The following is a 57,671-nucleotide window of genomic DNA, read 5'->3' as shown; positions in this document are numbered from 1 at the left end:
GACAATAGTAAAACATATAACCTGATTATAGATACATCGATAAATGAGTTTTTTCTTGACTCAAATCGCTACATCATGACAATGCTTATTTCGCTGATTTTGTTGAGAATTCACAAAAAAGCCTGTTTGAGAATTTTTTTACACCAGTTTTCAAATAAATTAGGTACACCGAACCTGTAGGGGCTAGGGGTTCGGTGTTAGCGCAGCGAGCCCGCAGGGATAGGGTACGCCGTACTCTGCGAGAAGTTTTGATGTGTAGCGATATTTAAGGAAATTGGTATTAAACAATAACGGCTTTCTGCTGATACTCCACCTTAACAGTGCAAAAGCTGTCCTCTGTATTGTGAGTAATTTTTCAATCCTAGTGGGAATACTAAAAGCATAGAATACAGGGTGTTTCTATGTTCAGCCGTATTAAATGGACATTTATACTTTTAACCAGTGCAGCAGGGGTAATTTGGCTAGTCAATCTACCCTATCCAATGATCCGCTATCCAATTGCTAAAAAGGCACCACTCTTGTTGTTACCCAGCTTTATAAGTATGGATCATAATTATCGAGGAGCAATTAATTCCCTTGAGCAAGCTGATCAGCTAGTTAACACAGCTACAAGTTCTGCCGATATTGAACGGGGTGGAGAGAAAGTCAAAGAGGGACAAAAAAATTTAGATAATTTGCCTGTTTGGTTTTTAGGTTACTATCCTCAAGCTTATTGTAGTTTATGGGGTTGTACTTGGCGGTTTACCTTAGATGAGTTTGAAGATGCTCGCCGTCGGGTGGCGCGAATGGACGCCAAAGTTTTCCAAGAAAAAAATGCTTTGAAATTGCTGACTCAAGGTGAACAGGCTCTCAACACAGCGAAGCAGCAATATGAACAAACTCAGAATACACCAGAGAATCACAAAGCGATCGCTTCCATGCAAACTGCTATTGATTCTCTAGAACAAATTCCTAAAGAAACACTAGCAGGGAAAATGGCAGCAACTAAGCTAGCAGCTTACAACCGCGACTTTAAGAATATTACCAAGACTACTGCTGGTAGTGACCTAACTAGTACATTAATCGAAGCTGCAAAGCTATTTGCTCTACAAGCTGCACAAGCTTCTCAAAACCCACCCCATACAGCAGATGAGTGGGGACAAATTCAAAGTTTGTGGTCACAGGCGATTGATCGCTTGCAAAAGATTCAAGTAGGAGATCCTAACTATCTTGAAGCGCAAAAGCTATTGGTAACTTATCAGACTAATGCTGGAATTGCACAAACTCGAACAAAAGCTGAAAGCACTTCACAAGAAATCCTCAAACAGGCTAACCAGCAAATTCAAAGATTGATTACTCGCCCTCCTTCTAATCCTCAGCAACTAAAAGGTGAGATCCAAGGAATTATCAATCAACTAGAAGGCGTCAAATCAGGGACAACTGCTTATACAGAAGCGCAACAATTACTCGCGTTTGCTCGCAAGAAGATCAAGTAAAGCCTTGTAACTGAACTTAATGTATAGAAATTCTCGAAAGACTATATTTATCCTGAATTCTGACTCCTGACTCCTGACTCCTGAATTCTATTAATTAAAACAAAACCCTGCAACTAATTAAGTCACAGGGTTCTATTTTGTAGTTGGTGGCGGGAAGTGGATTTGAACCACTGACCTTCGGGTTATGAGCCCGACGAGCTACCAGGCTGCTCTATCCCGCGTCGTCTTCTTTAGTATAAACCCTAAATCAGAATTTGACAACTACAAAATCGATAATTCTCCAATAACTTCTAAACGTTTGTATTTACCTATGCTCATGAACTTCTCTGACAGGGTTTCGGCGACGCTAGGAGTAATCCAACCTAATTGGCGAAGCAGGTGAATAGCAACAGCATATTTTGCACGCTTTGCTCCATCCATGACTTTAATTGCTAATCCCATGCCTTCACCGAGCCTAGCAATACATTGCACTCCTTCAGCACCAGCTTTACTGATGAGTTCTCTGGGAGTTAGGCGCATTAGTTCGGTGTCAAATTCCCCTTCTCCTGCAACTAGGACTGGGTAATTGGTCATGGCGCGGACAATGCGCTCTAAATCTAAATTGCTCCTAGAAGCTAGCTGAGCGTATAGCGACGCCATTTGACCGAGTTGCATCAGATAGGTAGGTGCGCCGCAGTCATCATGAACACTGATAAATTCCTCCGATGGCATTCGCAGCAATTCTGATACTTTAGATATAATTAACTGCTGGACTGGGTGTTTACGCTGTAAGTAATTATTTAAAGGCCAATGACATTGTTGACAAACAGCTAACATCCCAGCATGTTTACCAGAGCAATTATATTCCAAAGGGCTTTGCTTTCCTTCGGGAATGGGACATTGAAGTGCTGAGGGATCAACATCAGCACGCCAAAGGATATTAAATGCCTGTCGTACTTGCTCTATTGTGCCTCTATGGGAACTTGTGATGATTGCTAAGTCGCGATCGCCCAAATCATAACGTTCCAGTGTACCTGTGCTGGTAACAGCAAGCGCCTGAAATGGTTTGAGGGCTGAGCGAACAAATGTAGCAGTTTCGGCGTTTCCCGAAACCGAGAGGATTCGTCCTCGTTCGTCACACACCACAGCTTGGACTGTATGGCGTGATTCAATAATGCCTTCCCGCAGCAACCTAACTTCTAGGGTGGCGGCTTGAGTTCGTTTTCCCATTGTCATGGGTTTATTATCTATCTCTTTTTTATTAAGTTAGGAGTTAGGAGTTAAGAGTTTTTTACTCGTAACCCCTAACTATTTAGACTAAGTGCCAAACTATAGTACCAGCAACGAACAACGCCGCCAAGCCTGCAAAAGTAATTTCCAACCTCCGCATGATCGGTTGAATTTGGTATGAGACAATTAAGCGATCGCGAGTTAACACTTCTTGGGGTTTCATCCAGGTTTGACCGTCGTACCATCCCGACTCTTCATAAAAAATTACCGGACTTGACAGACGCTCGCGAATATAAGACCAACCCAGATACAATCTCAACAGTGCCAACACTACCCCTATGCTTGAGCCTGCGACACTACAGAGAATAAATTGTAGGCTCTGTTTGTGTGGCTGAAAGCTTGTCGCTACTACTGGTGCTGCCAACAGAGCACAAAAACCCCAAATCCATGCTATCGTCGTGAGATATTTACCCCAAGTTAGAGTACAGTCACGAAAAAGCCAGGAAGATTTTAATTCTTCGTACTCGTTTAGTGGTTGTTGTTCAGTAGGAACCGGGCAATTGGACACTGAAGACTTTATCATGTTGTTGCCTTCCCTTCGCTGTCAACAGATGTTGGAAATTCAATACGTGTTCCATGACCCCAAAAGGCTTCTAAATTATAGAACTCTCTTTCTTTGGGCATCATAGTATGAATAATCACTTCGCCGTAGTCTTGTAGTACCCAACTACCCTCTGATTTTCCTTCTACTCTTAAAGGACGGCGGTGCCACTGACTTTGTACTTTTTCTTCTATTGCTTCAGCGATCGCTCTTACCTGCGCCTTCGAGTAGCCGGTTATTAACACAAAGTAATCAGCCAGGTAGGAGACATCTGCTACAAATAGTACTAAGATATCGCCACCTTTCTTGTCTGCCGCTGCATCTGCGATGGTTAAAGCTATTTTTCTGGTCACATCATCGCTGTTACCAGCTGATGTGGCTTTTACTCCATTTTCCGTCAGTGCAAGAGATTGTATTGGGAAATTTGTTTGGAAATAATCAGACATTAAACCTCAGCTGCTTTATATTTTTTGTGACAATTTTTTACAATGATTTACAAACAATAATTTAACTGCAACTGTGTGAATCGTTTCTTAGATCCTAACAAAAAAAACCCGTGCTTACGCGCCTCCGGGTCTAATGAGCTAATTAGATTTCCACTTTTCTATAAACCAATTGCGGGTTGCTATGGCTCGCGGATGAATCAAACAAGGGCTTGAAAGCAAGAATTTGAGAGTGTAATCGCTTGTCTTCCAGACAGCTTGATAAATATTTTGACGACTAATTTCTCGTAGGGCTTGTAATTCAGGGGTGTCGCCGCGTCCTGGCTCTAAGCTGTCTGCCAAGAATACAATACAGCTTAGTAAACTCATGCCTGGTCTACCTAAAGTATGATTAGCGATCGCTTGTAATACTTCTTCATCCTTGACTTCAAATAGATCTCTAGCCACAATGGCACTCACATCTGCATGTAATAGATGGGGATTTGCTTCGAAGACTTCGTCTACATCCAACCCATCTGCTTTCGCCATTTGTAAAAGTCGTTGTGGCTGAAAATATTTGGCCAAATCATGCATTAAGCCTGCTAAGAGTGCTTTTTCTGGATCCAGACTGTAATGTACGGCCAAATCAATTGCCATTTGCTCTACCCTGAGAATGTGATTGACTCTGTTGGGTGGAACATTCTCTTTTAACCAACCTAGGACTTGTTCGCGCGTTTCTGCTCTTTGCACTTGAATAAAGGCTTTAAACTGTAATTTTCCAGATTTCTTTTTATATTCTAAATCAAGAGCAAAGACCTATTTACGTGCTACGTGGGCAAAGGAGAACTGATAAACGCAACAAACGGAACCCCAGTGAAAGTGGTAAACACACTCAGATATCCTTACAATACTGGCCGTTGTTCGAGGAAAAGTTTGGTAAACACTCAAACAGAATAAACATTGTTGTCTAATTCTCGGTTACCCCCTTAATTTCGTTTAACCACCTAGTCAGCTTTTTTTGTTTTTAATGGCGCAAAGCAGTACTGGTAAATTCTGTTGACTCAACTAATGTCTTCTCAGCTATGACAGAGTAAAACAAAGACTCGTATTGGTTTAACGCTTGTTCAAAGGTATATTGTTCAACAGCATATTGGCGGCTGTTATAACCCAGGGTTTTGACTTTTTCTGGATGTTTGTACAAATTCAAAATTGCTTTAGCTAGGGCATGAGGATCTTCTGGAGGAACAACCACTCCACCTCCACTTTGTCTAATAGCCCTTGCTGCAGTGCCATTATCAGGCACAGATCCCACTAATGCACGACCACTAGCAAGTAGCACTTGAATTTTCGATGGCATATTAAAAGATACAACGTTTTTCTTTTGTACCACTAAACCTACATCAGCAGCAGCTAACATTTCTGGCAAATGTTCCCGTGGTTGGAATGGTAGTAGCAAAACATTGTCTGCATTGCTTTGTTGACACTTAGCTTGCAATCGTTCTAGCCCTTTTGCTTCACCAACAATGACAAACTTAATATCTGGAATATCCCGTAGCAAAGAAGCTGCTTTGACTACTGTTTCCAATCCTTGAGTAAGGGCAATGTTACCAGAGTATAACACTACGAACTTACCATTTAAGTTATGGGCAGTGCGGAAAGCATTATTTTCTTTTGCCAAAGGGCGAATAAAATTGACATCAACCCAGTTAGGAATTTGCACAATTTTGCTAGCTGCTACTTTCTTACCGAGTAAGTTGTCTATAAATCCATCAGCAATCACGCTAATTTTTGTAGCGGTGTGGTAGGCGAATTTTTCCAAAAGAGTAAATATGTGGATGAGCAATTTATTTTTCAATAGACCAACGTGGACTGCTGCTTCTGGGAGTATATCTTGAAGATTCAATACTGTAGGGCAATTGTGTAGTAATCCTAAAAGAGCCGTTGGGACGCAGCTTGGGAGAGAGGGTGATGTTGAGAGAATAACATCTGGACGCCAACCCGTTAGGGCTGGTAGAAAACTTGTGACAACGAAGCTAGCATCTAGCAAAATCCGATCTAGCAAATTAGGTTGGGGACGAACCCAAACATAACTACGTTGAATTTGCACACCATTCTTAACTTCGGTTTGATACCACTTGCCTTGATAGTCCTTGTATATCTTACGCTCAGGGTAGTTGGGCATAGCAGTTACTACACGCACTTCATGCCCCCGTTTAACCAATCCCTCTGCTAATTCGGTCATCAGGGGAGCGATTCCAATTGGTTCTGGATAGTAGTTGTATGAGTAAATTAAAACTCTCATAATTAAATTCAGTCAGAAGAAACCTAATTTGTTAAATAACTGTGTTGGTCTTCAACACTTGTGCTGATAGAGCACCTCTATTTGCATTGTCTCTTCAGACTGTCTTATTTTCAGTATTCTTTTTTAAAGATTGTGTAAAAATTAACTTGTGTTCTTAGTTTAAGCGATGATAAATTTGATACTTATTTAGTACATAAAAAAAATTCTGTTATGTAACTTTTACTTAAGTAGAAAGTTGGAAAATTATAAGTTATTGATCATATCGACTCTTACCTTCACTCTGCCCTTGAGAGTGAGGTGAGGAAATGTTTTGCTATTTTTGGACAGAGTAATACCATTTTTATATGAAGCTCCATATATTGACCCCCGGCTACGCCCTCCCCCCTTAGCAAGGGGGGACTACAGGGGGGTAAAAATAATGTGCAGCTTCACAAAAAATTGGTATAAGTTTCAATAAACACATTAAAGAGACACAATCATTTGCTTGTGTCTCCAAATGTTTGGGTATTGTTTCCGGTTAGTCTACACAGCACCACTGTTTTTATTAAGCAGGATGGTTACCGTCTTAAAAATCAGCTTTAGATCATACAGTAAGCTCCAGTTTTTTTGATACTGTAGATCTAGGCGAATAACATCCTCAAATTTACGTATAGTAGACCGTCCATTCACTTGCCATTCTCCCGTCATACCTGGCTTAACATCTAAACGCTGCCATTCTGGAACTTCATAGCGTTCAACTTCATCAGGTGTAGGTGGTCTAGTACCGACTAAACTCATCTCTCCTCTAAGAACGTTCCAAAACTGAGGCAGTTCATCCAAACTAGTTCGCCGTAAAAAACGACCAACTCGTGTAACTCTTGGGTCATTATCAATTTTAAAAAATGCACCTTGAGCTTGATTTTGTTTTTCTAGTTCGGCTTTTCTCGCTTCTGCATCAACATACATGGAGCGAAATTTCCAAATCCGAAAACGCTTACCCATCCAACCACATCGGGTTTGACCGAAGAAAATAGGACCAGGAGCGTCAATTTTAATAGCAACGGTAATGGGGATCAACAAAATTCCTGTAATTACTAAACCTACCAATGCACCAACGATATCTATGAACCTTTTCATCCAAGAGCGTACAGAAGGATGTGTGGTTGGTAGCTGCTCTTCAAGCTGGCGATTTGATGATGGGAGTGTATCAACGTCAGACTCTATTGAAAAAGTATCATTTAACCCTGTAAGATTGAGTACTGCCATGACCTGAGGGGTAACATTCAGCAGTATAAATTCAATTTGTTTTTCTTGAGTAAGTTTATAGTTACTTACCAAGGCTCCTAAACCACTACTATCCATAAAAATAGTCTGGCGAAAATCAATGATGATTTTCTTAGGACATGGTGTGAGCTGGGTTAACTCTTGGCAGGTTTGCTTAAAGCCGACAGCCTCAAGCACGCTCAACCGCTCGGGTACCTGCACTATTGCCGTTTCATTTAGGAACGTAACGGGAAAATCTGCCTCTATGGGTTGGCTAGTCATGAAGCCCTGCACTTTTGTTACCATATAAACATTATCTGCCAGACATTGCTTTGTCCTTGGGAATAACTTAACCGAATCTTTAATCGATAGAATGCGGGATAACCATAAGTTGCTTGGGTAGAAATTGGGGATCAACAGCGAAGATTCACAATAGAACAATAAACCCAAATAAATTTATCGTTGCTAATGTGCCAACGTGGCGAGGGAACTCGTTTACGTTAGCCAAGTTTCATTTATCATCAAATGACCAATAAAACTGCTATAACTCCCAATGCACGCCTGATAGAAGTCTTTTCTGCTATTCAAGGTGAAGGACTGAACGTGGGAACACGCCAAATATTTATTCGGTTTGCCATGTGTGATTTACGCTGTCATTTTTGTGACAGTTCCCATACTTGGGATATACCTCATAATTGTAGGATAGAACGCTCGCCTGGATTGCGTGATTTTGAAATTCACCCAAATCCAGTCTCACTCCCTATGTTATTAGAATGGGTTGAGCGCCAAAATTTATCAGGTCTACACGATAGTATAAGCCTTACTGGGGGCGAACCACTTCTTCATACCCAGTTCTTACTGGAATTTCTACCACAGGTTGGAGCGACTGGTCTACCTATCTACTTAGAAACTGGTGGACACCGTCCAGAACAGCTAGCAATGATCCTGCCCTACCTCGACTCGGTAGGTATGGATTTTAAACTGCCCAGCACTAGTGGAGAAAGCCGTTGGCAAGAACATGCAAAGTTTCTCCAACTTTGCTATGACTCCCATGTAGAGATTTTTGTTAAGATCATTATCTCTCAAACGACAGATTCGACTGAGTTAGAACGCTCGGCTTTGTTAGTAGCGGATGTCAGTCCTACCATTCCAGTATTTTTACAACCTGTTACACCTTTGGAGAAACCTTTTGCTTTTACGGAAATACCTGTTCTGGCACCGTCTCCTCATCAAGTTTTAAATTGGCAAGCTTTGATGAAGAAGTATATCAAGCAAGTACGTGTAGTGCCCCAAACGCATAAAATGTTGAATCAACTGTAGAGGTTGGGGATTGGGGGTTAGGGGTTAGATAACTAACCACTCACCCCTAACCAACTTCTAAATTTCGCCCTCATCTATAGTCCTAGATTTTGCTTTTGCTTTATTAGCACTACGTTTGAGAGCAGAAAGCCGTGCTTCGTATTTAGATCGCTGGCGCTTGCTAGGAGTGGTGTCAATCAACGTTTTTAAGGCACTGCCAAGACTCTTGTAAGCGTTAGCAAGAGTGTAGCCAAAGCGAGTTGCTAATGCGATCGCTTTTTCATCCGCCTCAGTCAATACTTTGATTTGCTTTTCGCCACTATTTTTTTGATACAGTCGCCAGCCTGATACCCCGCACAGAGCCAGAGCCAGCAATAACAGCAATCCATCCTGCACCCACAATTCACCAACAGCGCCACCTAACCCAATAGCTAGGGCAGCCATTTCCCAACCATCTTTGGGAACAGTGTCATTTTGAATGCGGGCGACTTCATGCCAGAACAGCAGGTTACGCTGATCCATTGCGAGCATATCCCATTTCACCAAGTCAATTTGAATTTCTACTTGGTCTTTACCAATCTCTTCGCAACGGATCAGGGGTGGATTAACCTCAGTTGTGCCTTCAACTGTAACCCAACTCTGCAATTCTGGCGGTAGTAAACCTTTTAAACGTCGTAGTTCACTCATTTCAGCTTTAGCAGAGGAGGTTGCATAAGATGTCATAAAAACCTCTTGATACGTTTGGAAACCCAGTATATTGAGGGTATCACTTGGAGTATAGCTATTTCACGAACAACTCGACTTACTCGCTAGAAAAACTTCTCGATTTTTTCATTGATCAAGCCCTGTCGGGGGAGGACATAGGGCTGAGAGTGAGCCCCATAGCTCTTATCCGAGAAGGCGTATAAATCGCTTTTTAACGGACTGGGTTAATGTACATCTAGAAAAAAATATTTTTTTTTCATAAAGAATTTTGGATAATTCCATTATACGAAAAATTTCAACCCCCCTTTGTTAACGAGTAAGTTTACACATCCTAATAAGGATTGGAACACTCTGCTCTGCAATACTTGCTGCGTAAAGCCCTAGGGGCATAGCTGTGCATCGCGCGTCTACTTTGCGCTCATGTCTCGTTTGTGTAATAGATTTAGTAATGAATTTAGCTAGGTAAGATCGTCGCTCTAAAAATAAACTATTTTTTATTATTACGTAATTATTACAGCCGCAAATAATCAGGTATTTCGAGATTTTTTATAATTTTCTGTCCAAAAGTAGATAAGATTTTTTGCTTATTATTCTTTAATGTTGGACAAATTTACAATTGAGTAATATGTCTAATTATTCTAACACCATATCAGAAATCTTACATCAAGCTGATACTCTTGAAAATGCCTTGCCAATACGAAATGAAGCCTGCAGATCAAAATTCTTTTTCCATCCTCAGCCTACTACAAAAGTTTGTCTTTTCTTTCATGGCTTTACTGCCGGTCCTTATCAATTTGAACCTCTAGGAAAAGCCTTTTTTGAAGCTGGTTATAATGTCCTAATACCCTTACAGCCTGGTCATGGTATGGCAGGAAACTGGAATAGCGACAACCCGCCTCCTTTACCCACTGAAGCTCAGATATATCAGGAGTTCGCTATTTCTTGGTTGAAAGTTGCACAAAATTTAGGAGAGCAGGTGATAGTTGGTGGATTATCAAGTGGAGGAACTTTAGCTTCCTGGTTAGCACTTGAATGTGGCCAACAAATTGAAAAGGCACTGTTATTTTCTCCCTACCTAGGTGGAAACAATATAATAGTAGATTTTTTAGTGCAAGTTCTGCCAATTTATTACGAATGGCCAAATAAAGATAATTCTGGCAATCATGGATACGATGGGTTTCTTATGCCCGCTTTGCGCTTGTTCTTAGACATGGGCCAGGGAACTCTTTCAAAGGTAAAAAATAGTAATTCCGGAATACCAATGTTTATAGTTACCAGTGAGAGCGATGAAGTTATTAATAGAAGTGAGTTAAAATCTTTCTTTTTATATCTAATTAAACAGCAACCTAATTCTTGGTATTACAGCTTTGATAAATTTTTTGACATACCCCATACTATGATGACCCAAGCTGAGGGTAATCGATACCAAGACTTACTTATTACGATAGCAAAAGCTTATGTAGAAAGTGGTATTACTTGGCGAGATTTAATCAGGGTTGGCTATCAAATACTCCATGGTAAAACGCTAGAAACTGCTGTAACAGAACTCAATCTAATTCAAGAAGTTTCGCCAGAGTTGTTTGTTTTATTAGCAGTAATAGATAAAAAAACGATTATTGATGCTGATTACCTGCATTTCCTGTAAGTTGGCTACAAGAATTCAATTTATATAAAGAAATGTAAATAAATGCTAGGGTGCGTTAGGCGAAGCCTAACGCACCTTGAATTTGGTTCTCTATTTCAGAGAATTGGGATTAAATCTTGGCTTCTTCCTTAACCAACTTATCCCAGCCCAAATCTTTCAAGCTGTTGTTTCGACGTAGTGGACGAGTCACCAACTCTAGAATATCGCGGGCATTTGTAAAACCGTGAATCTGAGCAAAAGTGAATTCCACAGACCACTTAGTATTAATACCCCGTGCTTCTAGAGGGTTGGCATGAGCCATACCAGTAATAACTAAATCAGGATTCAGTTCATAAATCCGTTGCACCTGGTTATAGTTATCTGGCTTCTCAACGATCTTAGGCAAAGGCACACCCATTTCTTGGCACGTTGTTTCTAGCAATGCCAATTCAGCAGCTTGGTAGCGCTTATCCATGTAAGGTATACCGATTTCTGGAACAGTCATACCGCAGCGCACTAGGAAGCGGGCTAGAGAGATTTCCAGCAAGTTATCACCCATGAAGAACACAGACTTACCACGAATTAGTTTCACGTAGTCTTCTAGGCTTTCCCAAATTTGGGCTTCTCGCTCTGCCAAACCTTGCGGGTTAATATTTAACACAGAACAGATTTTTTCAATCCAAGCACGGGTACCATCAGGACCAATTGGGAAGGGCGCGCCGATGAGTTTGCATTTACGACGACGCATTAAAGTGGTGGCGGTGCGGCTGAGGAAGGGGTTAACGCCAGACACATAATACCCTTCTTCAAGGGTGGGTAGTTCCGTAAAGCGCTTAGCGGGTAACCAACCAGAAACTTTAATACCTTGCTTTTTAAGTTCTAGAGTCAACTGAGTGACGACGGGATCGGGGAGAGAACCAAATAAAACCAGAGGCGGGTGATCGACGTACTCAGATTCTTCTTGGACGACTTCTTCTTTCTTCTTACCAAAATGGAGCAGCTTTTGGATAGCATTGCGCTCGTTTTTCTCTGCTTCCACCACAGGAGCTTTATCAGGACAACGTGAAGCCATAGCAGCTAACACAGTGTCTTCTCCTTGTGTAAAGGCGTAATCTAGACCATTAGCACGAGCTACAACAATGGGGATACCAATTTCAGCTTCTAGCTTAGGTGCTAAACCTTCCAAATCCATTTTGATGATTTCGGTGGTACAGGTACCAATCCATACGATTACGCTAGGGTTGCGATCGCGCTTAATTTGCTCACACAGCCGTTTTAACTCTTGATAATCATTCAGCTGCGCGGAAATATCTCCCTCTTCCAACTCTGCCATTGCATAACGGGGTTCAGCAAAAATCATGACCCCCATTGCATTCTGTAAAAAGTAGCCACAAGTCTTTGTGCCAATCACCAAAAAAAAGCTATCTTCAATTTTTTGGTAAAGCCAAGCCACACAGCTAATTGGGCAAAATGTGTGGTAGTTACCGGTTTCACACTCAAAAGTTAAAGCTTCTGGCTGGACAGCAGTCATTTTGCTATTTTCTCCCCTTAATTCTTAACGATTTTGGATTTGTTAGTAGTTAACGATTAACCACTAACCACTAACAACTAAACCCAAAATCTAAAATTACTAATTATGTGTTGGGGAAGAGACGGGCAATTTCCGAATCATCAAAAGCCCCTGATGGTAATTCTTCTTCCCCTTCTGTTTTACCATTGTGAGGTAATGCTTCCTTACCCCAGACATCTAAAGGGTCATTAAACCCATTGTGATTGGATGCTGTTTGTGTAGAAACTTTGTCATCAACTTCCTGGAATTCATTGACGAAGGAAATATCGCCAAACTCATCCACTGCGTTTAAATTCTCGTTGTTCTGTGTTTGCTGTAACCCAGTTACTTGAGTTTCACCCTCAAAAGACATTGCTCCGATCTCATCTACAAGACTGTTCGGAGGGATAGACTCGTTGTTATAGCCATTTATGTGGGAAACAGTTAATGTTTCATCTTGAGGCTTTTCATCGATGACAACTGCTGACTGTTGCCCGTATTCATCTACATTTGTTTTGGGAAGGAAGCGATTACCAAGAGCTAAATCTGGATCAAAATGTAATTCCAGTACCTCAATTAAGGTATCGGCATCAGGATTTAGTTTGGAAAATGGTAGCATCAACTGTGCTAGCTTAGGTTCTAGCGCATTTACAACTCCCAGGATGAGGTAAGAAGATGGACGCTTGCCACCATCAGGTGTGTAAACTGATTCCACCTGCATATGAACCTTGATCCAGTCACGATTTATCTGGAAAAACTGTAACCACTTTTGCCTTAAGGAGTTTGTAAAACTTTGAAAGAAAGCCATTTTTCCCCCCATCCTGATAAACGGACGATATTATACAATCATCAAGTCTAATTCCTCTTCTGCATTTGTAACCTGTGGTTTATTCGGATTTAAATAGAAATCGGATAACAAAGAGAATAATTCACGGTCTGGAGAGTCGTTAGGTACTACACCTTCCGGACGGGCTAGAATTTGGTCAGCAATGTTTAGATAATAATCGCAAACGTAGTTTAGAGAAGGATCTTTTTCTGCCATTTCAAACAAAGTTTTACCCTTCACACGAGATACCCGAATATCTTCAATTAACGGCAACACTTCCAGAACTGGCATTGGTACAGCTTCGACATATTTTTCAATTAAGTCGCGCTTGGAGGTGCGATTACCAATTAGCCCTGCAAGACGCAGTGGATGAGTTCTGGCTTTCTCCCGTACCGAAGCAGCAATACGATTAGCAGCAAACAAAGCATCAAAGCCGTTATCAGTCACAATTAGGCAGTAGTCAGCATAATTTAGAGGTGCTGCAAAACCACCGCACACCACGTCACCTAGAACGTCAAATAAAATCACATCATATTCATCAAAGGCGTTGAGTTCTTTCAGTAATTTCACTGTTTCCCCCACCACATATCCGCCACATCCAGCACCCGCAGGTGGACCACCAGCCTCAACACAATCCACTCCGCCGTAGCCTTTATAGATCACATCTTCTGGCCAAACATCTTCGTAGTGGTAATCTTTTTCTTGCAAAGTGTCAATAATAGTAGGAATTAAGAATCCTGTAAGAGTGAAGGTGCTGTCGTGTTTGGGATCGCAGCCAATTTGCAGCACCTTCTTACCGCGCTTAGCCAAGGCGACGGAGATGTTACAGCTGGTTGTGGATTTCCCAATACCACCTTTTCCGTAAACTGCTAGTTTCACTGTTGTTTACCTCTTATCGTTTTTTGTCAAACTTGTGGCTTAACCACTTCAGCACTGCCTTATAGGCGATGTGTTACCTCTTCGACTGCCATTATTGTCTAAATCACAGGGAAAATAAAGCAGGTTTCCTATTGAATTACATCAATAAATGGTTAAATATCAAAATAAATTGATATTTATAGAAAAAATTTTAACTTAATTTCTTAAAAAGAATCAAATATCAATTATTCTAAAATTTATATATTAAAAAAATAAAAATAGTTACAAAAGACAAAAATAATGTATAGCCTTTTATCTATGGGTTTCATAGACAAGCTAGACTAATTCCGCAAGGTAAAAGGTCTAATTATCTAGTCGAAGAATATGATCCGCCTAAAATAGGATTCTCATATCCCGAACGTGACTCTAATAGAATTTCAGGCTTATGAGGGAAATTGTGTCGACATGAGTATAGTATAAATACTTATCTAAGTTTGGAACTTATAAGAGTTAGTATTTGCTGCTCGCATTCCAAATAAAGTGATTACTACTTTTGATGTAAAAAATTATTACACTTCTTGTATTTCGTTCAAAGTTTGCCAACCAGGATGCCAGTAGGATCTGTCTTGTAATAATTTCGCGTTAATCCAAAAGCGAACATTGGGATCACAGGACGCTACCATTTCGGCATACACCCACTTACCTTGATTTTTGCGGTTAACAACCTCGAAATGTCGCCAACCATCTACCTTTTGCTGTGCTGTCCATTTAGAACCAACTAGGTAAGGAAATTTCTGCTTCTTAACCATTTGCTTTTTCTCCCCTGCTCCCCTGCTCCCCTGCTCCTTAAATTTTGACTTTTGACTTTTGACTTCCCCGGAGAGGCTGCTCCCTCTTATAACGAAAAAATCCCCGCGCTTGTTAGCCGGGGAATTATTCAAGCTTTTGAGCAAGCAACTTATTCGTTATCAACGGCTGCTGCGCCTTCATCTTCTTCACTCTTCGGCGGTCTTTGTTGGAACCGTCTATTCATGCGTCCTGTTGTAGTCCGTTTACGAAACTTCCGGGCATACGCCTGGTTCCGTAGCGCCTTTTCTTTTTTTGGGTTGCGGCGCTTAGCCATGTTCACCTCATTAATAAACAACGATGTAGCTGTCCCTAGGCATCACGTAAGTAACATCTAGCTACTGAAATATTATTGATGCAGTTTTAGCTTATTTAAGCGACTGCCATATTTAAAACAGCACTATAGTTTAGTGCTCATAAAGTTTAGTTGTCAAGACCTATTGAGAGTAATTTATGGAGAACTCTGAGTTTGGGCCGTTCTCATTCATAAATGGTAATATTGATTTGACCTACGGCAATCCATAGAGTCAAAACCCAAAGCACAAGCATTACTGTATAATACAAGACTTCTAGGTCAGTGTTTATGCAGGTGTAAGTGATAGGGGAATTATGCAGTATAAGACAGAAATTGAAAGATTGAACGTCCTTGCTTTTTTAACTGCTACTGTCCAGTCCACACGTAGCCTATGGCGCTTTGGACAAACCGTGCTAGGCATAATTTTCCGTCATCCCGTACCTGGCACTAGTATCATCCCAATTTTACCTGATGGTCGTATTGTGCTGATCCGACGACGTGACAATGGCTGTTGGGCATTACCAGGAGGTATGGTCGATTGGGGTGAAAATGTCGAAAGTACTGTTCGGCGTGAGTTGATGGAAGAAACTGGTTTAGAGTTGGTGAATATTCGGCGCTTGGTTGGTGTTTACTCAGCACCAGATCGAGATCCTAGAATCCATTCGATTTGTATTGTGGTTGAAGCTCAGGTACAGGGAACAATGGAGATTCAGGATTCTTTAGAAGTTATGGAAATTCAGGCTTTTCCTCTAAACAGTTTACCGCCAGAACAAATGTCCCATGACCATAATCAGCAGTTGCAAGACTACTTTAAAGGCTTGACAACCCTGGCTTGAGATGATAATCACAGGGAGTGGGGTATAGGGGGTAGGGGAGCCAGTGCGTTGGGCGGCTCTGCCGACTTATAGCACCTGGCGTTGTAGGCGAAATCCGAATTTGGCTTCCCTACACCCAACCCTATAAATCCATTTTTGTCCTACACCCCACACCCTACAACGCCAGATTCCTACGCCGGTAAACCCGGCTGCAGAACTGGCTCCCCTACACCCTACCCAGTGGCTGGCTTTCTGAAGAACAGTTAATCTTGATTTCTAATTTGACTTAGGTGGTTTTCGACTTTGTTCGTTAATTTGATAAAGGCTAGAATCTCCTAAGAATTTGCTATTCAAGCTCTTAAAAAATGGAAGCAGTATTACGCAACTCCCGGAGAAAGCTATCTCAAGGACTCTTATTCTGGCGCGAGGTTGGTAAAGGAACACCAGTAATTTTTTTACATGGTGCTTGGAGTGACAGTAGTCAATGGGTATCGGTAATGGAGTTTCTTTCACACGACATCCATTGCTTTGCGCCCGATTTGTTTGGGTTTGGTGAGTCAGATTATCCTAACATTCATTACTCAATTGATTTACAAGTTGAGTGCTTAGCTGAGTTCTTACAGGCTTTGAAGCTAGAAAAGGTATATTTGGTAGGACATTCCCTCGGAGCCTGGATTGCTACTAGCTATGCTTTGAAGTACCCAGAAAAAGTTTACGGTTTGGTACTGCTAGCACCAGAAGGCGTACCAATAGAAGGACAAAAAAAGCGTTGGCAAACAATGAGGCTTCTAGTCAACCTTCCAACAGTCTTGTTTCAATTTTTGCGACGCCTTCGCCCATTGACTAAAGTATTCGGTTGCGATCGCCAAATTGAACAAAATTGGCAATTTCGCCAGTTAATACTACAACATCCTACAGGCTGCCAGCTATTATTTCAACGCCAGCAACCAGAAATTGAAGCAGAATTACTTGACAAGCAATTATACTTAATTATATTCCCTGTTTTGATTGTGCAAGGCGGTAAAGATGCACCAGAAGCTTTAGCCTTAAGTCAAGCGTATGCTAAAAAAATTCCTACAGCTTCGTTGAAAATGATTCCCCATGCAGGAAGTGATCTCTCCGAGTCTTGCGCCGAGTTGGTAGCTGATGACATTCGGGATTTTATCAAAGTTCAGCAAACCCCACATCTAGAATCTGAATATTTACAACCCTAGTACAGCGCGGCGTAAATAAGCATACCATTCAAAATCTCTGAAAAGCCTACACTGTATTCCTAACAGAATTTTGAATTCCGCCTTGCGGTACTAGACTCTTTATATTTTTTAACCTCTGCTCCTTCTAACCCTTGTGCCCTCACTTTCGTCATGAAAAATCAGCAAATGTTTAGTAATCGAGTAGGAATACTGGCTACTATGCATCAAAAAGAGAAGATCATTGCACCTCTTTTGAAGAAAGAATTAGAGCTTAATGTTGTAGTACCGCCAGATTTTAATACTGATGTTTTTGGTACATTTACTAGAGAAGTTGATCGTCCTGGAACGCAAGTTGAAGCGGCTAGATTGAAAGCAGAAAAAGCGCTTGCTATTACAGGTGAATCTTTGGCAATTGCCAGTGAGGGTAGCTTTTTTCCTCATCCTAGTTTACCTTATATTTCTAGCAATAAAGAAATTGTTGTTTTGCTAGACAAAAAGAATGATTTAGAAATTATTGGGGAGGAATTTTCCATAGATACTAATTATAATCATCAGCTTGTTCAAAGTGTTGAAGAAGCTTTTGATTTTGCTAGAAAGGTAGGGTTTCCTGAACATGCTTTGATTGTCTCTTTTTCCCCATCACCGAAAGATAATAGTGAAATAGTCAAAGGTATTGTTACAGAACAACAACTTGTAGAAGCTGTAAATTTTTTCCTGGCAAATTCACCAGATAAAAAAGCCCACATAGAAACAGATATGCGGGCAATGTATAACCCTACAAGGATGAAAAATATAGAAAAAGCTACTCGTAATTTGTTATCTAAAATTAACAGCTTTTGCCCAAATTGTTCAACTCCTGGTTTTGAAATAACTCACAGAATTCCAGGATTACCATGTGCAGGTTGTTATACCCCAACTCTTTTAATTCATGCCGTAAAGTACCAGTGCAAAAAATGCACTTTTACTCAAGAAAAATTATTTCCAGATGGCAAAGAGTATGCTGATCCAGCACAGTGTATGTACTGTAATCCTTGAAATTACATGGAGTTTATAAAACTCTTACACCACAACTGCCACACATAATTTAATGGCTAATAACGGTTAATCGCCAAGCTAGAGTTTAAAGTTAACTGCAAATCTCTATTGGGGTAGATAAGCACTACTTCTCTACGTTTAGTACCTCTCAATAGTGTTCCTCCTAGCGCACCTACGGCTCCACCACCCAAAATTTCTCCAATTCTTATTCGTCCGCCAAATATTCCCCCCAACAAAGCTGCTGCTCCAGCACCGACTACAGCGCCTTTAGCGATGTCGGAATCGTTTTTGCTACTGATTGTTCGTCTTCTATCTACAACTTTAGAGGTAGCATCAATGGATAAACGCTGATCATTATTACGAAGTATAAGTGTTCGCGCTACAAACTGAGTACCACCTGACACTGGTTCCAGTTCACCCTCAATCTTGCTATTAGCGGGAATAGCAATTTGACCTGAGCTTGTACGAATGTTTTCTGCTACAGTCAAAGTCAAAGATTGTCTTTCGTCAGGAGTAAGAAGTACTTTCTCTGCTTTGTTGTATCTGACTGGAATTCTGCTTCCATCTCTAAGTACAAGGCGATCAGACTGAGCAACTTTTTGCCCGATAGCATCTAGCTTGGTTGCTGCTACAACAGGATGAGAACGGAGAATTTCTAGATTTACAGTTGAGATTGTTGCTAATGTTATTAATACGAGAGTTTTATACTGCCAGCTTTTGGAAATAAACATCTATAAGACACTCCTGATGAGTTAATAAACCCATCTCAAATATAAAGGCGATAGCTAATCGTTGTCACAAGCCTATCGGCTTAAATTATGTCTACTACTTTGGGAACGGAGACAATTGTCGCATTCCTAAAAATACTAAATTTGCTTCTATTTTCAAACGTTCAGCAATATCAGGAGCTTCATATTGGAGATAATTTAGTAGGAAAATACGATCGCCACCAGTCACGACAACATTACCTTCAGCAAACAACTCCCACCAAGCCTGAATGAAATCTTTAACTCCAGCTACTATCGTGTAGATGACTCCACTGTGTATCGCTTCTTGAGTATTTAAGGCATATCGCTTAGGAAGTTGCTGAGGTAGGGTAACATTTGGTAACTGTCCTGTTCTTCCCCCAAGAGTCGCAAACTGTAAACCGAATCCTGGAAGAATTGCTCCTCCAACCAAACAACGTTTAGAATCTGCACCTGTGAAAGTTAGTGCTGTCCCAGCATCAATCACCAGTACAGGAAAAGACCAATTTTGACCAGCACCCCACAAAGCTAATGCACGGTCAATTCCTAATGTAGGATACATACCCTCAAGAGGCACTTGCTCTAGAGTTATAAGCTGAACATTAGGGTAAGTTTGCCAAAGTCGCGTTTCACTAGGAACTACAGAGGCTAGGTACAGTGGGAGTGGGAACTCAGGAGTTGTGGTGATTAATTTTTCTGTACCTATGTCTCTTCCTCGTTGGATTGGTAGGAAAATTTCTGGTGGTAAGTCCTCTAGGGTTTGACTTTTAGCTAGCTGTTCAATAACTGCTTCTGGAAGATAATCTGTATCCCAAGCACAAACTATTGCTTTGTCAACAAACCATGACCAATGCAGGCGGGAATTACCAATCATCAAGCCTAACCACATCTTGCGTTACTTGACTATCTAGTGTTTTGTTTTTTTTAACTTGGCTATAAATAAATTAATAATTCTTTACATCTAAAGTTATGTAAAGATACAATTAGAGAAAAAATACTCATTTAATAAGGAGGGGGTTTATGGTAGCGCTAACTGAAAAGACCAAGAAAAGGCTGACCATACAGACAGCAGAAATTGCCGAAGACACAACGGCAATTCGCTCTCTCGACTGGGATCGCGATCGCTTTGACATAGAGTTCGGTCTACAAAACGGTACTACTTACAACTCATTTATCATACGCGGTGAAAAGAATGCACTCGTTGATACCTCCCACGAAAAGTTTAGGCAATTATATTTAGATACCCTCAAGAATCTAATCGATCCAACAGAGATTAGTTATTTAATAATCAGCCATACCGAGCCGGATCACAGTGGTTTAGTCAAAGATGTTTTACAACTAAATCCCGATATCACCGTTGTTGCATCCAAAGTAGCAATCCAGTTTCTGGAGAATATGGTGCACCAGCCATTCAAAAAGCAGATTGTGAAGAATGGCGATCGCCTAGATTTGGGTAATGGACACGAGATGGAATTCGTGATTGCACCAAATCTACATTGGCCCGATACCATGTTCTCCTATGACCATAAAACCCAAATTTTGTTCACATGCGATGCTTTTGGGTTACATTATTGCTCTGATAGCACCTTTGACAAAGACCTAAAAGCTATTGAGGAAGACTTTCAATTTTACTATGAATGCCTGATGGCCCCAAATGCGCGGTCAGTATTATCCGCCTTGAAGCGGATGGGCGAACTAGAAAAAATTGGAATGATTGCCACAGGTCATGGCCCATTACTATACCACAACGTTGATGAATTAACCGGTCGCTATCGTACTTGGAGCCAAACACAAGCGAAGGCAGAAACGACTGTCGGCGTATTTTATATTGCAGATTATGGCTACAGCAAGCCTTTAGCTCAAGCGATCGCCTATGGGATCACAAAAACTGGCGTTGCTGTAGAAATGGTAGATTTAGGTAGCTCTATTGATTTACAGGAATTGCGGGAATTTGTCAACCGGTGTGCAGGAATTGTCATCGGAATGCCTCCAACTTCAGCGGATGCGAGTGTCGAGTCTGCTATTAGCACGATTTTAGGATCTGTTGAAGAAAAGCAATCTGTAGGGTTGTTTGAGTCAGGTGGTGGCGATGACGAACCAACTTACACTCTGCTGAGTAAATTCCGGAATTTAGGTTTAATACCAGCATTTCCAGCAATTCAGATTAAACAAACTCCAAGCGAAGCAACTTACAAGCAGTGTGAAGAAGCAGGAACAGACTTAGGACAATGGTTAACAAGAGATCGCAGCATTAAACAGATGAAGTCTCTTGGAGCTGATCTTGACAAAGCATTAGGTAGAATTAGTGCTGGATTATACATCATAACTGCCAGAAGAGGCGATGTATCCAGCGCGATGCTTGCCTCTTGGGTAAGCCAAGCTAGCTTCCAACCCATAGGAATATCCATTGCAGTTGCCAAAGATAGAGCAATTGAATCACTGATGCAGGTTGGCGATCGCTTCGTTCTGAACGTTCTTGAAGAAGGGAACTACCACATCTTAATGAAGCACTTCCTCAAACGCTTCGCTCCTGGTGCTGATCGTTTTGAAGGAGTCAGAACTCAGCCAGCGGAAAATGGTGCGCCCATCCTAACCGATGCCCTCGCCTATATGGAGTGTGAAGTTGTTAGCAGGATGGATGGCGGCGACCACTGGATTGTTTACAGCACAGTCTATGCAGGACGAGTAAGCAAACCAGATTCACTAACAGCCGTCCACCATCGTAAAGTTGGAAATCACTATTAGATGGGCAAGGGGCAATGGGCAATGGGCATGGGGCATTGGATCGAGTAGAAGAATTACATCATCGGTAAATCTGTCTTTGGGAAGGAAGTCAATACTGCTCGATTAAGCCTTTTTTTCCTGCCATACCCCATGTCCCATGCCCTATGCCCCATGCCCCATGCCCCATGCCCCATTCTCACTTGTAAAAACTATGCCATCGACAAAACCTCGTGATGTTCAAGTATGTCCAATAGGGACAGATACGACAGTAATGCGATCGCGCAGTTGGACGCGCCTCAGATTTGAAATTGAATACGCTCTTAGCAAAGGTACAACTGCTAATTCTTACGTCATTAAAGCTGATAAAACTGCTTTATTTGATCCTCCAGGAGAAACGTTTACCGAGATTTACTTACAGGCGTTGCAGCAACGCTTTGATTTAAATAGCATTGATTATGTAATTCTAGGTCACGTCAATCCTAACCGTGCAGCAACTCTTAAAGCACTGCTTGAAATTGCGCCCCAAATTACCTTTGTATGTTCTAATCCAGGCGCGATAAATTTGCGTGGAGCACTGGAAAATCCAGATTTGCAAATTCTTGTGATGCGGGGGGAAGAAACCCTTGATTTAGGCAAAGGTCATAATTTGCAATTCATTCCTACACCTAATCCGCGCTATCCAGATGAACTTTGTACTTACGATCCACAAACAGAAATTCTGTACACAGACAAGCTATTTGGAGCGCACATTTGTGGGGATCAGATAGGCGATGAAGGCTGGGAAGTATTTAACGAAGATAGACGCTATTATTTTGATTGTTTAATGGCTCCCCATGCGCGGCAAATAGAAACGGCGCTGGATAAACTGTCTGAATTTCCTGCCAGAATGTATGCTACTGGACACGGACCTATAGTACGCTATGGTTTAATCGAACTGACAAAAGGTTATCGCCAGTGGTGTCAACAACAAACGTCTCTAGATACCACAGTAGCACTGCTTTATGCTTCAGCGTATGGAAATACAGCAACCTTAGCCCAGGCGATCGCTCGTGGTATAACTAAAGCTGGTGTTGCAGTCGAATCAATCAACTGTGAATTTGCAGATCCTGAAGAAATTCGCACGGCGGTAGAAAAAGCAGGCGGGTTTTTGATTGGTTCCCCTACTCTCGGTGGACATGCACCAACACCCATTCAGGTAGCTTTGGGTATTGTTCTTTCCACTGCCACTAATAACAAACTTGCTGCTGTGTTTGGTTCTTTTGGTTGGAGTGGCGAAGCCGTAGATTTGATAGAGGGTAAACTAAAAGACGCAGGGTATCGTTTTGGTTTTGAAAGCATCCGAGTCAAGTTCAAACCAGATGATAAAACCTTGCAAATGTGTGAAGAGGCAGGAACAGACTTTGCTCAAGCACTGAAGAAAGCTAAAAAAGTTAGATTGCAATCCGTTCCTGCTACTACTACTGAGCAAGCAGTGGGAAGAGTTGTTGGCTCACTGTGTGTTTTAACTGCTAAACAAGGTGACGTTTCTAGTGCGATGTTAGCTTCTTGGGTATCCCAAGCAAGCTTTAGTCCTCCTGGTTTAACTATAGCTGTTGCCAAAGACCGTGCTGTAGAATCACTCACACACTCTGGAAACAAATTCGTTCTTAATATTCTCAAAGAAGGCAATTATATAGGGTTGATGAAACACTTCCTCAAGCCCTTTACCCCAGGACAAGATCGATTTACTGGTGTTGCATCTCAACCAGCGGAAAATGGCTGTGCTATTCTTTCTGATGCTTTAGCATATCTTGAATGCGCAGTAAAAAGTCGAATGGAAGTTGGTGACCATTGGCTAGTGTATGCAACAGTCGAGCAAGGCAAAGTGCTAAATAACGAAGGTATAACTGCTGTGCATCATCGGAAATCAGCGAATCATTATTAGGGGATTGGGGACAGTATTAACAGTTATCAGTTATCAGTTATCAGTTATCAATCAAGAATAATGTGTTTATCGGAATGCGAAACACCCCATCATACGCCTTGATCACTGATAACTGTTTACTGTTTAAGATCTCCCCTGCCCTCACTGCGATAGTATATTTTTTTAGTTGGAAGTCCCTAAGGGTTTGAAGCTGTAACTTAATCCCTACCTACTCTGTACCTGTTGAACCTGAAGCCTATAGACGATACCATAACCGCGACCAGGAAAGCCCCCGGTGCGGTGAATGAATACTAAGAACGTGAAGGTAATAAAAAGCTGTAACAAAGCAATTGTGGCTAGTAGCTTAACGTGGTTCTGATAGATCAAAGCTAGCCAGATATAGAGAAATGGAAAAACAACAATAATATAGTAGGGCTGTACATTGACTCCCGAAAGTGTGAAAACGCCCCCTACACCAAAAGCTAATGCCTTGAGGTAAAAATTTAGCGCTGGATCTTCTTCTGTTGTTGAGCGAACTTGAGTGTGAGCTTTTTTTCTGGACTTGAAAAATCTGTAGATTGGGTATAAACCAGTTGCGAACAAAAATATATGGGCTGGAATCATTAAATAGGTTGGAATTCCAAAGATTAAAGGTTCCTTGAGAAAATGCGTCCAGAAAACTTTCAATAACGGATTACTGAGATTGACTCCTACAGATGTTGTCATCCACTGGACATAGAATTTGGGTACTAAAAAAGCAAGAATAGAATGCTTATAGTGTCCCATATGAGGCAGGATTGCCCAAAACCAAGGCAAAAGTGGAATGCTTCCTAAAGCTGTACCTATAATCCACCCAACCCATGCTGCTTTTTTGAGAGTTTTTTGTTTGTAATCGTGCCAGATAGTCCACAGTAAGAGCCCAGAGGCTAAAAAGAACCCGCCCATGTGGACTTGTCCAATAAAAGCACCTGCTATTCCCCAGAGGAAACTTCCCCAAAGCTTTTGCCTAAACCAGTGACCTAGAAATACTAGGAAACAAAAAGGAGCTAGTAAATCTGGTATCCAGATTTTTCTCGACAAAACAACAGCTAGAGGATTGACGCTGGCGATCGCCAAACCCCATAGCCAAGGTTTCCTATAATGGGGGGGAATTTGCCACATGGCAAATCCAAAAAACAGCCAAAGTGTGGCAATATTTAAGCATTGCACCCAACGCACCATTGAAATTGGATTGTGGGCAAAAATCCCAATTATTGCAAACCACCAAACTGTCATCCCTGGATTAGGAACACCAGCGCCACTTAGCATTCCGATAACAGGAAGAGGAATGGCACCACTAGCAATCTGTCGCGCCTGCTCAAACATCCATTTTTCTTCACTCTTCCATTCCATATCAGTTGCCCATAGCAATCTTAAACCGCTACCTGCTATGAGAAAGAGGATAATGATCAGTAGTTCTAACTGTGCGCGGTGAAGCTTATTTTTCAAGAAGGGGATAGGAACGGGATTTCAAAAATGACTCAAAATATAATACAGCAGAATTCAGAATTCAGAATTCAGGAGTCAGTAGTAACAATGTGCTGTATATTTCCAATTAAGGACTTTCAATCCTCTTTTCTAAATACTGACCAATCATCAGTTGTTCCCCTGCACGAGAGATGATTGACTGCCGTGTACGATATTTACTGCCAATTAGCTTTAATTCTTCCTCGAAAACTGAACCGTTATATTCGGTTCGTAAGCACAGGGTTTTGGGGTTGGGTAAGTAATATTGGGCGGTGACGGGTTTGGACGTGGCAAAACCGCGATCGCGATAAAGTAGACTTCCCAAAGCTCCAAATACTGTTGAACCGTGAGATTCTTTCTTTCCTGTCACTGAGTTTGTACTTTCCCAGAACACGTGTGCTCCACAAGTTAAACTTACTGAATCAGGTAACCCATGCATCCGCGCAAGATCAAGTAATTCATCACATCCTACATTTAAAAATCGGCTAGTGATCGTACTAACCACTTCCTTTGTTTCTCCATCAGGGAGCGTGTAATATCGACGCTCAGAGCGCCATTTGCCCGCTGATTCAGTAAAAAATTCTGCAAGTAGAGAGTCGTCGCAGGTTTGTGGAAGTTTTAGCGGTGATGTCACTGGTAGCTTTCCTCATTTGTGGTCATTGACAATTAGTTGCAGGCTTCCCTACATTATGCAGGTTCCAAACACCAGATTTTTTTACATTTATTAATAACTTATGCTAATCCACTTGCCCTTGACTGTTCGTACCACTACAGTCAGAAAAATTTCCGCTAAAAAAGGAGCCAGAATTCAGAACTGAGAATTCAGCATGAGTCCTGAGTCTTTTGTTAATTTCTTAAAATTAAGATTCAATTAAGACAAATTTAGAAATATTGAGATGCTGACGATGGGTTCTCCGTGCTACGAAGGCATTCAATAAAAGTCGCCAGGCATTGAAAGAGAAAATATGAGAATCTACCACTATACTCACGAACGAGTGAATATTTCGTTGTTTGAGCGCTACGAATGTCCAATGGAGCTTTAGATAATTTTTAATAATTTCAAACTCTGGGATAGATGAGCGGTGCTTTTGTGTAACCAAGGCATAAATTTTTTCCTTGAGCAAAATATTTGTCTCTAATCGACGTTTTAGAGAAAAGTTTTTATTATAAGCACCAACCCAGATAGTACGGTAGGCAAGACATTGGTTGAGAAAAATAGCATCCCCAAACTGAGCAATACGAATCCAAGAATCTATGTCATCACAGTTAGCATCAAATTTTGAGTCCCAACCACCACTCTTTAAGAAAGCATCACGGCTACAAGCTACTTGAACCGGAGTCCCTAAAGGGAGAGCTTCTAGCAGCATACCGTAATGGATATCGACTTGGGGAATATAAAAAGCTAGCCCTGGTCCTACTTGAGGCGTGCGGCTAAGTTCATTTTCTGATTCGTCAACCTGAGCAGCAACACAGGAGCAGATGACAGCTTCTTTTCGGAGTGCGATCGCATGCGCCATCTCTTCCAAACAATTTGATGCCAAATAGTCATCATCATCCAAAAATTTAATCCAGTCCCCAGTAGCTTTAGAAACACCAGCATTTACCGTTGCTGAATGACCTTTGTTTTCTTGATTGCGGTGGTAGACAAGCCGATAATCCCCTACAGCGTGAAGCTTTGCCATTAAGTCTTTTACATAGTCTTGGGTGCTGTCAGCTGAGCAATCGTCAGCAACAATGACTTCACAAGGGATTGTCTGGTTTAAGGCAGAGTCTAGAGAGCGCTTTAACAAGCTTATGCGGTTGTAGGTCGTGATTACAACACTAAATTTCATCTCAAGTTACTTTATCGTTGAGTGTGAGGACTTTTTGGCGTTCAAGACAAATTATTAATTTAGAATGTTTAGACTATAGAATAGTTCTCGAATTATTATTATGGATCGGGAGTTTTTTGCAAAAGTATGAACGCTCAACAGATAATTCGCTCTATAGAAGCGGAACAGCTAAAATCGAATCTGCCCAATATCTACGTGGGCGACACAGTGAGAGTCGGCGTGAAAATTAAAGAAGGCGATAAGTACCGCGTACAGCCCTATGAGGGGGTAGTGATTGCCATGCGCAATGGCGGTATAAATGAAACAATTACAGTTCGGCGTGTTTTTCAAGGCGTTGGTGTTGAGCGAGTGTTTCTCGTTCATTCACCGCGAATTGACAACATAAAAGTGTTACGTCGTGGTAAAGTGCGGCGAGCTAAACTATACTACTTGCGTAATCGGGTCGGTAAAGCTACTCGAATCAAGCAACGCTTTGACCGCGCTTTGTAAGTTGACAGCATACAACAGCAGAAGGCGAAAGTGGAAAGCGGCTAATGCCGCTGATTTATTTTTTTTTGAAAATTCAGTGCAATACAAAATAAAATGCGTTATACTGGTACAAGTCTAACGCAGTCACTGAATCTAAAGTCAGCTTGTGCGCTCTTAGTTCAGTTGGTAGAACGCAGGTCTCCAAAACCTGATGTCGGGGGTTCAAGTCCTCCAGGGCGCGCTATAATCAGAGAATCAAGCCCAGAATCAGCGCAAAATCTGCTAGCCTATTAGTAAGCTTTAAAGATTTTGCGCTGAACTTTAGTGTTTACAGATTGCTGCTTAAGGCTTTAAATTTAAGGTGAAACTGTCATAGATGAATTACTAACGGGGAGATTCAGCAATTGTGTCCAAGAAAAATGAAGCAGAAATTGAGCAAACCGGTAATGGATTCAATATAGGCAACTTTTTTCAAGGAATTCGAGAAGAGTTTGAAAAAGTCGTTTGGCCAAGCCGAAAGCAGTTAGTGAGTGAATCAGCGGCTGTATTATTGATGGTGACCCTCTCAGCCTCTTTAATATTTTTAGTTGATAAGTTTTTTATTTGGGCAGCAAATAAGGTGTTCTAATGAGTCCTGCAACAGACGAACAACTCAATTCAGTCCCAGAGTTAGAGGAAAACGCACAGGGGGCGGCAGATGCTTCTTCTAATGAAGCTCGTTGGTATGCTGTGCAGGTTGCCTCTGGTTGTGAAAAGCGCGTTAAGACAAATTTGGAGCAGCGCATCCAAACATTCGATGTTGGCGACAAAATCCTTCAAGTAGAGATTCCTCACACACCGGCAGTCAAGATTCGTAAAGACGGTAGCCGCCAACACACAGAGGAAAAAGTATTTCCAGGTTATGTGTTAGTACGGATGTTGATGGATGACGATACATGGCAAGTGGTAAGAAACACTTCCCATGTTATTAATTTTGTTGGTGCGGAACAACGACGCGGTACAGGTAGAGGTCGTGGTCACGTTAAACCCATGCCTCTTTCTCATACGGAAGTTGAAAGAATATTCAAACAGACCAGCGAACAAGAGCCAGTCGTTAAAATTTATATGGCTACTGGTGATAAAATTGTGGTGCTTTCTGGTCCATTTAAGGACTTTGAAGGTGAGGTGATTGAAGTCAGTCCTGAACGAAGCAAATTAAAAGCTTTGCTGTCGATCTTCGGGCGTGATACACCAGTAGAATTGGAATTTAATCAGGTAGAGAAACAGAGCTAATACAAGATGGCAAAAAAAGTTACGGCAGTGATTAAACTGGCTCTAAATGCTGGAAAAGCTAACCCAGCACCTCCAGTAGGTCCTGCATTAGGTCAGCATGGCGTTAATATTATGATGTTCTGCAAAGAATATAACGCCAAAACAGCAGACCAAGCTGGAATGGTCATTCCAGTAGAAATCTCAGTTTATGAAGATCGGAGTTTTACATTTGTTCTTAAAACTCCGCCAGCATCAGTACTGATTAGTAAGGCGGCTAAAATTCCTAAAGGCTCAAATGAACCCAACAAAAAGAAAGTTGGTTCATTAACAAGAGCCCAATTGCAAGAAATCGCCCAAACTAAAATGCCTGACCTTAATGCAAATGATATTGAGGCGGCAATGAAAATTATTGAAGGCACTGCCAGAAATATGGGCGTGACAATCAAAGACTAAGAAAGTTAGGCTCGTTTATTCAGTAGTAAATTGCAAAAAAATAGGGGGAGAGGCTGAGCTTCGGTATGACCCCAGGAGAGAAAAATGGTAAAGAAATTATCGCGCCGAATGCAGGCGCTGCTAGAGAAAGTAGAAGATAAGGACTATCAACCCTTAGAAGCCTTAACGCTTTTGAAAGAAACAGCAACAGCAAAGTTTCCCGAAGCAGCTGAAGCACACATCCGTCTTGGGATTGACCCGAAGTATACCGACCAACAGTTGAGAACAACGGTAGTACTACCCAAAGGAACAGGACAGATAGTTAGGGTAGCAGTCATTGCCAGAGGGGAAAAGGTTACAGAAGCAACTAATGCTGGCGCTGATATTGTCGGCTCAGAAGAGTTGATTGATGAAATCCAAAAAGGTCGAATGGACTTCGACAAGTTAATTGCTACGCCAGATGTGATGCCACAAGTAGCAAAACTTGGTAAGTTACTAGGTCCTAGAGGTTTAATGCCATCGCCGAAGGGTGGAACAGTAACATTTGACCTAGCAAGTGCGATATCGGAATTTAAAGCAGGTAAATTGGAATTTCGCGCAGATCGTACTGGCATTGTTCATGTTATGTTTGGTAAGATATCATTCGAGCCGGAAGACCTACTGGTAAATCTAAAGGCTTTGCAAGAAACAATTGATCGTAACCGTCCTTCAGGAGCTAAAGGTCGTTACTGGCGTACAATGTATGTTTCTGCTACGATGGGACCATCGATTAGAGTTGATGTCAACTCCTTGCGTGACTTGAAATAATAAGGAGCATGATCTAGGACAATGATTCCCCAGACAAAACTTGACATTTTAGGACAATAAGATTATTGATTTTGTGCTAAAATACAGGGAAATTCATGATTTTTAGCTAGTGTAACCATTGGTTCGGTGCAATATTGAATCATGATTCAAGTGACTTGAGTTTACTCAAGTCTTTGTGGGATACCACCTTTCTTGGTTTCCAAGAATGCTGTACACAGCTTTTTAGCTTGTCTAAAATGTCTGGGTTAAAAGTATCAGCGGGTAGTAGAAAGTAGTTTTTGACTAAATTGAATAAATAGGTCACAGCCAAAGACAGCAGGTGCTATTAGCTTAATATCCTGCCCAGGTTTGCCCCCTAATTGCCAAGAATTTCCACCTATGGTGGTTAAAACAATCTTGCAATGGGAGTATAACTTTTCAACCCTGGCTGTATTAGCCAGGGTTTATTGTTTTTGCTGTTAAACGTTAACTACTAAACACATAATCCTCAACCCCCATCCCCTAACTAAAAAGGAGGTGAAAATAAGATGAGTAAAACTCTAGAAGAGAAAAAAGAGATTGTCGCTGACTTAAAAGAAGTTCTCAGTCAGTCTCTACTAGCTCTTGTCATCGACTACCAGGGATTATCTGTTGCTGAAATTTCCGATTTGCGGAAACGGATGCGTCCAACTGGCACCATTTGCAAAAAAGCTAAGAACACGCTGATGCGAATCGCTGTTGAAGGCGATAGCAAATGGCAGCCAATGACAGAGTTCTTGGAAGGTTCCTCTGTCTTTCTGCTCGTTCAGGAAGATATGAAGAGTGCGATCAAGACGTATCAGGACTTCCAAAAAGCAACCAAGAAAACGGAACTTCGCGGAGGTGTGTTTGACGGACAAGCTTTAACTGAAGCAGATGTTAAAGCACTAACCGAACTGCCTACAAAAGAAGAACTCATGGCTCGTTTGGCTGGAGGTATCAAGGCAATTCCTACCAAGCTGGCTGTTGGTATCAATGCTGTACCAACAAAATTGGCTGTTGGTATCAAAGAGGTGCCTGGATCTTTGGTACGCGCTATCAAGGCTGTATCTGAGAAAGAAAACTCAGAAAACTCTGAAGCAGCATAAAAAACTTGTACTCTGCGGTGGAAATAAACCAAAAGCCCAGAATCAAAACACTTTTGATTTTTGACTTTTGACTTCCCCAAAGGGGCTGCTAGCTTCTTTAATTGTTCATCATTCAAAATTCATAGGAGTATATCCATGTCTGCTGCAACCGACGAAATTTTAGAAAAGTTAAAAACCCTCAGCTTACTTGAAGCTTCAGAATTAGTTAAGCAAATCGAAGAAGCTTTCGGTGTAGACGCTTCTGCTCCTGCAGGCGGCGGTATTCCCTTCCTGCCACCTGGTTTTGGTGCTCCTGGTGGCGGCGCGCCTGCTGCTGCTGAACCAGTAGAAGAGAAGACTGAATTTGACGTAATTCTCGAAGACGTACCAGCTGATAAGAAGATTGCAATCCTCAAGGTTGTTCGTGAATTGACTGGTTTAGGTTTGAAGGAAGCCAAAGATTTGGTGGAAGCAGCTCCAAAGCCAGTTAAGGAAGGTGTTGCTAAGGAAGCAGCTGAAGACGCTAAGAAACAGCTCGAAGGTGCTGGTGCAAAGGCTTCAGTGAAGTAATTAAAGAAGGAGTCAGGAGTCAGAATTCAGGAGTCAGAATAAATCTCCTGATTCTTGATTTTTTGTTAAAAATTCCATCTTTACAAACAAAGCAGCGTTGCACGATTGAAGAAGTTGTGCGGCGCTGCTTTATTGTTGTTTAAGTGAAGTACCTACATTGACAGCTTGCTGCGGTGTAAACTTCCAGTTTCAAGGCAAAACTTGAAAGCAGACGACACAGACAGTCAATCGTTATCTCGATGTTATCTTGATTTCGTGGAATGATTTTGTTGATTTTATCCCGCTCCCTACCCTTAGACTAGAGCAAGTCCTAGATAGGCATCAAATTACTCATTATCTATTGGCATCGGACCAATTCGCTTTACTGGTCTTTCTGCTTGCCCTGAAAGCAATTGTTGCTCTGCTTGCCCGCTTCAACATTTCTTATCTTGAGACGGATTTACAAAATCGTGTAGGTCTTGACTCCATACACTGATGTAAATTAAATCACACTCTTGGCGCACTATCTGGCCTTTTAATGATCCTTTTATAAAACGGAAACTATCTAACTTACGCTGGTGTACTTGTCGCAGTCCGCGCTTAGCTTCTTCTGTAGCTTCACCGCCTAACATTCCAGCCAAGGTTCTCTGCATGACTTTAGGATCTACAGATTGGGCAAAGGCTACTTCCGTTTGACGAAGTTTCCCAGACTTACGATCAAATAAGTAGCCAAGATCGATTTGATTTGGGACTAAAAAATAAGTAACAGCTCTAGTATTATCCCAAGCACCTTTTGAATCTTTGGCTGGTTTGCCGAGGGTAGCTTCTACACTACTTCTTGGTGTACCTGTAGGAAAAGCAGGAACGCGCTGTCCACTGGTAGTTGATTTATTAAGCGGTGTGTGTGGTGTTGCGGACGGCTCTCCAAGGGTAGGAGATGGTGTGTTGTTGTTTTGTGTAGGTGGAAGTGTTGCTTCGGGTGTGGGAGATGGTGTGTTGTTGTTTTGTGTAGGTGGAAGTGTTGCTTCGGGTGTGGGAGATGGTGTGTTGTTTTGTGGTGTTGGCGCTACATCAGGGAATAGAATCGGTGTTTTATTATGTTGTTCTAGTGATGGTGTGGGTGTGGGCGGAAATGTAATATCATCTGAATCCACTGGCTCTTTTTGTGGTTCTATCTGTGATGCAGATGGGGTTGGTGTTGGTGTTGCTTTGACTCGTTTTTTTGGTGCTCGTTTTGGTACAACTGGGTTTTGTGAAGATGTCGGCTTGTTGGTAGGTGTAAGTGTTGCTTTGGGAGATTCTGAGGAAGGAGTTTGATCTATGTTATTAAACGTTGAACCGGGTGTAGGGGATGTATTAAGCTCTGGTTGGGATGTTGGCTGACGATTGAGACTGGTGATCGTCAATGCCCCTATCAAGCCTCCCACAACCAAACTACCAAGTATCAAAGTCGGCTTTTGCCAGTTTTGTGCAGTTCCAGTAGCAATGTTTTGTCCTGATGGCTGAGATGACTGAGGTGATATCTCAGTTGGAAAAGATACATTTAATGTTGGTCCAGTTGTCGGTGCTACTGTAGGAGGAATAGAACCAGCTGATTGCACAGCGTAAAGCATTTTGCTGGCGGTGGTGTAGCGATCGCTTGCATGAGGCTTAATTGATTGACTGAGTATGGTTGCCAAACTTTGAGACACTTGAGGGGCTTGATACTGCCAAAGTATTTCACCATTTTGTGGATTGGTATGTAGCGCGTATGGCTGTTTACCAGTCAATAGATAAATTGCTGTTAAACCTAAGCTGTAGATATCGCTCGCGTATACTGGTCGTCCTACAGCTTGCTCACTTGGCATATACCCTGGTGTCCCAATAACCAGTGATTTAGTCGCGTATCCTTCAGGATTCACCACTGAACGGATCATTTCTTTGACTGCACCAAAATCAATCAAAATCGGCTTACCTTGTACAACTCCTGCTTGATAAGGAGAGATGGGAGAACCAGTGGGGGTACGGAGAATAATATTATCGGGCTTAATATCCCGATGGATGATGCCTTTGCTATGGACATAATCTAAGACTGACAACAAACTCAGCAAAATTTCTCTAACAGCAGATTCGCTAAGTCGACCGTTGATTTTCACTATTTCTGTTAGAGTTAAACCGTGAATCCATTCTTGAACAAGGTAAAACTGACCATTCTCGGAAAAGTAGGCGTAAAGCGTGGGAATCTGGTCACTAGCTTCACCTAAATATTCTAAAGTTGCCGCTTCCCGTTCAAACCTTTGTTGAATAATTTTGTAGGCTTGCGGATCATTCGTGACTGGTTTGAGTTGCTTAATCACACAGCGACGGCGAGAAGGCATGTAGGTATCTTCTGCTAAGAAGGTTTCGCCAAACCCACCAGATCCTAGTACCTGGATAACTTGATAGCGATTGTTCAATAGCGCTGTTGTCATAAAAAAATCCCCTGATGGGCGTGGAAACCACTTGACTTCAGACAAACGCTTCCCGATAACTTAGTAACAAGGCACGCGAGAAGGGTTAGCTACTATGCGTAGAGAAGCAGATTCGTGGACAGTCTCCCTAGGAAGAAGTCCTAAATGCTTCTTTATGAGCCAAGCTTAAAAACTCCTCTTTTAAAGGCTCACCTTTTAAAATGTATCTCAGATGCCTAGATAAATATCGCTGTATCTGCCTTATATCTAACAGATTGAATGGAAAATAGGATCTAGCATATTTTATGCAACAGAAATGCGCATTTTATGATGAAATTGAGCGAGACAGGTTTTAAAGACAGAAAAGCACAACAAATTTGAATGCTAATGCGACAAAAACAATGTAGCTTTAACATTATATGTCAATACTTACAGCAGTTTTAACCTAAATGAACCACACCGTTTGTAAGGGCGCAAGGCCGCAGCGCCCCTACGACTGTGGTCTAATTACCTGAAAATTGCTGTAACTTATAAAATTTACTGGATTTTCACAATACCACAAACTTCTGTTAAAGTAAATGCGTGCAGGTGCTTTAAGCCCTGGCGCCTCTTTCTTTAATTTTTTTTAAAATACCTTCGATTGTAACGATCTTGATAAGCATTAATATACTCAACATTTTGTTGTTCTAATGCTGATAGCAAATTTAAGTTATCAAATTCCTCTGGCGAATATAGCGGCTTGTACCACAGCTGATTCTTAAAGTAAACCTGTAAATCACGAGTATTAAAACGGCGACCGTGTTTTGCAAAAATCGAATTTCGCATGATATCGAGTTCAAAACCGTCTTTTTCATCTAAATCTACATCCGTGACGGCTCTTTCTGATAGCCAAGAATATTTGTTTACACGCAATCTAGATACATAAGATGTAGATTTTGGGGTTGCTATTTGTTGAGATGTTGTGGCTGTAGAAGTAGATGGTGTGAATTGGGGTGTTACTATTTGTTGAGATGTTGTAGCTGTAGAAATAAACGGTGTGGGTTTAGGAGTTGCTATTTGTTGAGATATTTTAGTTGGTGGTTCAACTGTTGGTGAAGCTGTCTGCTTTGCTACTGGCTCTGAAGATTTCGTTAACAAAATACCAACAATTACAGATGCACCGATTAAGCCTCCAGCGATTGCACTTCCCATCAGGATAGTATTTCGATTATTTCCTTGAGTAGTAATGGATGTGGTGAAGTTTCCTGTGTGTTTAGAGACAACTGTAGTCGCTTGGCTTATAACTGGTGACTGTACTTGAGTTGATTGAATGGGCTGTGGTGGTTGTATGAGTTTGGTATTTGCTAAGCCATCAACAGCGTTGAGCATTTCGTTAGCGCTACTAAAGCGATCGCGTGGATGAAAGGCGATCGCGCGATCAATCACTGTTGCTAGTGTTGATCTCATATCCGAAGTCTGAGAGTGCCAAACAATTTCACCGGTACGGGAGTCTGTTTGTAATTCTTGGGGTTGTTTTCCCGTCAAAAGATAAATTGCTGTGACACCTAAACTATATAAGTCACTTGAATAGATTGGTCTACCTGCTGCTTGTTCACTGGGCATATACCCAGGTGTTCCAATGACTATTGAGCTTGTGAGACTACCTTGAGAATTAAGTACTGTACCCATTGCTTCGCGAACTGCACCAAAATCAATCAGTACTGGTTTTCCATCTCGGTGTCGCAAAATAATGTTATCCGGCTTGATATCACGGTGAACGATATGCTTACTGTGTACATACTCTAGTACTGGTAATAAACTTACCAATATTTCTTGAACAGCCGTTTCACTATATATTCCCTGCCGTTTAAGTTTCGCTGTTAGCGTGTCGCCTTCAATCCACTCTTGAACTAAGTAAAACTGGTCGTTTAACTGAAAATAAGCATACAGAGTGGGAATTTGATCATGACTTCCCCCTAGTTCTTCCAAAATAGCTGCTTCTCTTCCAAATCGCTCTTGCACTAATTGATAAATTTGAGGGTTGTGGTGAATAGGTTTGAGCTGCTTAACGACACAGCGACGATTGGAGGGCATTTGGGTATCTTCTGCTAAGAAAGTTTCACCAAATCCACCGCTTCCCAGAGTGCGAATAACCCGATAGCGATTGTTTAGCAGCATTTACATAATTGACGCTTGTAAGATTGATTGTTAATTTGGCTTAACCACTAACACAGAACAATTGGCATCTTCAACGACTTGGCTACTGACAGAACCCTGCACAATTCTATTCATGCCAGTTAAACCACGACTACCTATAACAATCAAGTCAGCTTTATAAATATTAGCAAGGCGGACAATTTCTTCCGCCGGATCACCAGTTACTAGCTCTAATTGACTTTCTACGGGCAATTGATTTTGGTAGGATTGTAGCTGTTTTTCAACTTGTAAATAAGATAAGGCTGGTGTCTCTATATGAGGACGATCAGCAGGTAATTCTATTTGGGACTCTGACGTGGAAAATACATGACTAAGAACAACTTTGCAGTCTTCTGGCAAAGCCAGTTCCTGCAAAGTCTCAATTACTTTATCCGCGATATCAGTATCGTCTAGAGCTACCAAAATATTCTTTAACACTGCTCTCCTCTCTTCAACAGTAGACTTCTTACATAAGTAATAGATAAAGGTGATTGGCTGTGAAACCAATCGTAACCAAGCAGGAAAATTAGTTTGAAGTTATAAACTAAGTTTTACCAAATATATTAAGAATTTCAAACTAATCTTCTTTTTGAACTCGGCGTCTGACTGAATCAGCATGGGAGGGTAAACCTTCGGATGTTGCTAGTATGTCTATTGCACCAGCAACCTTTTCCAAAGCTGTTTGGGAGTATTGGATGATGCTGGAATGTTTCAAGAACGTTTCAACACTTAATGCTGAAGCATAACGAGCAGCACCAGAAGTTGGTAAGGTATGATTTGGGCCTGCCAAATAATCTCCTACTGCTTCTGGGGTAGAATACCCTAAGAAAATAGCACCTGCATGACGGATTTGGGGTAATAGAGCCCAAGGATCTTCTATTTCCAACTCCAAATGTTCAGGAGCAAATTCGTTTGATAACTCGGCAGCAGCTTGAAGCGATTCTACAATCACAATCAAGCCATAGTGAGCGATCGCTTTCTCTGTATCTAGCCGACGGGGATGATCAATAAGTTGTCTTTCCACCGCGACTTGTACATTTTTCGCCAAAGCTGGATCTGTAGTTAGCAGTATAGCTGCTGCCATTGGGTCATGTTCTGCTTGTGCTAACAAGTCAGCAGCAACGTGTACTGGATTTGCTGTTTCGTCAGCAATAATCAGTACCTCACTCGGTCCTGCTAAAGAATCGATACCTACTGTACCGTAAACCAGTTGCTTAGCGAGAGTAACATAAATGTTGCCGGGCCCAGTGATAACATCTACTTTAGGAATTGTTTGTGTACCGTAGGCTAAAGCGCCGATTGCTTGCGCGCCTCCGACACGGTAGATTTCTTGTACTCCGGCTTCTTGGGCTGCTACTAACACAGCTGGTTCAATTGACTTTCCAGATCTTGGTGGTGTTACCATAACTATACGCGGTACACCTGCCACAACGGCTGGAATTGCGTTCATGAGTACTGTGCTTGGATAAGCAGCACGACCACCGGGTACATATAACCCTGCTCGATCCACGGGATTATAGCGCTTGCCTAGTACAACATCATCATCACCAAAGTGTACCCAGCTTTTTGGTACGCGCTGGCGATGAAAAGCCTCTATTTGACGGCAAGCAAGTCGGATTGCTCCAAGCAATTCCTTAGATACCTGTTGATAGGCAGCATCTAGTTCTGACCCTGTGACGCGCAGTTCTTCTGCGTTGAGACTTTGTTTATCAAATTCAGCTGTGTAGTGTAACACAGCTTGATCTCCTTGGCGCTTCACAGCTTGCAACACTTCCCGCACTGTTGCTTGTTTGTGAAGAACCTGTTCGTCATGGGTGCGATCGCAGATCCGTTGTAGTTCTGCTCTGACGTCTGCCTGCTGAGTAATAATTCGCAGCATGGGGTAAAGACAATGCCAAATGAAAGAAAATTCTTGAATGAGAATCAGTTTTGCTCTTTACCTCAAGAGGTGCAAAGTTAATCGTGACTCTCTTCTCTAGCTTAACCTGGATTTTTTTGATACTTCCATAACTTTCTGCATATGGTTGGCTTGAGAAGGCTGATAAATTGTTCGTTCCTACTTGTTTTTTGGCTTATCTTTATTAAGGATAACCTATGGATAACTCAGTAGATACTAAGTGTGTTAAGGCACACCACCCTTTTGCCCCACCCCCAAACCTCTGCTTGGATTGTGTTTAATTACAATTTTTAGATATGTAATATTATTCTACACAAAAACGGGGATGTTGGGCAATGGGCATGGGGCAACGGTCGCTTCGCTCCAATTCAAAAGTCAAAAGTTAAAATTCAAAATTTTTGACTTTTGACTTTTGACTTTTGACTTCCCTGTTCGCGCAGCGTCTCCCTTGGGAGAAGGGGCTGCTCCCTACTCCCTGCTACTTAATCCATATCGTCATCGTCGTCGTAATCATCGTCGCCGTCGCCGTCGTCGTCGTAATCTTCCTCATCTGGAAATTCGCTTAATTCATCGGCGATGAGTTCATCTTCATCATCCAACACTGACCGTTCTACACGTCTAGAACCAAATCCTGGTTCACCCAAAGTAGGTTGTTGAGAGTCAACCAAATTATAAGTGCGGGCTGTGCGGTCATCTAGCACCATATCGAGTGGATCATCAACTTCGTCCAAGATACCAGTACTCATATCCGTAGCATAATCATCGATAGCTCCTGGTTCTTCATACGCGTTGAAACCGGTACCAGCAGGAATTAAGCGTCCAATAATTACGTTTTCTTTCAAGCCGCGCAACCAGTCGGATTTACCTTCGATTGCAGCTTCAGTCAGGACACGTGTTGTTTCTTGGAATGATGCAGCAGAAATAAAGCTATCTGTGTTCAAGGATGCTTTTGTAATACCCAGCAGTACCGGAGTGTATTGTGCTCGGGCACCACCGGTAATAGCCATAGCTTCATTGACTTGCTCAATTTGGCGTAACTCCACCAACTCACCAGGCAACATAGTAGTGTCACCACCATCATCCACTCGTACTTTCGAGGTCATCTGGCGCACAATCACTTCAATGTGCTTGTCGGCAATATCAATACCTTGAGACTGGTAAACCGACTGTACTTCGTTCACTAAGAACGTTTGTACTTTTTGCAGAGCATGGCTAGCACAGGCATAAACACCGTCTTCAGAACCCAAGTTGAAGAAGAGTTCTAAAATTTCATGGGGGTTGGAAGGACCATCGGTTATCATTTGTCCTGCTTGGATTTGTGCTCCATCTGGAACTATCAAATTTTGTCCAGGGCCAATTTGATAATCTGTGACTACCCCATTAGATTCTAGAATTTTAACGGCGATCGCTTCATCACCATCTCCATAAACAACCTTGACTTCTCCTGAGCGACGTGCTAACACACAAGCTTCTTTCGGTTTACGAGCTTCCAACAGTTCTTCAATTCTGGGTAACCCTTGGATAATATCTCCAGTCTTAGCGCGCTCAAACACAAGTAACACCAAATTATCACCGCGTTGCACCAAATCACCATCTTCTATTTGCAACACAGCGCCTGGGCTCACCCGGTAAGGACGACCAACACGAAGAGCGATCTTCCAAGAAGCTGAGGGAGCTAGAGAACTTTGATTACCTTCCCTTGTATCATTGTTTTCCTGTCCCTTAATTGACACAACTTGCCCAGATTCTTCAGCAAACACTCCAGGAGCAACTTCTGCACCCTCTACCAACAAATCACCTACCTTCACCTTTGGCTTAACGTTGGTAGTTGTTGAGATCATATCGCTATGGCGCAATACCAAGCAGCGACGAACTGCCTCACTACCTCGTTGCACACCCCGCACAATACCCCCTTCCTTGGATAAGATTTGAGTACGTGCAACTACAGATCCGGGAGCAATTGTGTCCCCGTCCTGTACTTCTAAGGTTGTATGGGTACTACCTTGTGTAGCGTCAGCAGTGATATCTCGGCGAACTACTAAGGATTCTAAAATCACCAGTTGTAAGCGTTGAACTTCTGGATCATCGGTATCAGGTACTAATTCAATATCTGCTGCTAGAGGAGAAGCATTGTGGTCTTGTTCGCCTTCTTGATCAATTTCCAGTACTAATTGAGTACGCAGAAGTTCGACACCTTCAACAGACTTAACCCGCTCAGAATCTTTATAAGGTAGCCGTTGTACTGCGCGTAACTGAATTGAACGTCCAGTTTGTTGACTAACCGAAGTTGTTGATGGTAGATCAGGATTGCTTGGCACAGTAAACTCAAATACAGATCGGCTGAGAATTGCTGGACCTTCTGGAGACTCTACATACTCGATGTAGCGTAACTCTGTAGCAACTTGCCCTAAAAATTCCTCACCAGGCTGAAGCAGAGTTCCATCCCTGCCTATGACTGCTTCTGGATCATCTATCATTAGCAGTTCACCTGGTTTAATCACCACTTCTCGAAGGATGTCGTTTTTCTGGGTCACTTCTACTACACCACTGGTTTGGCAGAAGATATCCTTCACAACTTCGGTACCAGCTTCTACAAACTGACCATCTTCTACGAGCAACAAGGAGATATCTTTATTGACTTCGTGGGTTTCTTCAGGAATCCAGAGTAAAGATCCTCCCTGTACAACTTCGTAGCCCAGTTTGGCTTTACCTTTTTTCTGAACTTCAACACCAGCGTACTTCAGCAATCCACCAGTGGTTGTGCGATAGCGGTCATCGATTAACTCAGCTACTACCTGACCATTTTGAACTTTAGTACCTGGTGCTGCTCTTAAGTTAAAAACCTGGTTATTTCCCGTAGAGACTAGGTAATTATTGCGACCTTGAGAGCTTTGAACCGTCACTGTGGCTTGGTCTAATACGACTGAAGCTGTGATAATTTCAATTTCTCTTGTGCTCTTACCTGGGGTTGCTTCTGGTAAACGTACCACACCACCATGTAAAGTTGTTAACTTGGTTTCTGCTAATACCCCATTGGTAGTTACAGTATCGCCATTCTTAACGACTAACTCTGAGCCTGGTGGTAAGTTATAAACTTCGCCTGATAGAATCCAAATCAAACCACCGCGTGCTGCTGTAGTTGTTGTGTTACCTTGGCGGTCAGTTTTTTGCTCAGCAATTACATCAGAAAACTTAACTTCGCCTGCCAAGTCAGTGGCTACATCCTTAACCGCTTTTTCTGTGTTAGCGCGGGTTGTACGTCCACCAAGAGCAACTTCCGCTATCAGCTGACCTTGTTTTACCGGTTGTTTATCAACGATATATAGTGTTGAAGCTTGGGTTACCCCAATTTCTATTGGTTTTGCGTCTTTACCTTCTGCTGGATCTAAAAAGATAGTGCCGTTAGCTTCTACATACAAGGAATCTTCACCGTGGCGGGTTCGATATGGTCTTGTGCGTGTTTTTGGTCCAAATCGAATGGTACCATCCACGTCAGCACGAACTTGTTTTGCAACTTCACCAGTAAACACACCACCTGTGTGGAACGTCCGCATGGTTAGCTGGGTTCCTGGTTCACCGATACTTTGTGCGGCAATAATACCAACTGCTTCGCCTAGATCCACCATTTTGGCGTGTGCTAAACTCCAACCATAGCAGTGTTGGCAAACAGAACGCGCTGCTTCACAAGTTAGGGGCGATCGCACAACCACCTCATTCACCCCAGCTTTTTGAATCTCCAGTGATAATTCTTCTGAAACTGGTGTGTTACGGGCAGCAATGACTTCTCCAGTCACGGGATGAACAACGTCAACAGCTATGACTCTTCCGTGCAGCCTTGTAGCTAGAGGAATCAAAACCTTGCCGCCCTCTGTCATGGATTTTAGAGGAATCCCTCTAGTAGTTCCGCAATCGAACTCACGAATAATCACGTCTTGCGATACGTCCACCAAACGGCGAGTGAGATAACCTGAGTCTGCCGTTCTTAAGGCGGTATCTACCAAGCCTTTTCTTGCACCGTAAGAAGAGATAATGTATTCTGTTACCGTCAGCCCTTCACGGAAATTAGTTTTAATTGGTAAGTCAATAATTTCCCCTTGAGGGTCTGCCATCAGTCCGCGCATTCCTACCAATTGGCGAACCTGAGAAATATTACCCCTTGCCCCAGAGTTTTGCATCATGTAAACTGAGTTCAAGGGATTCGTTTTCTTAAAGTAGCTGACCACTTCATCTTTTAAAGCTTCACTGGTACTATTCCAAGTGTCGATAACTTTTTGGAAACGCTCAACTTCAGTGATTTCCCCTCTTTGGTAACGGGCTTCAGTTGCACGAATTTCTTCTTCCGCAGCTTCCAAGAGCGATCGCTTACTTGGTGGAACCATTAAATCGTCAATACTAATAGATACACCCGCTTTGGTGGCGTAGCGAAATCCCAAATCTTTCAGCTTATCCGCCATTACTGCCGTGCGCGCCGTACCATAATGCGTAAACGACCAAGCAATCAAATTTCTCAGTTGACCTTTGCCAACTATACGATTGCGAAAAATCAATTTTTCATTAGTCATAGTTGATAGTCCTTATATTTATGAGCATGGGGCATGGGGCATGGGGCATGGGGCATGGGGCATCCTGTACCCCTATGCCCTATGAGCTATGCGCTATGCCCTAACTAGCTATTGCCTCAAGAATCGCCTTGTTATAAATAACGCGACCTGGGGTTGTACGTATATACTGAGAAATTAAATTTCCCTGGGCATCTTCTCGGACACGGCGGAAGTTATACAGCACAGTTCGGGTACCATCGCTATTTTCTTCAATCTTTATAGGCTCTGTATCCGGCTGATCTGTTTCTACATCTCCATCAAAGCGCACGTAAATAAAAGCGTGTAGCTCAATTTGTTGCTGCTCATAGGCTATAATTACGTCGTCTAGAGAAGCAAAGTAGCGTCCTGCGCCCTTAGTTGCATTCGGGTTTTCTGCTGTTAAGTAATATGCTCCCAAGACCATATCTTGGCTAGGTGTAATGATGGGCTTACCTGTAGCAGGCGATAATATGTTGTTAGAAGCCAGCATCAGTAACCGCGCTTCAGCCTGACTTTCTAATGATAGTGGTACGTGTACCGCCATTTGGTCACCGTCAAAGTCAGCGTTAAACGCTGGACATACTAACGGGTGTAATTGAATGGCTCTCCCTTCTACCAAAATTGGTTCAAAAGACTGAATACCTAAACGGTGCAGTGTAGGTGCTCGGTTTAGTAAAACTGGGTGTCCTTCAATGACTTCTTCTAGAACATCCCAAACGCTGGGATCAGATCTAGATATCAACTTTTTCGCAGCTTTGATGTTATTCACCATCCCACTGCGAATAAGACGATTGATTACAAACGGTTGAAATAGTTCAATCGCCATTTCTCGTGGTAAACCACATTGGTGAATTTTCAGCTTTGGTCCAACTACAATAACTGAACGTCCAGAGTAGTCAACCCGTTTACCCAACAAGTTTTGCCGGAAACGTCCTTGCTTACCTTCAATAATGTCTGACAAAGATTTCAGTGGTCGGTTATTCGCCCCTACAACTGTTCGTCCCCGACGACCATTGTCAATTAATGCGTCTACAGCTTCTTGAAGCATCCGCTTTTCGTTACGAACAATAATCTCAGGAGCCAGAATTTCTTGCAGGCGCGCTAGACGATTATTACGGTTAATAACCCGACGATATAAATCATTCAAATCACTGGTAGCGAACCGTCCACCATCCAGCTGCACCATTGGGCGCAGATCTGGAGGAATGACAGGAATGACACTCATTACCATCCACTCTGGTTTAGAGCCAGTAGCAATAAAGTTGTCAATGACTCGCAGCCGCTTAATTAACTTGGCACGCTTTTGACCTTTAGCGACTTGAATTTCTTCGCGCAAGTTTTCTGCTTCTTGCTCCAAGTTAATATCACCAAGCAACCTGAGCAGTGCTTCAGCACCAATACCTACCTCTACTCCCTGTAGCTGAGAATCTTCGCTATAAATCTGGTCTTCTATTTCCAGCCACTGATCCTCACTAAGAAGCTGCTTGTATGTTAAGGTTTCAGCATTACCAGGGCTAAGAACAACATAGGAATTGAAATAAACTATCTGCTCAACATCTCGCAAGGGCATATCTAGCAAGATGGAAATATAGCTGGGGATCCCTTTGAGATACCAAACGTGAGCAACGGGTGCAGCGAGTTTTATATAACCCATACGGTGGCGGCGTACCCGTGACTCAGTCACTTCCACACCACAGCGTTCGCAAACAATACCTCTGTGACGGACTCGCTTATACTTACCACAGTGGCATTCCCAATCCTTAGCTGGACCAAAGATGCGCTCACAGAATAAGCCATCCATTTCCGGCTTCAAGGTTCGGTAATTTATTGTCTCTGGTTTGGTAACTTCACCTACCACCTGACCGTTGGGTAAAGTCCTTTCACCCCATTGGCGAATACGTTCTGGTGATGCCAAGCCGATTTTAACGTAGTCGAACTGATTCGTTTGGGCGGGTCTCATCTGTTTAGTTTTGACTTCTAGGTTATGACTTTTTAAGCAACACGAGCTTGTAAGCAGTGTTTGTGTGAGTATTCAGTTGTTTGGGCATGGGGCACGGGACATGGGGCATGGGAGCAGGGGAGGCAGATGAACGAGTGAATACTCAGTCATTATTCGCATTGCCCTATGCCCTATGCCCATTCCCCTATTCCTCTTCTTCCAGCGAGTCGCGGGAAAGAGATTCATAAGTTGGGCGCGGAGGTGTGCGACGGTTACCTTGATCTGCCATTAAATCGACTTCCGCATCTAAGGAACTACCATCAGCTTGTGTCTCTACTTTGTGGACAGCAATATCCAAGCCAAGTGATTGCAGTTCTCGCATTAACACTTTGAAGGATTCTGGTGTACCAGGGCGAGGAATCGCTTTACCTTTGACGATCGCATTCAGCGCTTCATTTCGTCCCTGCATATCGTCTGATTTTACTGTCAGCAACTCCTGTAAAGTGTAAGCTGCGCCAAAAGCTTCCAATGCCCACACTTCCATTTCTCCAAATCGCTGACCACCTTGCTGTGCTTTACCACCTAGAGGCTGTTGAGTTACCAATGAGTATGGTCCTGTAGATCTGGCATGGATCTTGTCGTCAACTAAGTGTACTAGCTTCAACATATAAGCCACACCTACGGTAATAGGTCTATCAAAAGGCTCCCCAGTACGACCGTCATACACTACGACCTTACCAGGTTGATCTGGGTTATAGATCCAGTCCTTGCCTGTTTCTTCTCTTGCTTCTAGTAACTTACCGTGTACGATGCTCCGAGACGACTCATCACCGTACATTTCATCAAATGGTGTTAACTTAAAGCGTACCCCTAAGTTATAACCAGCCCATCCCAAAAGACATTCAAACACCTGCCCGACGTTCATCCGGCTTGGTACACCTAGGGGGTTAAGTACGATATCTACTGCTCTACCATCTGGTAAATACGGCATATCCTCTATCGGCAATATCCGAGAAATAATCCCTTTATTCCCGTGGCGTCCTGCCATTTTGTCGCCTACTTGGATCTTGCGCTTTTGTGCGACGTAGACACGAACTACCATGTTGGCTCCTGGCGGTAGTTCATCACCTTGTTCACGAGTAAACAAGCGCACATCAACCACGCGACCTTTTTCACCGTTGGGTACACGTAGAGAGTTGTCTCTCACATCTCGGGCTTTTTCACCGAATATCGCCCGCAAGAGTTTTTCTTCTGGTGGTTGATCCGATTCACCTTTAGGAGTGACTTTTCCTACGAGAATATCTCCTGCTTCTACCCATGCCCCAATGCGGATAATACCTTGTTCGTCAAGCTGGCGTAGAGCATCTTCCCCTACGTTGGGAATTTCTCTGGTGATTTCTTCTGGACCAAGTTTTGTTTGTCTTGCCTCGATTTCATATTTTTCAATGTGAATTGAGGTGTAAACATCATCTTGTACTAGCTTTTCTGAAATCAAGATCGCGTCTTCGTAGTTGTAGCCTTCCCAAGGCATATAGGCGACGACAATATTTTGTCCTAGCGCCAATTCACCACCTTCGGTTGATGAGCCATCAGCTAGCACTTGCCCAGTAACTACCCGTTCTCCCACCCTAACTAGGGGTTTTTGGTTGAGACAGGTATCTTGGTTAGAACGTTGGTACTTGGACAGTGTGTACCTAATTTCCCTTTCTGGTGTGGTGGGCTTGGGAGAATAATCGCGCGCTATGGAATTTTCTCCTGACGGTAGTTCTCCACCTTGTGAGTGTTCACGTTGTTCCTCAAGGACTTTTGTACGAGGACGTACACGAATTTCTGTGGCGTCTACATAAGTCACTTCACCATCAGTACGGGACACAATCACCATCCCTGAGTCGCGCGCACCTTGTGCTTCTAACCCGGTTCCTACCAAAGGACGCTCTGGTTTTAACAAAGGAACTGCTTGCCTTTGCATGTTCGATCCCATGAGCGCGCGGTTAGCGTCATCATGCTCCAGGAATGGAATCATGCTTGTAGCAACAGATACAATCTGAACTGGTGAAACTGCGATATAGTCGACTTGTTCTGGGGTTGTTGTAGAAAATTCTTGACGATAGCGTACTGGTACTTGTGGTCCAATTAAGTAGCCGTTTTCATCGGTTGGCGCGTCGCCCGCAGCAACTCTTAAGTCGTCTTCTTCATCGGCAGTCATGTACGCTGGAGCTATGTCATATCTTACACGTCCATTGTCTACGGGTCGGAATGGAGTTTCTAAGAATCCGTATTGGTTTACACGCGCATGTGTTGCCAATGAACCAATCAAACCAGCGTTGGGACCTTCTGGTGTTTCAATTGGGCAAATGCGTCCGTAGTGCGAAGGATGGATATCTCGCACAGCAAAGCCTGCTCGTTCACGGGTTAAACCACCAGGACCAAGGGCGGAAAGACGGCGTTTATGGGTCAGTTCTGCCAAAGGATTGGTCTGATCCATAAACTGCGATAACTGGCTGGAGCCGAAGAATTCCTTAATTGCAGCTACTAAGGGTTTGGGGTTGACTAAGGATGCTGGGGTTAATACTTCAGCATCAGATACGGTCATCCGTTCCCGAATAATCCGCTCAAGTCGGTTTAACCCTACCCTTACTTGGTTTTGCAGCAATTCGCCTACGCTTCTGACGCGACGGTTACCCAAGTGGTCGATGTCATCAGTGCTACCGATGTCATATTCGAGGTTGATCAGATAATCGACTGCTGCTAAGATATCTGTGGGAGTCAAAACCCTTGTTGTTTCTGGTACTTGCAGGCGCAATTTTTTGTTGAGCTTGTAACGTCCAACACGCCCTAAGTCATAACGTTTAGGGTCGAAAAAGCGCGAGTCAAGCAGCTGTTGTCCACCTAAGACTGTAGGCGGTTCACCCGGGCGCAGTTTTCGATAAAGCTCCATTAGGGCTTCTTCTTCAGAAAACTGACCTTCTTTTTCAATGGTTTTTTGGAAATACTCTGGGTGGCGTTGTGCGTCAAATATTTCGTTATCTGACAAGCCCAAAGCTTTTAAGAGTACTTGTGCTGACAGTTTACGGGTTTTATCAATACGTACCCATACTAAGTCATTACGGTCTGTTTCAAATTTTAGCCATGCACCTCGGTTAGGGATTAAGCTGGCTGAATAAGTACGCCTTCCGTTTTTGTCTATCTCCGACTTGTAGTAAACTCCTGGCGATCGCACTATCTGGTTAACAATAACGCGTTCTGCACCGTTAATGATAAACGTACCGCGATCTGTCATCAGTGGTAGATCGCCGATAAAAACTTCTTGCTCTTTGATTTCTCCGGTTTCTTTGTTAATCAACCGTGTTGGTACATACATTTGCACAGCGTATGTACTATCCCGCCTCTTGGCTTCTTCGACGCTGTACTTTGGCTCTTTTAGTTTATAGTTCTGACCCAAAAAGTGCAGTTCCAGTTTGCCAGTGTAGTCTGTGATCGGACTAAAGGAGTTGAGTTCTTCTATCAGCCCTTCTTCTAAAAACCAGCGAAAACTAGCACGCTGGATTTCTATCAAGTCGGGCAACAAAAAGGCGGGTTCCATCATTGTTTCGTTAGTCATGCCTCTACCTTTGTTAACCTGGTTAAACTCTTGTCTTGTGTGGGAACTTTTTTCTCCTTACACCATCTGCTTGGAGCAATTACGGGCAAATAGAAAAAATAAACTATTTTTCTTGCATTAAGGGCAAAGATTTTTTTGCCTTCATGGGCAAAAGCCGCCACAATCGTTCTACGATTCTTGCTTTCTGTCTTGCAACTGGCTTATATATTTTGGTTTTTTCAATTCGCCTCCGAAAAAGCGCGCTTTTGGCTACAACGCAGATCTACTATGTATCTTTTGAATCAAGTATCTGTATTTGTACTTGATATGATAGTATCCTAAATAATAGGGAATTAACTACTGAACCTGCTGTTTACTTTTATTTTGGTCGCTTGATGTTAACGGGTGGTGATCGCAAGGGAATTACTTTTAATGAATTTTTATAGTTAAGACGAAGCAACAACCTTTCAGGAGAGTTTCGTTCAAGCTAAATCGAAAGGAGTCGACCTCTACCAGTTATGAGTATCTGTCTGTGGATATCTGAGGGATGATCAAGTGCATGGTAGTTCAACTAAAGCAGTGATGGTTGTTATTGCTTCTTTAAACATTATGACGTAAACAAACTTTTTTTAGAGGACATCATATTACCATCTTTTGTTTTTTCTTGATGTTTATTTTTTTTACAAATTTCCCCATCCCACTATGAAAAACAGCTTTATAGCACCAAACCAAATAACTCACAGGCATTTTGGGTGGTGAGAGCAGCAATCGCTTCTAGTGTCTCTCCCCGCAGACTGGCTATTTTATCAGCTACATAACGAACGTATGCAGGCTCATTGCGCCGTTCCCCTCTTTTCGGTACTGGCGCTAAAAAAGGACAGTCTGTTTCGATTAACAGGCGATCGCTCTTCACCATAGCGGCGGAGTCTTGGATTTGTTTGGCACTCTTGAAGGTAACAGTTCCACTAAAGCTTATGTAAAAGTCTAAATCTAGGAACCATTGAGTTTCTTCTGGTGATCCACTCCAGCAGTGCATCACACCTCGTACACTTTCTCCTTTGAGATTTTTCCATTTTTGCAGGACTTCCCTTACCTCAGCAGCAGCTTCACGGCAGTGAATAATTACTGGTAAACTAAGTGCAGATGCAATTTCTAGCTGGCTCTCAAATACCTTGATCTGTTGTTCAAAGTTTTTTGCTTTGTAAAAATCGAGTCCGGTTTCTCCTATTGCTACTACTTTAGAATCAGAACCAGCTAGAGATTTAATTTCCTCTGCTGTTTGATGATTCCATTTGTCTGCGTCTAGAGGATGTAATCCTACAGCGAAGCTGAGTTCAGGGAATCGGCTAGCTAGAGCTTGTATCTGGTAGAACTCCGATGGCGAAACACAGGAATGTACTAAACGTACTACACCTTCTTGTTGCCATCGCGATCGCACTGTCTCTAAATCTGCCTGAAAAATTTCAAAATTTATATGAACGTGGGTGTCAATTAGCTGCATTTGATTCCCTAATCAAGAAAGACTTTAAGGGCTTCTGAGTGCTAACTATTGTGCAGTTGCTACTGCTGGTTCGTGCGCTTTCAGTTTTTTGGCTAACTTTGACTTTTTCCTTGCTCCATTGTTAGGATGAAGAACACCCCGCTTTACAGCCTTATCTATTTTGCTATAGGCAGCGGACATATGAGAAAGCACTTCTTCCTTTGATTCTGGGCTAGGATTTGCTGCATATTTTTCTACAGCACTAAGGTATTTCTTCATCAGCGTCTTCACTGCTGATTTGTAAGCTTTATTACGCAGTCGGTTACGTTCTGCGATTTCGGCGCGCTTAAGAGCAGACTTTGTATTCGCCACAGTCAGTTCCAACAAATATTATTAAGGACATGTACACACTACTAGAATCCCTACTATAGCATCAATTTTGTAAATGTTAATATCTAAATAAAAATTTTCAATAAAATTTTTTTTGATAACAGACAGAGCCACTACCAAAGATAAGCACAGCAAGTAACATCGCTATCAAGCATTTAACACTATTGCTTAATAGACCTTAACTTCTGCTTTGGATACAACCTTACGAAAATACCGCTTACCGCATCTCCCCAATTTGTGCGTCGCTATTTGGAAGGAGTTACCTTCGTTGCTAACGCCAATTACTCATCTTAAATCCTGAGAACAGACTAGATTACCGCGTCTATTTTCAAGCTAGTAGGTATCCGTTACAGATTTATTCAATTCACGACCTGGACTATCGATCCTAATTTTAGCAGATAGAGAGATGAGTGTACATGTTCAGAGCCAACCAGGTAGAAACTAGTTTAGCGAGGCTAGAGCATTTTTTCCAAAAATTGCTGTGCGCGATCGCTCTTAGGACTACGAAAAAATTCAGTTGGCGTGGTGTCTTCTACTAAATGTCCTTGGCTAAGGAACATAATCCGAGTAGCAGCAACTCTTGCAAACCCCATTTCGTGAGTCACTATCGCCATTGTTATACCTGTTTGTGCTAAAGATTTTATCACATCCAAAACATCTTTCACCGTTTCTGGATCTAAAGCCGAGGTTGGTTCATCAAACAGAATCATCTTAGGTTCCATTGCCAAAGCACGGGCAATGGCGACTCGTTGCTTTTGTCCTCCAGACAACTTCGAGGGGTAAACATCTGCTTTTTCTGCCAAACCCACTTTATTGAGCAACTCCAACCCCTGATATTCAGCCTCGTTTTTATTCACCTTTTTTACCTTAATAGGTGCATAAGTGATATTTTGTAACACGGTCATGTGGGGAAACAGGTTAAAGTGTTGAAACACCATAACCAAATGCTGACGAATTTTAGCAACGTTTATCTGTGGGCTCGTAATTTCAAGATCGTTAAAGTACACTCTTCCACTAGAAGGGCGTTCTAGCAAGTTCATGCATCGTAAAAAAGTTGATTTACCAGAACCACTAGGACCTAGAATAGCAACGGCTTCTCCTTGATAAATCTCCGTAGAAATATCTTTAAGCACTTCGAGCTTACCAAAAGATTTACACAAAAATTCTGTACGAATTACTGCTTGCGTCATATTATTCACTTTGCCTTAACCTTTTTTCCAGTGCAGAAGCACTTTTAGTTAGAGCCATTACCAACACGTAATAAATCAACCCAGCAAACAGCAGAGGTTCAAAGTAGATATATTTATTCGCCCCAACAATTTGAGCACTACGCAATATTTCCACCACCCCTACAGTTGATACCAAAGCAGAGTCTTTCAGTAATCCAATAGTCTCGTTCACTAAAGCGGGTAAAATATTTCTCAATGCTTGGGGTAAAATTACATCCCACATCATTAACCAATAAGGGATACCCATAGATATTGCTGCTTCACTTTGTCCTTTATCTACGGCTTGAATTCCACCTCTGATGGTTTCCGACATATAAGCACCAGAGTTTAAGGTAAAAGTGAACACACCTGCTTGTAATGCTGAAATATCGTAGCCTGTAAGTTGGGGGGTTGCGTAGTAAACTAATGCTAACTGTAACAGCAATGGTGTGCCTCTAAATATGGAAGTGTAGGCATTGGCAAACCATCCTAGTGGTTCAATCGCAGAAATCTTAAATAGAGATAGCACTGTTCCCCAGATTAGACCAAAAAAGACAGATAAACCTGTGAACAATAAAGTTAAAGGTATCCCTTTAAGGATAAAGGGAAGATCCGGGATAATCCTCCTAAAATCTAGATTTAATCCGCCTTGACGAACAGAAGAAGGTGACGAAGCCGCAGCTGCTTGGGAGGCGGTATTTTTCGAGAACCATTTGGTTGCGAGTTTTTGTAGTTCTCCTGTGTCTTTCATTTGCTGAAGAACTTGGTTGAACGGTAGCACGAAGGAAGAACCTTTAGGAAACGCGATCGCGGAACCTGAAACACCAACGCTTGGAATGACGTGAAACTCTAAATCTGGGTTAGACTGAGCAAACCCCCTTGCAACAGAATCTTCTAAAATCGCAGCATCAAGACGTTTAGATTTAATCTCCTGAACTATTTCAGGAACTTTATTAAGTTGCTTTAGCTGAATACCTGGGACTTTTTGGGCAATTTTCTTGGCATTTTGTTCCTGGATTGTTCCTAGTTGAACCCCAACTATTTTCCCTGATAGATCTTGTGGCTGCTTCAAGTTAGCTCCCGTAGGTGCCACAATAGTATCTTTCGCTTCGTAATAGATGATGGAGAAATCAACGTTTTTCTTGCGTTCTTCCGTTGGTGTCATTCCAGCCATGACGAAATCAGCACGATTTGCTTGAAGTGCAGGAATCAACCCGTTAAAATCCGATTCCATCACCTTGAGTTTGACTTGCAGTTGTTTAGCAATAAAATTGGCAATATCAATGTCAAACCCAACAATTCTTCTCTCGCCTCCCTCTGTATTGTAGTACTCGTAAGGAGGATAGTCCGGCGAAGTAACCATTACGAGCGCGTCTTTGCCAACTAATGAAGCAGCTTGTAGAGAATTGCCAATGCCTACAAGGGCAGCTATTGCTACTATCACTATTAATAGTAGGGATAATAGCAATGCTTTTTGTTTCTTCATTGAATGGTTAACAGCACGCTGACGGTGAACAATTGGCTATTAGCGATTTTTAATATAGTAATCTTTAACAAAAGATAAAGTCAAATTATCACCAAGACAAGCCCCCTATCTAAAACCATTACCAGCCTCGCCAGTTTAGACGTTTATCAAAAATTTAAGAGCCAATCTAATTTGAGACTCCACACCTTGATATAGCGGCGTCCAGCTATAATTGATTGAAACAACTGAGGACCAAAACAGGAGTAGAGCGTGAATGTTGTTGGAAACACCTATGGGATGGGGCTTGTTGTTTGTAATAGGAATATTCGCTGGAGTATTATCGGGGTTATTGGGTATCGGTGGTGGACTGTTAATAGTACCCTCACTGACAGTATTGGGAGTCCCTGTAGTGCAGGCAACCGCAACAAGTTTGATAGGAGTGTTTCTCAGCACAACTTCGGGTAGTGCGCGGAATCTCAGTGTGGGCGATTTGAACTGGAAAACGTCGTTAATTCTAGCGTTCTTTGGAGTATTAACAGCACAAGTGGGAGCATGGATTGGCGATCACATACCCGACGCATGGCTTTCTGTGAGCTTCTCTGTTTTACTCCTGGTAACAATCTACTTGATGAACTTGCGCAAACAACTCCAACACAAGGAGTCACAACTCGAAGCTCAAACCCCAGAACTCAGCGATTCCTCCGCACCCGATAATCGCTTTGTTCCACTTGCTGGAATTGGATTGCTAGCTGGTGTCTTATCTGGACTGTTTGGTATTGGTGGTGGAGTAGTGAAGGTGCCGTTGCAGATGTTGTTTTTGGGTGAATCTATTAAAACAGCAGTGAGGACAAGCCTAGGAGCGATCAGTGTAATAGCCGCTTCTGGCTTAGTCCAACATGCCTATAACCATAACGTGCTGTGGATACCTGGGTTATGTTTGGGAATGGGCGGAATGATTGGTGCTCAGGCAGGAACGCGCTTGTTACCCAGGCTTTCCGATCACGCTGTGAATATCTTATTTGTAATTTTTTCGCTTGTGTTATCCGTATACATGGCATCTCATGGTATTTTAGAACTGGCAAGCCACACCAACTCACCCAAGTTGGGTGTTTTAGTTTTCGAGAAACACTTTGCGTAAAGCTTATCCGCTCATTAATGTCTACCCAAAGCTACCCAGAACTAAACATTTTGGGTAGGTGGGGTGAGCGTGCATGACTCAGCCGTAAAAAAGAGTTACCTACCATTTGGTAAGGTTGGCTACGAAAGATAAGTCATGACACCAGGAAATGAACGCTAGTTTCCTGCTCTGTCGGTAACTTCAACTAAAGGCGAGACATCTTAGAAAGCCCTCTGAACTACCATGACAAGCTTATTTTTCATTGTCGAAGCAAACATAACTAAGGACTGGTCAAACCGACCAAAAAACACCGTGAGCAATTACATTTTTTTGATTGATGCCAACAAAACACCGATGAATCCGATTCATCCGGCAGCAACCATCCCTGTTTTGTCACTGTGGCAGTAGTATAATAGGGTACAAACGCTCTGAGCGAGACACAGAGTATGGTACAGCCCCGTCATGCCGCACCAACAGTAAAATTTGTACGAATATTGCCAGTGGGATAAAAACCTGTTTCCAGATGTTAGGAGTTTCGATGCTGTCGTTTAAATCCCTTTATAAGGGAGATCCAATAAATAAAATGCGCCTGCCGTGTCCCATTTATCCCTATCACCTTTATGAAGATTGGCTCTACAACTAGAAATGGTCTTGATAAAGTTGCTCAATTAGATAAATCGGATAAAGACGCTATAGAAGAAAGACTAAAGTATTTTTTTAATTTTCAAGAAAATCCTAGTGATAACTGGTTTGCTCAAAATGCATCTCCAGAACTTTTAAAAAAAGTTTTTAACTATATACCTGAAAATACAAAACCTTCAGCTATTAAGGAACTAATTAACAACTTAAGCCCGTGACGAGGATTGAACTCGTGACCTCACCCTTACCAAGGGTGTGCTCTACCACTGAGCCACACGGGCATTGTTTAAAGGTGGGCCGGGCTAGATTCGAACTAGCGTAGGCGCAAGCCAGCGGATTTACAGTCCGCCTCCATTAACCACTCGGACACCGACCCATGCTGCCCACTTCCAATTATGTTAGCACAAGTTTTTTTAAATGCAAGGGTTTTTTGAAAAAAAATTTGTCACGTGTAAAGGCGACTGGGGATTCGCCAGAAATTCTTTCCCAATCCCCAATCCCCAGTCCCCAATCCCCTTTAACTCAGAAGTTCACCTGTTTCTTGCAGGGAGTGCAGGCGGCTATAAATACCCTCACGGCGAAGGAGTTCATCATGGCTACCTACTTGTGCGATTTTGCCTTGATCTAGAACAACAATCTTATCGGCTTCCCGGACTGTACTTAAACGGTGAGCAATAATAATTGTGGTGCGGGTTCCTTGGAGCGATCGCATTGCCAGTTGAATCATTCTTTCAGACTCGTAATCTAAGCTAGATGTCGCTTCGTCAAAAACCAAAACGTCTGGATTAACTAATAATGCTCTAGCGATCCCGAGACGCTGTCTTTGCCCTCCAGATAGCCTCATACCCCGCTCACCTACAACAGTGTAGTAGCCTGATGGTAGTTGTTGTATGACTTCATCTACTCTGGCTATCCTACAAGCTTCTTCGACTTCTTCAAAACTCACTTGTCTGTTACCGTAAGTAAGATTATCTAAGACAGTGCCGTTAAAAACGTCTACCTCTTGGTGAACAATCCCTAATCTCCGCCGATAACTACCTACATCCAAGGTGCTAATATCTTGACCGTCTATTAAGATCTTTCCTAGATTTGGTTCAAAATAGCGAAACAGTAACTTGACTAAAGTTGATTTCCCAGAGCCAGATCGCCCAACAAGGGCTACGGTTTCATATGGTTCTATCAACAAGTTGATGTTTTCCAAAACAAGGCGATCACTTCCGTAGCCAAAACTCACATGGGAGAATTCCACTTTCCCACTAAACTTATACTGTGCACTACTCTCAAGTACACTAGCTCCATCAACTCCAGATGGCTGCTGCATAAGCTCATGATACCGTACCATCGAAGCATAACGACGGGTAAACACTTCTGCTAGGTTGCTAATTGGTTCTAATTCTGCATAAGCCATATTGGAAATGGTTAAAGTTGTGACGAAATGTCCTAAAGAGATCTCACCTTTGACCGCAGATACTAACAGTAACCCTAGAACTGTAAAGACACAAAATTGAATCGCGGTCTTTTGCCAAGTTCCTAATTTGATGTAACCCAGATGAATTCGGTGATCAAAAACTTTAAACTCCCGGTTAAGGCGTTCTGTTTGCCGTTTCATTTCTAGAGGTTCTGTAGCAAAAGCTTTGACAGTTTTGATGTTAGTGATAATTTCTGAAGTTCGGCTCTGGGTATTTTCCATGTATTTATCTAGCCGTCGTTCTTGCTGGATCATCCGTCTCAAATCTCTAAGCGTTAAGCTAAGAATCCCGATAAAGGAAATGAGAAACACTATAGCGATGCGCCATTCAATTAATAAGATAATTACAAAGATTCCCAAGACTCGTAACAGTTTAGGAATGAGCTGTCCTGCCGCTTCTGGATAAGTCCAAGTGTGATTTTCTAAACCTCTTGCTATTCTCCCTGCAATACGACCAGGGTTATTTTCGTCGTAAAATGCCAGTGGCATTGTCAAGATTTTCTCTATCGTTTTAATGAAGTGGTCACGCCTAGTGCGTAATGCAATATCCCAATGAAACCACCAAGTAGACCAAAGTTGTATTGGTGCTCTGACAACAGTTACTAAGAAAATTAATCCCATCAGCACTGCGAGCGATAGTAACTGATTTTTTGGTAATTGTGTCAAATTTGCAATTTGCCTGATTGTATTATCTATTGCAGGGTCGACTGGTCTTCCAGATAAGATGTTTAAAATTTGGCCAACTGCATAAGGTACAACCAAATCAATGATTTCAAAAGCGCTTCCTGCTGCGATACTAAAGATAGAAATTGCACGATAGCGATGGTAATAGTTGAGAAGGTCTCTAAATTTTGCCATGATGCACCTGTCCAATAGCACGAACCTGTAGCTTTGGGCTGTCACATATTACATTAATACTACAGCACAATCAATAGATAAATGAATAAATCACTCTTTAGGAATAAAGATCGCTAAAAAGAACACTCAATTTATTTGATACAAACTCTGATTAAGTGTCTTTTTTGGTGTTTGTGGGAAAAAATTCTAACCGATAGCGATAAAGTGCAACTGGGCGAGAACCAGCAGTAAAGTAATCTGTATCTTGAGGCGAAAGGTAGACGGCGGTAACTTGATCTGCTTCTATAGCTGGGTTGGATGTAGATAGTTTGTGATAAGCGGTCGTGGATTCTACAATATTGAAGTAAGGAATCGAACTGGCGTTAAACAGTTGTTGAAAAACTTCAGATGTGATGAACTTACTATCTGACAAGGTTTCTGTAGAACGGCCAGTAATAATCGAGACTAACTGGCGATCGCCACGCAGCAGCGTAATTTGACGGTTCGGAGAACTTGGATCTACTTTGACTGATAATACAGCAGAATCACCTAAGTAAGCCCGTGCCAAGTTTAACCCATTAAAAGCCCGGTCAGCAACTACTACATCTGTATTTTTCCAAGGAAACGTATTGAACGCGTAAACATACTGTTGCTTTCGCACAAATCTCACTGGAAAAGAGACAGGCTGGTTGAGATACTGACGATTTCCTTCAAAGCCCGGTGTAATAATGTTCTGAGAAGTTGACACTCCCCGCTCTAAAGAGACGGGGATTCTTAAGACACAAATGCCTTAATATCCTTATCGCTAAGGTTCCCAGGCTCAACGCGTTGACGAGAGCGGCGCGCTGATTTCTCCTTACGTTGTTTC

Annotated in this window: 46 protein-coding genes, 4 tRNA genes, 1 pseudogene and 1 other annotated feature (1 of these 52 running past the window's edge); of the genes and pseudogenes, 19 read left to right on the top strand and 32 right to left on the bottom strand. The window is 42.3% G+C overall.

What is annotated here, in order from left to right:
• Both G4P69_RS21240 and G4P69_RS21235 read left to right on the top strand, forming a co-directional pair.
• Positions 1-180, top strand: the end of a protein-coding gene (locus G4P69_RS21240; protein WP_208338889.1) for a hypothetical protein. Its footprint begins 270 nt before the window's first position; 180 of the gene's 450 nt are visible here — the last part of the coding sequence; its start codon lies beyond the left edge, outside the window; the stop codon is at positions 178-180.
• Between the two features lie 221 nt (positions 181-401).
• Positions 402-1,475 (top strand): hypothetical protein, encoded by a 1,074-nt coding sequence (locus G4P69_RS21235; RefSeq protein ID WP_208338888.1) that lies wholly within the window; start codon positions 402-404, stop codon positions 1,473-1,475.
• Positions 1,476-1,619: 144 nt separating this feature from the next.
• Here the strand turns inward: G4P69_RS21235 and G4P69_RS21230 are convergent.
• From G4P69_RS21230 to G4P69_RS21200, 7 genes are all read right to left on the bottom strand, one after another.
• Positions 1,620-1,696 (bottom strand) — tRNA-Met (locus G4P69_RS21230).
• A 40-nt stretch (positions 1,697-1,736) separates the two neighbouring features.
• Entirely contained in the window at positions 1,737-2,690 is a 954-nt protein-coding gene (locus G4P69_RS21225) for an asparaginase (protein ID WP_208338887.1), read from the bottom strand.
• A 76-nt stretch (positions 2,691-2,766) separates the two neighbouring features.
• Positions 2,767-3,267, bottom strand: coding sequence for a CGLD27 family protein (locus G4P69_RS21220; RefSeq protein ID WP_208338886.1), 501 nt, complete (start codon positions 3,265-3,267; stop codon positions 2,767-2,769).
• A complete protein-coding gene (gene rsfS, locus G4P69_RS21215; protein ID WP_208338885.1) occupies positions 3,264-3,731 on the bottom strand; it encodes a ribosome silencing factor in 468 nt (155 codons plus the stop codon). The genes G4P69_RS21220 and rsfS overlap by 4 nt, the downstream gene beginning before the upstream one ends.
• A gap of 138 nt (positions 3,732-3,869) precedes the next feature.
• The gene (gene yqeK, locus G4P69_RS21210; protein WP_208338884.1) at positions 3,870-4,457 is read right to left on the bottom strand and encodes a bis(5'-nucleosyl)-tetraphosphatase (symmetrical) YqeK; all 588 of its coding nucleotides are present in this window, start codon (positions 4,455-4,457) and stop codon (positions 3,870-3,872) included.
• A gap of 274 nt (positions 4,458-4,731) precedes the next feature.
• A complete protein-coding gene (locus tag G4P69_RS21205; protein WP_208338883.1) occupies positions 4,732-6,009 on the bottom strand; it encodes a WcaI family glycosyltransferase in 1,278 nt (425 codons plus the stop codon).
• Between the two features lie 522 nt (positions 6,010-6,531).
• On the bottom strand, positions 6,532-7,557 hold the full coding sequence (locus tag G4P69_RS21200) for an exopolysaccharide biosynthesis polyprenyl glycosylphosphotransferase (RefSeq protein WP_208338882.1): 1,026 nt from the start codon (positions 7,555-7,557) through the stop codon (positions 6,532-6,534).
• Between the two features lie 219 nt (positions 7,558-7,776).
• Here G4P69_RS21200 and G4P69_RS21195 point away from each other — a divergent pair, with 219 nt between their 5' ends.
• On the top strand, positions 7,777-8,571 hold the full coding sequence (locus tag G4P69_RS21195) for a 7-carboxy-7-deazaguanine synthase QueE (RefSeq protein WP_208338881.1): 795 nt from the start codon (positions 7,777-7,779) through the stop codon (positions 8,569-8,571).
• Between the two features lie 57 nt (positions 8,572-8,628).
• Here G4P69_RS21195 and G4P69_RS21190 read toward each other — a convergent pair whose 3' ends face one another.
• Positions 8,629-9,273 (bottom strand): DUF3318 domain-containing protein, encoded by a 645-nt coding sequence (locus G4P69_RS21190; protein WP_208338880.1) that lies wholly within the window; start codon positions 9,271-9,273, stop codon positions 8,629-8,631.
• A 607-nt stretch (positions 9,274-9,880) separates the two neighbouring features.
• On the opposite strand from G4P69_RS21190, the gene G4P69_RS21185 reads away from it, so the two are divergent.
• Positions 9,881-10,900: an alpha/beta hydrolase gene (locus G4P69_RS21185; RefSeq protein ID WP_208338879.1), complete on the top strand. Its 1,020-nt coding sequence runs from the start codon at positions 9,881-9,883 to the stop codon at positions 10,898-10,900.
• Positions 10,901-11,009: 109 nt separating this feature from the next.
• Here the strand turns inward: G4P69_RS21185 and G4P69_RS21180 are convergent, their stop codons facing one another.
• The 4 genes from G4P69_RS21180 to G4P69_RS21165 form a co-directional block, all read right to left on the bottom strand.
• Positions 11,010-12,410, bottom strand: coding sequence for a ferredoxin:protochlorophyllide reductase (ATP-dependent) subunit N (locus G4P69_RS21180; protein WP_208338878.1), 1,401 nt, complete (start codon positions 12,408-12,410; stop codon positions 11,010-11,012).
• Positions 12,411-12,513: 103 nt separating this feature from the next.
• Positions 12,514-13,236 (bottom strand): DUF5331 domain-containing protein, encoded by a 723-nt coding sequence (locus G4P69_RS21175; protein ID WP_208338877.1) that lies wholly within the window; start codon positions 13,234-13,236, stop codon positions 12,514-12,516.
• A gap of 30 nt (positions 13,237-13,266) precedes the next feature.
• Positions 13,267-14,133, bottom strand: a complete 867-nt coding sequence (bchL, locus tag G4P69_RS21170) for a ferredoxin:protochlorophyllide reductase (ATP-dependent) iron-sulfur ATP-binding protein (protein ID WP_208338876.1) — start codon at positions 14,131-14,133, stop codon at positions 13,267-13,269.
• Positions 14,134-14,681: 548 nt separating this feature from the next.
• Complete coding sequence (locus G4P69_RS21165) at positions 14,682-14,921, bottom strand: TIGR02450 family Trp-rich protein (RefSeq protein ID WP_208338875.1); 240 nt, start codon at positions 14,919-14,921, stop codon at positions 14,682-14,684.
• A 673-nt stretch (positions 14,922-15,594) separates the two neighbouring features.
• On the opposite strand from G4P69_RS21165, the gene G4P69_RS21160 reads away from it, so the two are divergent.
• From G4P69_RS21160 to G4P69_RS21150, 3 genes are all read left to right on the top strand, one after another.
• Positions 15,595-16,089 (top strand): NUDIX domain-containing protein, encoded by a 495-nt coding sequence (locus G4P69_RS21160; RefSeq protein WP_208338930.1) that lies wholly within the window; start codon positions 15,595-15,597, stop codon positions 16,087-16,089.
• A 344-nt stretch (positions 16,090-16,433) separates the two neighbouring features.
• Positions 16,434-17,282: an alpha/beta fold hydrolase gene (locus G4P69_RS21155; RefSeq protein WP_208338874.1), complete on the top strand. Its 849-nt coding sequence runs from the start codon at positions 16,434-16,436 to the stop codon at positions 17,280-17,282.
• A gap of 150 nt (positions 17,283-17,432) precedes the next feature.
• Positions 17,433-18,296 carry a DUF6671 family protein gene (locus tag G4P69_RS21150; protein ID WP_208338873.1) on the top strand — a complete coding sequence of 288 codons (864 nt, stop codon included), beginning with the start codon at positions 17,433-17,435 and terminating at the stop codon, positions 18,294-18,296.
• Positions 18,297-18,352: 56 nt separating this feature from the next.
• Here G4P69_RS21150 and G4P69_RS21145 read toward each other — a convergent pair whose 3' ends face one another.
• Together G4P69_RS21145 and G4P69_RS21140 are read right to left on the bottom strand one after the other, a co-directional pair.
• On the bottom strand, positions 18,353-19,027 hold the full coding sequence (locus tag G4P69_RS21145; protein WP_208338872.1) for a hypothetical protein: 675 nt from the start codon (positions 19,025-19,027) through the stop codon (positions 18,353-18,355).
• Between the two features lie 94 nt (positions 19,028-19,121).
• Entirely contained in the window at positions 19,122-19,931 is an 810-nt protein-coding gene (locus G4P69_RS21140; protein WP_208338871.1) for a pantothenate kinase, read from the bottom strand.
• 131 nt (positions 19,932-20,062) lie between these two features.
• On the opposite strand from G4P69_RS21140, the gene G4P69_RS21135 reads away from it, so the two are divergent.
• A complete protein-coding gene (locus tag G4P69_RS21135; protein ID WP_208338870.1) occupies positions 20,063-21,787 on the top strand; it encodes a diflavin flavoprotein in 1,725 nt (574 codons plus the stop codon).
• Positions 21,788-21,977: 190 nt separating this feature from the next.
• Entirely contained in the window at positions 21,978-23,690 is a 1,713-nt protein-coding gene (locus tag G4P69_RS21130) for a diflavin flavoprotein (protein ID WP_208338869.1), read from the top strand.
• Positions 23,691-23,894: 204 nt separating this feature from the next.
• Here G4P69_RS21130 and G4P69_RS21125 read toward each other — a convergent pair whose 3' ends face one another.
• The 3 genes from G4P69_RS21125 to G4P69_RS21115 form a co-directional block, all read right to left on the bottom strand.
• Positions 23,895-25,157, bottom strand: coding sequence for a hypothetical protein (locus G4P69_RS21125; RefSeq protein ID WP_208338868.1), 1,263 nt, complete (start codon positions 25,155-25,157; stop codon positions 23,895-23,897).
• Between the two features lie 106 nt (positions 25,158-25,263).
• Positions 25,264-25,809 carry a phycobiliprotein lyase gene (locus G4P69_RS21120; protein ID WP_208338867.1) on the bottom strand — a complete coding sequence of 182 codons (546 nt, stop codon included), beginning with the start codon at positions 25,807-25,809 and terminating at the stop codon, positions 25,264-25,266.
• Between the two features lie 226 nt (positions 25,810-26,035).
• On the bottom strand, positions 26,036-27,007 hold the full coding sequence (locus G4P69_RS21115) for a glycosyltransferase family 2 protein (RefSeq protein ID WP_208338866.1): 972 nt from the start codon (positions 27,005-27,007) through the stop codon (positions 26,036-26,038).
• Positions 27,008-27,133: 126 nt separating this feature from the next.
• Here G4P69_RS21115 and rplS point away from each other — a divergent pair, with 126 nt between their 5' ends.
• The 8 genes from rplS (at position 27,134) to rplL (ending at position 31,620) form a co-directional block, all read left to right on the top strand.
• Complete coding sequence (gene rplS / locus G4P69_RS21110; protein ID WP_208338865.1) at positions 27,134-27,496, top strand: 50S ribosomal protein L19; 363 nt, start codon at positions 27,134-27,136, stop codon at positions 27,494-27,496.
• A 147-nt stretch (positions 27,497-27,643) separates the two neighbouring features.
• Positions 27,644-27,716: transfer RNA gene (locus G4P69_RS21105), tRNA-Trp, on the top strand.
• Positions 27,717-27,881: 165 nt separating this feature from the next.
• Positions 27,882-28,103: a preprotein translocase subunit SecE gene (gene secE / locus G4P69_RS21100; RefSeq protein WP_208338864.1), complete on the top strand. Its 222-nt coding sequence runs from the start codon at positions 27,882-27,884 to the stop codon at positions 28,101-28,103.
• Entirely contained in the window at positions 28,103-28,747 is a 645-nt protein-coding gene (gene nusG, locus G4P69_RS21095; protein ID WP_208338863.1) for a transcription termination/antitermination protein NusG, read from the top strand. Before secE ends, nusG begins: the two co-directional genes overlap by 1 nt.
• A gap of 6 nt (positions 28,748-28,753) precedes the next feature.
• A complete protein-coding gene (gene rplK, locus G4P69_RS21090; RefSeq protein ID WP_208338862.1) occupies positions 28,754-29,179 on the top strand; it encodes a 50S ribosomal protein L11 in 426 nt (141 codons plus the stop codon).
• 84 nt (positions 29,180-29,263) lie between these two features.
• Positions 29,264-29,965, top strand: coding sequence for a 50S ribosomal protein L1 (gene rplA / locus G4P69_RS21085; RefSeq protein WP_208338861.1), 702 nt, complete (start codon positions 29,264-29,266; stop codon positions 29,963-29,965).
• Positions 29,966-30,253: 288 nt separating this feature from the next.
• Positions 30,254-30,422 (top strand) — a sequence feature (ribosomal protein L10 leader region).
• 70 nt (positions 30,423-30,492) lie between these two features.
• Complete coding sequence (rplJ, locus tag G4P69_RS21080) at positions 30,493-31,071, top strand: 50S ribosomal protein L10 (protein ID WP_208338860.1); 579 nt, start codon at positions 30,493-30,495, stop codon at positions 31,069-31,071.
• Between the two features lie 135 nt (positions 31,072-31,206).
• A complete protein-coding gene (gene rplL, locus G4P69_RS21075; protein WP_208338859.1) occupies positions 31,207-31,620 on the top strand; it encodes a 50S ribosomal protein L7/L12 in 414 nt (137 codons plus the stop codon).
• A 413-nt stretch (positions 31,621-32,033) separates the two neighbouring features.
• Here rplL and G4P69_RS21070 read toward each other — a convergent pair whose 3' ends face one another.
• From G4P69_RS21070 to G4P69_RS21020, 11 genes are all read right to left on the bottom strand, one after another.
• A complete protein-coding gene (locus G4P69_RS21070; RefSeq protein ID WP_208338858.1) occupies positions 32,034-34,049 on the bottom strand; it encodes a serine/threonine protein kinase in 2,016 nt (671 codons plus the stop codon).
• Positions 34,050-34,643: 594 nt separating this feature from the next.
• Complete coding sequence (locus tag G4P69_RS21065; protein WP_208338857.1) at positions 34,644-36,185, bottom strand: protein kinase domain-containing protein; 1,542 nt, start codon at positions 36,183-36,185, stop codon at positions 34,644-34,646.
• 30 nt (positions 36,186-36,215) lie between these two features.
• The gene (locus tag G4P69_RS21060; RefSeq protein ID WP_208338856.1) at positions 36,216-36,641 is read right to left on the bottom strand and encodes a universal stress protein; all 426 of its coding nucleotides are present in this window, start codon (positions 36,639-36,641) and stop codon (positions 36,216-36,218) included.
• Between the two features lie 139 nt (positions 36,642-36,780).
• Positions 36,781-38,082: a histidinol dehydrogenase gene (gene hisD / locus G4P69_RS21055; protein WP_208338855.1), complete on the bottom strand. Its 1,302-nt coding sequence runs from the start codon at positions 38,080-38,082 to the stop codon at positions 36,781-36,783.
• A 500-nt stretch (positions 38,083-38,582) separates the two neighbouring features.
• Complete coding sequence (locus tag G4P69_RS21050) at positions 38,583-42,662, bottom strand: DNA-directed RNA polymerase subunit beta'' (protein WP_208338854.1); 4,080 nt, start codon at positions 42,660-42,662, stop codon at positions 38,583-38,585.
• Between the two features lie 100 nt (positions 42,663-42,762).
• Positions 42,763-44,640, bottom strand: a complete 1,878-nt coding sequence (locus tag G4P69_RS39990) for a DNA-directed RNA polymerase subunit gamma (protein ID WP_208338853.1) — start codon at positions 44,638-44,640, stop codon at positions 42,763-42,765.
• 184 nt (positions 44,641-44,824) lie between these two features.
• A complete protein-coding gene (gene rpoB, locus G4P69_RS21040) occupies positions 44,825-48,220 on the bottom strand; it encodes a DNA-directed RNA polymerase subunit beta (RefSeq protein ID WP_208338852.1) in 3,396 nt (1,131 codons plus the stop codon).
• Positions 48,221-48,914: 694 nt separating this feature from the next.
• On the bottom strand, positions 48,915-49,700 hold the full coding sequence (locus tag G4P69_RS21035) for a TatD family hydrolase (RefSeq protein WP_208338851.1): 786 nt from the start codon (positions 49,698-49,700) through the stop codon (positions 48,915-48,917).
• 45 nt (positions 49,701-49,745) lie between these two features.
• On the bottom strand, positions 49,746-50,051 hold the full coding sequence (rpsT, locus tag G4P69_RS21030) for a 30S ribosomal protein S20 (protein WP_208338850.1): 306 nt from the start codon (positions 50,049-50,051) through the stop codon (positions 49,746-49,748).
• Positions 50,052-50,524: 473 nt separating this feature from the next.
• Complete coding sequence (locus G4P69_RS21025; RefSeq protein ID WP_208338849.1) at positions 50,525-51,259, bottom strand: amino acid ABC transporter ATP-binding protein; 735 nt, start codon at positions 51,257-51,259, stop codon at positions 50,525-50,527.
• A 1-nt stretch (position 51,260) separates the two neighbouring features.
• Positions 51,261-52,763 carry an ABC transporter substrate-binding protein/permease gene (locus G4P69_RS21020; protein WP_208351011.1) on the bottom strand — a complete coding sequence of 501 codons (1,503 nt, stop codon included), beginning with the start codon at positions 52,761-52,763 and terminating at the stop codon, positions 51,261-51,263.
• 253 nt (positions 52,764-53,016) lie between these two features.
• Between G4P69_RS21020 and G4P69_RS21015 the strand changes: the two genes are divergently transcribed.
• Positions 53,017-53,880 (top strand): sulfite exporter TauE/SafE family protein, encoded by an 864-nt coding sequence (locus tag G4P69_RS21015; protein WP_208338847.1) that lies wholly within the window; start codon positions 53,017-53,019, stop codon positions 53,878-53,880.
• Positions 53,881-54,479: 599 nt separating this feature from the next.
• Entirely contained in the window at positions 54,480-54,716 is a 237-nt protein-coding gene (locus G4P69_RS21010; RefSeq protein WP_208338846.1) for a hypothetical protein, read from the top strand.
• On the opposite strand, the gene G4P69_RS21005 is transcribed toward G4P69_RS21010, so the two are convergent.
• The 4 genes and pseudogenes from G4P69_RS21005 to G4P69_RS20990 all read right to left on the bottom strand — a co-directional run.
• Positions 54,708-54,779, bottom strand: a tRNA-Thr gene (locus G4P69_RS21005). The genes G4P69_RS21010 and G4P69_RS21005 overlap by 9 nt on opposite strands.
• Before the next feature lie 12 nt (positions 54,780-54,791).
• A tRNA-Tyr gene (locus G4P69_RS21000) sits at positions 54,792-54,874 on the bottom strand.
• 141 nt (positions 54,875-55,015) lie between these two features.
• Positions 55,016-56,824 (bottom strand): ABC transporter ATP-binding protein, encoded by a 1,809-nt coding sequence (locus G4P69_RS20995; RefSeq protein ID WP_208338845.1) that lies wholly within the window; start codon positions 56,822-56,824, stop codon positions 55,016-55,018.
• 151 nt (positions 56,825-56,975) lie between these two features.
• Positions 56,976-57,536, bottom strand: a pseudogene (locus tag G4P69_RS20990) (DUF6816 family protein); the annotation flags it as partial.
• Positions 57,537-57,671: the final 135 nt, after the last annotated feature.

The organism is Aetokthonos hydrillicola CCALA 1050 (genome assembly GCF_017591665.1).
Taxonomy (GTDB): domain Bacteria; phylum Cyanobacteriota; class Cyanobacteriia; order Cyanobacteriales; family Nostocaceae; genus Aetokthonos; species Aetokthonos hydrillicola.
Note: the sequence above shows the minus strand (reverse complement) of the source record. Positions and strands in the feature narration are given on the sequence as shown.

What these genes read in the sequence shown, in the direction of transcription:
- G4P69_RS21235 (WP_208338888.1), top strand. Translation starts at nt 402, where the DNA reads ATGTTCAGCCGTATTAAATGGACATTTATACTTTTAACCAGTGCAGCA.
- G4P69_RS21225 (WP_208338887.1), bottom strand. Translation starts at nt 2,690, where the DNA reads ATGACAATGGGAAAACGAACTCAAGCCGCCACCCTAGAAGTTAGGTTG.
- G4P69_RS21220 (WP_208338886.1), bottom strand. Translation starts at nt 3,267, where the DNA reads ATGATAAAGTCTTCAGTGTCCAATTGCCCGGTTCCTACTGAACAACAA.
- rsfS (WP_208338885.1), bottom strand. Translation starts at nt 3,731, where the DNA reads ATGTCTGATTATTTCCAAACAAATTTCCCAATACAATCTCTTGCACTG.
- G4P69_RS21205 (WP_208338883.1), bottom strand. Translation starts at nt 6,009, where the DNA reads ATGAGAGTTTTAATTTACTCATACAACTACTATCCAGAACCAATTGGA.
- G4P69_RS21200 (WP_208338882.1), bottom strand. Translation starts at nt 7,557, where the DNA reads ATGGTAACAAAAGTGCAGGGCTTCATGACTAGCCAACCCATAGAGGCA.
- G4P69_RS21195 (WP_208338881.1), top strand. Translation starts at nt 7,777, where the DNA reads ATGACCAATAAAACTGCTATAACTCCCAATGCACGCCTGATAGAAGTC.
- G4P69_RS21190 (WP_208338880.1), bottom strand. Translation starts at nt 9,273, where the DNA reads ATGACATCTTATGCAACCTCCTCTGCTAAAGCTGAAATGAGTGAACTA.
- G4P69_RS21185 (WP_208338879.1), top strand. Translation starts at nt 9,881, where the DNA reads ATGTCTAATTATTCTAACACCATATCAGAAATCTTACATCAAGCTGAT.
- G4P69_RS21180 (WP_208338878.1), bottom strand. Translation starts at nt 12,410, where the DNA reads ATGACTGCTGTCCAGCCAGAAGCTTTAACTTTTGAGTGTGAAACCGGT.
- G4P69_RS21175 (WP_208338877.1), bottom strand. Translation starts at nt 13,236, where the DNA reads ATGGCTTTCTTTCAAAGTTTTACAAACTCCTTAAGGCAAAAGTGGTTA.
- G4P69_RS21165 (WP_208338875.1), bottom strand. Translation starts at nt 14,921, where the DNA reads ATGGTTAAGAAGCAGAAATTTCCTTACCTAGTTGGTTCTAAATGGACA.
- G4P69_RS21155 (WP_208338874.1), top strand. Translation starts at nt 16,434, where the DNA reads ATGGAAGCAGTATTACGCAACTCCCGGAGAAAGCTATCTCAAGGACTC.
- G4P69_RS21150 (WP_208338873.1), top strand. Translation starts at nt 17,433, where the DNA reads ATGAAAAATCAGCAAATGTTTAGTAATCGAGTAGGAATACTGGCTACT.
- G4P69_RS21145 (WP_208338872.1), bottom strand. Translation starts at nt 19,027, where the DNA reads ATGTTTATTTCCAAAAGCTGGCAGTATAAAACTCTCGTATTAATAACA.
- G4P69_RS21140 (WP_208338871.1), bottom strand. Translation starts at nt 19,931, where the DNA reads ATGTGGTTAGGCTTGATGATTGGTAATTCCCGCCTGCATTGGTCATGG.
- G4P69_RS21135 (WP_208338870.1), top strand. Translation starts at nt 20,063, where the DNA reads ATGGTAGCGCTAACTGAAAAGACCAAGAAAAGGCTGACCATACAGACA.
- G4P69_RS21130 (WP_208338869.1), top strand. Translation starts at nt 21,978, where the DNA reads ATGCCATCGACAAAACCTCGTGATGTTCAAGTATGTCCAATAGGGACA.
- G4P69_RS21115 (WP_208338866.1), bottom strand. Translation starts at nt 27,007, where the DNA reads ATGAAATTTAGTGTTGTAATCACGACCTACAACCGCATAAGCTTGTTA.
- rplS (WP_208338865.1), top strand. Translation starts at nt 27,134, where the DNA reads ATGAACGCTCAACAGATAATTCGCTCTATAGAAGCGGAACAGCTAAAA.
- nusG (WP_208338863.1), top strand. Translation starts at nt 28,103, where the DNA reads ATGAGTCCTGCAACAGACGAACAACTCAATTCAGTCCCAGAGTTAGAG.
- rplK (WP_208338862.1), top strand. Translation starts at nt 28,754, where the DNA reads ATGGCAAAAAAAGTTACGGCAGTGATTAAACTGGCTCTAAATGCTGGA.
- rplA (WP_208338861.1), top strand. Translation starts at nt 29,264, where the DNA reads ATGGTAAAGAAATTATCGCGCCGAATGCAGGCGCTGCTAGAGAAAGTA.
- rplJ (WP_208338860.1), top strand. Translation starts at nt 30,493, where the DNA reads ATGAGTAAAACTCTAGAAGAGAAAAAAGAGATTGTCGCTGACTTAAAA.
- rplL (WP_208338859.1), top strand. Translation starts at nt 31,207, where the DNA reads ATGTCTGCTGCAACCGACGAAATTTTAGAAAAGTTAAAAACCCTCAGC.
- G4P69_RS21070 (WP_208338858.1), bottom strand. Translation starts at nt 34,049, where the DNA reads ATGACAACAGCGCTATTGAACAATCGCTATCAAGTTATCCAGGTACTA.
- G4P69_RS21065 (WP_208338857.1), bottom strand. Translation starts at nt 36,185, where the DNA reads ATGCTGCTAAACAATCGCTATCGGGTTATTCGCACTCTGGGAAGCGGT.
- hisD (WP_208338855.1), bottom strand. Translation starts at nt 38,082, where the DNA reads ATGCTGCGAATTATTACTCAGCAGGCAGACGTCAGAGCAGAACTACAA.
- G4P69_RS21050 (WP_208338854.1), bottom strand. Translation starts at nt 42,662, where the DNA reads ATGACTAATGAAAAATTGATTTTTCGCAATCGTATAGTTGGCAAAGGT.
- G4P69_RS39990 (WP_208338853.1), bottom strand. Translation starts at nt 44,640, where the DNA reads ATGAGACCCGCCCAAACGAATCAGTTCGACTACGTTAAAATCGGCTTG.
- rpoB (WP_208338852.1), bottom strand. Translation starts at nt 48,220, where the DNA reads ATGACTAACGAAACAATGATGGAACCCGCCTTTTTGTTGCCCGACTTG.
- G4P69_RS21035 (WP_208338851.1), bottom strand. Translation starts at nt 49,700, where the DNA reads ATGCAGCTAATTGACACCCACGTTCATATAAATTTTGAAATTTTTCAG.
- G4P69_RS21025 (WP_208338849.1), bottom strand. Translation starts at nt 51,259, where the DNA reads ATGACGCAAGCAGTAATTCGTACAGAATTTTTGTGTAAATCTTTTGGT.
- G4P69_RS21020 (WP_208351011.1), bottom strand. Translation starts at nt 52,763, where the DNA reads ATGAAGAAACAAAAAGCATTGCTATTATCCCTACTATTAATAGTGATA.
- G4P69_RS21015 (WP_208338847.1), top strand. Translation starts at nt 53,017, where the DNA reads ATGTTGTTGGAAACACCTATGGGATGGGGCTTGTTGTTTGTAATAGGA.
- G4P69_RS21010 (WP_208338846.1), top strand. Translation starts at nt 54,480, where the DNA reads ATGAAGATTGGCTCTACAACTAGAAATGGTCTTGATAAAGTTGCTCAA.
- G4P69_RS20995 (WP_208338845.1), bottom strand. Translation starts at nt 56,824, where the DNA reads ATGGCAAAATTTAGAGACCTTCTCAACTATTACCATCGCTATCGTGCA.